This window comes from Rhodophyticola sp. CCM32 (genome assembly GCF_004751985.1).
Taxonomy (GTDB): Bacteria; Pseudomonadota; Alphaproteobacteria; order Rhodobacterales; family Rhodobacteraceae; genus Rhodophyticola.
Genome location: NZ_CP038492.1, coordinates 402577 through 459627, shown reverse-complemented (window position 1 = coordinate 459627; position 57051 = coordinate 402577). Strand labels below are relative to the sequence as shown.

55 protein-coding genes, 3 tRNA genes and 4 pseudogenes (2 of these 62 cut by a window edge) are annotated in these 57051 nt (G+C 59.0%); 23 read left to right on the top strand and 39 right to left on the bottom strand.

From position 1 onward, the window contains the following. From trpB to E2K80_RS02275, 8 genes are all read right to left on the bottom strand, one after another. On the bottom strand, positions 1–457 hold the 5' end (the start) of the coding sequence (gene trpB, locus E2K80_RS02310; protein ID WP_135372379.1) for a tryptophan synthase subunit beta. Its footprint begins 773 nt before the window's first position; the window shows 457 of its 1230 coding nt (coding positions 1–457); its start codon is at positions 455–457; its stop codon lies off the left edge, out of view. A gap of 135 nt (positions 458–592) precedes the next feature. Then, positions 593–1228: a phosphoribosylanthranilate isomerase gene (locus tag E2K80_RS02305; protein ID WP_135372377.1), complete on the bottom strand. Its 636-nt coding sequence runs from the start codon at positions 1226–1228 to the stop codon at positions 593–595. A gap of 144 nt (positions 1229–1372) precedes the next feature. Then, the gene (locus E2K80_RS02300; protein WP_338014573.1) at positions 1373–1735 is read right to left on the bottom strand and encodes a LapA family protein; all 363 of its coding nucleotides are present in this window, start codon (positions 1733–1735) and stop codon (positions 1373–1375) included. A gap of 12 nt (positions 1736–1747) precedes the next feature. Continuing rightward, positions 1748–2035, bottom strand: coding sequence for an integration host factor subunit beta (gene ihfB, locus E2K80_RS02295; RefSeq protein ID WP_135372375.1), 288 nt, complete (start codon positions 2033–2035; stop codon positions 1748–1750). A 231-nt stretch (positions 2036–2266) separates the two neighbouring features. Beyond that, positions 2267–2343, bottom strand: a tRNA-Arg gene (locus E2K80_RS02290). Between the two features lie 41 nt (positions 2344–2384). Continuing rightward, positions 2385–3398: a glycosyltransferase family 2 protein gene (locus E2K80_RS02285; RefSeq protein ID WP_168193075.1), complete on the bottom strand. Its 1014-nt coding sequence runs from the start codon at positions 3396–3398 to the stop codon at positions 2385–2387. Positions 3399–3522: 124 nt separating this feature from the next. Beyond that, positions 3523–3834, bottom strand: coding sequence for an ETC complex I subunit (locus tag E2K80_RS02280; RefSeq protein WP_135372371.1), 312 nt, complete (start codon positions 3832–3834; stop codon positions 3523–3525). A gap of 68 nt (positions 3835–3902) precedes the next feature. Further along, positions 3903–5084: a hypothetical protein gene (locus tag E2K80_RS02275; protein ID WP_135372369.1), complete on the bottom strand. Its 1182-nt coding sequence runs from the start codon at positions 5082–5084 to the stop codon at positions 3903–3905. A 445-nt stretch (positions 5085–5529) separates the two neighbouring features. On the opposite strand from E2K80_RS02275, the gene uvrB reads away from it, so the two are divergent. From uvrB to E2K80_RS02255, 4 genes are all read left to right on the top strand, one after another. After that, positions 5530–7728: an excinuclease ABC subunit UvrB gene (gene uvrB, locus E2K80_RS02270; protein WP_135372367.1), complete on the top strand. Its 2199-nt coding sequence runs from the start codon at positions 5530–5532 to the stop codon at positions 7726–7728. A gap of 113 nt (positions 7729–7841) precedes the next feature. Beyond that, the gene (locus E2K80_RS02265; protein WP_135372365.1) at positions 7842–8768 is read left to right on the top strand and encodes a bifunctional riboflavin kinase/FAD synthetase; all 927 of its coding nucleotides are present in this window, start codon (positions 7842–7844) and stop codon (positions 8766–8768) included. Continuing rightward, positions 8765–9211 carry a YcgN family cysteine cluster protein gene (locus tag E2K80_RS02260; RefSeq protein WP_135372363.1) on the top strand — a complete coding sequence of 149 codons (447 nt, stop codon included), beginning with the start codon at positions 8765–8767 and terminating at the stop codon, positions 9209–9211. Before E2K80_RS02265 ends, E2K80_RS02260 begins: the two co-directional genes overlap by 4 nt. Beyond that, the gene (locus E2K80_RS02255; RefSeq protein WP_135372361.1) at positions 9208–10269 is read left to right on the top strand and encodes a threonine aldolase family protein; all 1062 of its coding nucleotides are present in this window, start codon (positions 9208–9210) and stop codon (positions 10267–10269) included. Before E2K80_RS02260 ends, E2K80_RS02255 begins: the two co-directional genes overlap by 4 nt. Here E2K80_RS02255 and E2K80_RS02250 read toward each other — a convergent pair. Together E2K80_RS02250 and E2K80_RS02245 are read right to left on the bottom strand one after the other, a co-directional pair. Then, the gene (locus E2K80_RS02250) at positions 10250–11029 is read right to left on the bottom strand and encodes an alpha/beta fold hydrolase (protein ID WP_135372359.1); all 780 of its coding nucleotides are present in this window, start codon (positions 11027–11029) and stop codon (positions 10250–10252) included. The two genes, E2K80_RS02255 and E2K80_RS02250, sit on opposite strands and share 20 nt — an antisense overlap. Beyond that, a pseudogene (locus E2K80_RS02245) lies at positions 11026–11624 on the bottom strand (2-hydroxychromene-2-carboxylate isomerase). Before E2K80_RS02245 ends, E2K80_RS02250 begins: the two are co-directional and overlap by 4 nt. Positions 11625–11726: 102 nt before the next feature. Here E2K80_RS02245 and E2K80_RS02240 point away from each other — a divergent pair. After that, entirely contained in the window at positions 11727–12755 is a 1029-nt protein-coding gene (locus E2K80_RS02240; protein ID WP_135372357.1) for a ribose-phosphate pyrophosphokinase, read from the top strand. 68 nt (positions 12756–12823) lie between these two features. Further along, a complete protein-coding gene (locus tag E2K80_RS19990; RefSeq protein ID WP_443216545.1) occupies positions 12824–13432 on the top strand; it encodes a hypothetical protein in 609 nt (202 codons plus the stop codon). An 11-nt stretch (positions 13433–13443) separates the two neighbouring features. On the opposite strand, the gene E2K80_RS02230 is transcribed toward E2K80_RS19990, so the two are convergent. From E2K80_RS02230 to E2K80_RS02205, 6 genes are all read right to left on the bottom strand, one after another. Continuing rightward, positions 13444–13845, bottom strand: a complete 402-nt coding sequence (locus E2K80_RS02230) for a F0F1 ATP synthase subunit epsilon (protein ID WP_135372353.1) — start codon at positions 13843–13845, stop codon at positions 13444–13446. Between the two features lie 14 nt (positions 13846–13859). After that, entirely contained in the window at positions 13860–15284 is a 1425-nt protein-coding gene (gene atpD, locus E2K80_RS02225) for a F0F1 ATP synthase subunit beta (protein ID WP_135372351.1), read from the bottom strand. A 22-nt stretch (positions 15285–15306) separates the two neighbouring features. Continuing rightward, the gene (locus E2K80_RS02220; RefSeq protein WP_135372349.1) at positions 15307–16182 is read right to left on the bottom strand and encodes a F0F1 ATP synthase subunit gamma; all 876 of its coding nucleotides are present in this window, start codon (positions 16180–16182) and stop codon (positions 15307–15309) included. A 12-nt stretch (positions 16183–16194) separates the two neighbouring features. After that, positions 16195–17733 carry a F0F1 ATP synthase subunit alpha gene (gene atpA, locus E2K80_RS02215; protein WP_135372347.1) on the bottom strand — a complete coding sequence of 513 codons (1539 nt, stop codon included), beginning with the start codon at positions 17731–17733 and terminating at the stop codon, positions 16195–16197. Position 17734: 1 nt separating this feature from the next. Then, on the bottom strand, positions 17735–18295 hold the full coding sequence (locus tag E2K80_RS02210; protein ID WP_135372345.1) for a F0F1 ATP synthase subunit delta: 561 nt from the start codon (positions 18293–18295) through the stop codon (positions 17735–17737). Positions 18296–18549: 254 nt separating this feature from the next. Continuing rightward, a complete protein-coding gene (locus E2K80_RS02205; RefSeq protein ID WP_135372343.1) occupies positions 18550–19326 on the bottom strand; it encodes a class I SAM-dependent methyltransferase in 777 nt (258 codons plus the stop codon). Positions 19327–19389: 63 nt separating this feature from the next. Between E2K80_RS02205 and gloB the strand changes: the two genes are divergently transcribed. The 4 genes and pseudogenes from gloB to E2K80_RS02185 all read left to right on the top strand — a co-directional run. Then, positions 19390–20163, top strand: coding sequence for a hydroxyacylglutathione hydrolase (gene gloB, locus E2K80_RS02200; protein WP_135372341.1), 774 nt, complete (start codon positions 19390–19392; stop codon positions 20161–20163). 205 nt (positions 20164–20368) lie between these two features. After that, positions 20369–22704: pseudogene (gene clpA / locus E2K80_RS02195) on the top strand (ATP-dependent Clp protease ATP-binding subunit ClpA). Further along, positions 22701–23678: a M23 family metallopeptidase gene (locus E2K80_RS02190; RefSeq protein WP_135372339.1), complete on the top strand. Its 978-nt coding sequence runs from the start codon at positions 22701–22703 to the stop codon at positions 23676–23678. The pseudogene clpA and the gene E2K80_RS02190 overlap by 4 nt, the downstream one beginning before the upstream one ends. A gap of 115 nt (positions 23679–23793) precedes the next feature. Further along, positions 23794–24126, top strand: a pseudogene (locus tag E2K80_RS02185) (transposase); the annotation flags it as partial. Here E2K80_RS02185 and E2K80_RS19400 read toward each other — a convergent pair. Together E2K80_RS19400 and E2K80_RS02175 are read right to left on the bottom strand one after the other, a co-directional pair. Further along, complete coding sequence (locus tag E2K80_RS19400; RefSeq protein WP_238475753.1) at positions 24098–24214, bottom strand: IS3 family transposase; 117 nt, start codon at positions 24212–24214, stop codon at positions 24098–24100. The pseudogene E2K80_RS02185 and the gene E2K80_RS19400 sit on opposite strands and share 29 nt — an antisense overlap. 179 nt (positions 24215–24393) lie before the next feature. Beyond that, positions 24394–24687, bottom strand: a complete 294-nt coding sequence (locus E2K80_RS02175) for a transposase (RefSeq protein ID WP_135372336.1) — start codon at positions 24685–24687, stop codon at positions 24394–24396. 196 nt (positions 24688–24883) lie between these two features. On the opposite strand from E2K80_RS02175, the gene E2K80_RS02170 reads away from it, so the two are divergent. From E2K80_RS02170 to E2K80_RS02160, 3 genes and pseudogenes are all read left to right on the top strand, one after another. Continuing rightward, positions 24884–25162 carry a helix-turn-helix domain-containing protein gene (locus E2K80_RS02170; protein ID WP_135372334.1) on the top strand — a complete coding sequence of 93 codons (279 nt, stop codon included), beginning with the start codon at positions 24884–24886 and terminating at the stop codon, positions 25160–25162. A gap of 92 nt (positions 25163–25254) precedes the next feature. Continuing rightward, positions 25255–26063, top strand: a pseudogene (locus tag E2K80_RS02165) (IS5 family transposase). 54 nt (positions 26064–26117) lie between these two features. Next, positions 26118–26762: a hypothetical protein gene (locus tag E2K80_RS02160; protein ID WP_145988577.1), complete on the top strand. Its 645-nt coding sequence runs from the start codon at positions 26118–26120 to the stop codon at positions 26760–26762. A 47-nt stretch (positions 26763–26809) separates the two neighbouring features. Here E2K80_RS02160 and E2K80_RS02155 read toward each other — a convergent pair whose 3' ends face one another. From E2K80_RS02155 to E2K80_RS02135, 5 genes are all read right to left on the bottom strand, one after another. Beyond that, positions 26810–27109 carry a hypothetical protein gene (locus E2K80_RS02155; RefSeq protein ID WP_135372330.1) on the bottom strand — a complete coding sequence of 100 codons (300 nt, stop codon included), beginning with the start codon at positions 27107–27109 and terminating at the stop codon, positions 26810–26812. An 87-nt stretch (positions 27110–27196) separates the two neighbouring features. Then, positions 27197–27673 (bottom strand): hypothetical protein, encoded by a 477-nt coding sequence (locus E2K80_RS02150; RefSeq protein ID WP_135372328.1) that lies wholly within the window; start codon positions 27671–27673, stop codon positions 27197–27199. Continuing rightward, positions 27670–28281, bottom strand: a complete 612-nt coding sequence (locus tag E2K80_RS19265; RefSeq protein WP_238475752.1) for a plasmid mobilization protein — start codon at positions 28279–28281, stop codon at positions 27670–27672. The genes E2K80_RS02150 and E2K80_RS19265 overlap by 4 nt, the downstream gene beginning before the upstream one ends. 41 nt (positions 28282–28322) lie before the next feature. Further along, the gene (locus E2K80_RS02140) at positions 28323–29285 is read right to left on the bottom strand and encodes a hypothetical protein (protein WP_238475625.1); all 963 of its coding nucleotides are present in this window, start codon (positions 29283–29285) and stop codon (positions 28323–28325) included. 47 nt (positions 29286–29332) lie between these two features. Beyond that, positions 29333–29409, bottom strand: a tRNA-Arg gene (locus E2K80_RS02135). Positions 29410–29525: 116 nt separating this feature from the next. On the opposite strand from E2K80_RS02135, the gene E2K80_RS02130 reads away from it, so the two are divergent. Further along, the gene (locus E2K80_RS02130) at positions 29526–30551 is read left to right on the top strand and encodes a LacI family DNA-binding transcriptional regulator (RefSeq protein ID WP_135372322.1); all 1026 of its coding nucleotides are present in this window, start codon (positions 29526–29528) and stop codon (positions 30549–30551) included. 19 nt (positions 30552–30570) lie between these two features. Here E2K80_RS02130 and E2K80_RS02125 read toward each other — a convergent pair whose 3' ends face one another. The 4 genes from E2K80_RS02125 to E2K80_RS02105 all read right to left on the bottom strand — a co-directional run bounded on the left by E2K80_RS02125 (position 30571) and on the right by E2K80_RS02105 (position 35479). Beyond that, positions 30571–31986, bottom strand: a complete 1416-nt coding sequence (locus E2K80_RS02125; protein WP_135372320.1) for an L-serine ammonia-lyase — start codon at positions 31984–31986, stop codon at positions 30571–30573. Between the two features lie 207 nt (positions 31987–32193). Next, positions 32194–32957, bottom strand: a protein-coding gene (locus E2K80_RS02120) for an IS5 family transposase (RefSeq protein ID WP_135372318.1) whose coding sequence is annotated in 2 segments (ribosomal slippage) — positions 32194–32616 and positions 32619–32957 — 762 coding nt in all. Because the reading frame shifts where the segments join, the coding sequence is not laid out codon by codon here. Positions 32958–33025: 68 nt separating this feature from the next. Then, entirely contained in the window at positions 33026–34120 is a 1095-nt protein-coding gene (locus tag E2K80_RS02115; protein ID WP_135372316.1) for an IS630 family transposase, read from the bottom strand. 336 nt (positions 34121–34456) lie between these two features. Next, the gene (locus E2K80_RS02105; protein ID WP_135372313.1) at positions 34457–35479 is read right to left on the bottom strand and encodes an IS110 family transposase; all 1023 of its coding nucleotides are present in this window, start codon (positions 35477–35479) and stop codon (positions 34457–34459) included. A gap of 490 nt (positions 35480–35969) precedes the next feature. Here E2K80_RS02105 and E2K80_RS02100 point away from each other — a divergent pair, with 490 nt between their 5' ends. The 6 genes from E2K80_RS02100 to E2K80_RS02075 all read left to right on the top strand — a co-directional run bounded on the left by E2K80_RS02100 (position 35970) and on the right by E2K80_RS02075 (position 41740). Beyond that, a complete protein-coding gene (locus tag E2K80_RS02100; RefSeq protein WP_135372311.1) occupies positions 35970–36902 on the top strand; it encodes an aKG-HExxH-type peptide beta-hydroxylase in 933 nt (310 codons plus the stop codon). Further along, a complete protein-coding gene (locus E2K80_RS02095) occupies positions 36899–38107 on the top strand; it encodes an MFS transporter (RefSeq protein WP_135372308.1) in 1209 nt (402 codons plus the stop codon). The genes E2K80_RS02100 and E2K80_RS02095 overlap by 4 nt, the downstream gene beginning before the upstream one ends. Positions 38108–38121: 14 nt before the next feature. Next, positions 38122–38673 carry a hypothetical protein gene (locus E2K80_RS02090; RefSeq protein ID WP_145988576.1) on the top strand — a complete coding sequence of 184 codons (552 nt, stop codon included), beginning with the start codon at positions 38122–38124 and terminating at the stop codon, positions 38671–38673. Positions 38674–39311: 638 nt separating this feature from the next. Continuing rightward, the gene (locus E2K80_RS02085) at positions 39312–40658 is read left to right on the top strand and encodes a glycosyltransferase 61 family protein (RefSeq protein ID WP_168193074.1); all 1347 of its coding nucleotides are present in this window, start codon (positions 39312–39314) and stop codon (positions 40656–40658) included. 154 nt (positions 40659–40812) lie between these two features. Next, entirely contained in the window at positions 40813–41541 is a 729-nt protein-coding gene (locus E2K80_RS19985; RefSeq protein WP_135372300.1) for an IS30 family transposase, read from the top strand. Next, positions 41450–41740 carry an IS30 family transposase gene (locus tag E2K80_RS02075; RefSeq protein WP_168193041.1) on the top strand — a complete coding sequence of 97 codons (291 nt, stop codon included), beginning with the start codon at positions 41450–41452 and terminating at the stop codon, positions 41738–41740. Before E2K80_RS19985 ends, E2K80_RS02075 begins: the two co-directional genes overlap by 92 nt. Before the next feature lie 351 nt (positions 41741–42091). Here E2K80_RS02075 and E2K80_RS19390 read toward each other — a convergent pair whose 3' ends face one another. Further along, positions 42092–42838 carry an integrase core domain-containing protein gene (locus E2K80_RS19390; RefSeq protein ID WP_135372296.1) on the bottom strand — a complete coding sequence of 249 codons (747 nt, stop codon included), beginning with the start codon at positions 42836–42838 and terminating at the stop codon, positions 42092–42094. A 172-nt stretch (positions 42839–43010) separates the two neighbouring features. On the opposite strand from E2K80_RS19390, the gene E2K80_RS02065 reads away from it, so the two are divergent. Next, positions 43011–43475, top strand: a complete 465-nt coding sequence (locus E2K80_RS02065) for a GFA family protein (protein ID WP_135372294.1) — start codon at positions 43011–43013, stop codon at positions 43473–43475. Positions 43476–43593: 118 nt separating this feature from the next. Here E2K80_RS02065 and E2K80_RS02060 read toward each other — a convergent pair. Together E2K80_RS02060 and E2K80_RS02055 are read right to left on the bottom strand one after the other, a co-directional pair. Continuing rightward, positions 43594–43669: transfer RNA gene (locus tag E2K80_RS02060), tRNA-Ala, on the bottom strand. A 102-nt stretch (positions 43670–43771) separates the two neighbouring features. Beyond that, a complete protein-coding gene (locus E2K80_RS02055) occupies positions 43772–44137 on the bottom strand; it encodes a TIGR02300 family protein (RefSeq protein ID WP_135372292.1) in 366 nt (121 codons plus the stop codon). Between the two features lie 85 nt (positions 44138–44222). On the opposite strand from E2K80_RS02055, the gene E2K80_RS02050 reads away from it, so the two are divergent. Further along, positions 44223–44975, top strand: coding sequence for a M48 family metallopeptidase (locus E2K80_RS02050; RefSeq protein WP_238475623.1), 753 nt, complete (start codon positions 44223–44225; stop codon positions 44973–44975). Positions 44976–44988: 13 nt separating this feature from the next. Then, positions 44989–45642, top strand: a complete 654-nt coding sequence (locus tag E2K80_RS02045) for a GntR family transcriptional regulator (protein WP_135372290.1) — start codon at positions 44989–44991, stop codon at positions 45640–45642. 218 nt (positions 45643–45860) lie between these two features. Here E2K80_RS02045 and E2K80_RS02040 read toward each other — a convergent pair whose 3' ends face one another. The 9 genes from E2K80_RS02040 to mdh all read right to left on the bottom strand — a co-directional run. Further along, entirely contained in the window at positions 45861–46124 is a 264-nt protein-coding gene (locus E2K80_RS02040; protein WP_168193072.1) for an SH3 domain-containing protein, read from the bottom strand. Positions 46125–46197: 73 nt separating this feature from the next. Then, positions 46198–47586 carry a dihydrolipoyl dehydrogenase gene (lpdA, locus tag E2K80_RS02035; protein ID WP_135372286.1) on the bottom strand — a complete coding sequence of 463 codons (1389 nt, stop codon included), beginning with the start codon at positions 47584–47586 and terminating at the stop codon, positions 46198–46200. A gap of 83 nt (positions 47587–47669) precedes the next feature. Next, positions 47670–48059: an MAPEG family protein gene (locus E2K80_RS02030; RefSeq protein ID WP_135372284.1), complete on the bottom strand. Its 390-nt coding sequence runs from the start codon at positions 48057–48059 to the stop codon at positions 47670–47672. Next, complete coding sequence (gene odhB, locus E2K80_RS02025; RefSeq protein WP_135372282.1) at positions 48059–49576, bottom strand: 2-oxoglutarate dehydrogenase complex dihydrolipoyllysine-residue succinyltransferase; 1518 nt, start codon at positions 49574–49576, stop codon at positions 48059–48061. The genes E2K80_RS02030 and odhB overlap by 1 nt, the downstream gene beginning before the upstream one ends. Positions 49577–49579: 3 nt before the next feature. Beyond that, entirely contained in the window at positions 49580–52543 is a 2964-nt protein-coding gene (locus tag E2K80_RS02020) for a 2-oxoglutarate dehydrogenase E1 component (protein WP_135372280.1), read from the bottom strand. A 198-nt stretch (positions 52544–52741) separates the two neighbouring features. Beyond that, on the bottom strand, positions 52742–53623 hold the full coding sequence (gene sucD / locus E2K80_RS02015; RefSeq protein WP_135372278.1) for a succinate--CoA ligase subunit alpha: 882 nt from the start codon (positions 53621–53623) through the stop codon (positions 52742–52744). A 12-nt stretch (positions 53624–53635) separates the two neighbouring features. After that, complete coding sequence (locus tag E2K80_RS02010) at positions 53636–54664, bottom strand: sulfotransferase (protein WP_135372276.1); 1029 nt, start codon at positions 54662–54664, stop codon at positions 53636–53638. Positions 54665–54668: 4 nt separating this feature from the next. Then, a complete protein-coding gene (gene sucC, locus E2K80_RS02005; RefSeq protein ID WP_135372274.1) occupies positions 54669–55862 on the bottom strand; it encodes an ADP-forming succinate--CoA ligase subunit beta in 1194 nt (397 codons plus the stop codon). A 635-nt stretch (positions 55863–56497) separates the two neighbouring features. Then, on the bottom strand, positions 56498–57051 hold the 3' portion of the coding sequence (gene mdh, locus E2K80_RS01995; protein ID WP_135372270.1) for a malate dehydrogenase. 409 nt of this gene lie beyond the right edge of the window; only the last 554 of its 963 coding nucleotides appear in the window; its start codon lies beyond the right edge, outside the window — the gene reads right to left on this strand; it ends in the stop codon at positions 56498–56500.

Genomic DNA, 57051 nt, shown 5'->3' with positions numbered 1-57051 from the left:
GCCGCTCCACATCATGGGCACCCATATAAACCACGCATTTCAAACCGAATTTGGCACAAACCGTTGCGGTCGCCACCCCGTGCTGGCCCGCGCCTGTCTCCGCAATGATGCGTGTCTTGCCCATCCGCCGCGCCAGAATGATCTGCCCCAGCACATTGTTGATCTTATGGGCGCCTGTATGGTTCAGCTCATCGCGCTTGAGATAGATCTTCGCCCCGCCCAGATGATTGGTCAGCCGGTCCGCGAAATACAGCGGCGAGGGGCGGCCCACATAATGGGTCCAGAGATCCTGCATCTCATCCCAGAAACTCTGATCGGTCTTGGCGAACTCATATTGCGCCTCCAGCTCCAGGATCAGCGGCATCAGTGTTTCCGATACAAACCGCCCCCCGAAATCACCGAACCTGCCGCTCTCATCGGGGCCGGTCATGAAACTGTTCAGAATATCATCAGGCATGGCCCAGATCCCTTGTTTCCCGTGGCTGCCGGATAAAGACCATCCCGCTCCGCCTTCTCTGCTTCGCAAATATCCCGGGGGGGTCCGGGGGCAACGCCCCCCGCCGGGTCGGCGCGCGCAGCGCGGCGAAACCCCTCATCGTACGGCCTGCGCGAAGGCCGCAATCCTGTTTGCATCTTTCACACCCGGCGCGGCCTCAACCCCGGAGCTGACATCCACCTGTGTCGCACCGGTCATCTGAACCGCCAGGGCCACAGTTTCGGCTGTCAGCCCTCCGGCCAGCATCCAGGGCACCGGCCAGCGACGCCCGGCAATCAGTCTCCAGTCAAAGGCAAGCCCGTTGCCTCCGGGCAAATCCGCCTCTTCGGACGGTTTGGCATCGACCAGAAGCTGATCCGCAACACGCCCATATATCTCAAGATCAGGCAGGTCCCCGGCCCCGGCAATCCCCACCGCCTTCATCACCGGCAAACCATACCGTGCCTTGATCCGGGTCACCCGATCCGGGGTTTCGGCCCCGTGTAATTGCAGCATATCCAGCGGCACCCCGGCCACGATCTCATCCAGCATCGCATCCTCTGCATCCACCACCAAACCCACCTTGGCGATGCCCGCCGGCACCATCAGCGCCAGCGCCCGGGCCTCCTCCACACTCACGGCCCGAGGCGATTTCGGGAAAAATACAAATCCGACATATCGCGCGCCTGCATCCGCGGCAGCGGCAATATCAGAAGGCGTTTTCAACCCGCAGAATTTAATGGCCGTATTCATGATTGGGTAATCTATAGCATTTTGCATTTATTTCAGGTCAAAGCCGCTGTTTTTCGCCTTTAGGCCAAATGCAGTTTTTAATGTGTTCTGTCTTACATGAAACGCAATATGTCTTATTGCATGTCCAAATGGCATCAGGCCATTTCAACGCGCGGTGCCGGTATCCTCAAGCAGCGCCAGCACATCATCCTTGCCTTCGTTCACACGCCCTTTCAGGCCCTGAACCTCACGCTCAAGCCGCTGTTTGTCGCGACGCTGGCGACTGGCATCGGCCCGGTGGCGATGTTCGCGCAGCCATTCCCAGACAAAGCCGATCAGCAACCCCATGATCACACCGCCGAAAATCACCAGGAATACCGGCATTTCAATCGCATAGGACCACCCGATCCAGACCGCCAGACCCTCTGGCAGAAGCTCAAGCGTCATCGGCGCGCGATTGGCCAGCGCAAGAACCACAAGTCCAAGGGCAACAAGCGCCAGAAACGCATATTTCAGATAGCGGATCACGGTGTGCGCCTTTCAGCTGTCATGCCCGTTCAGACGATCCCGTAACAATTTGCCCGCCTTGAAGAAAGGCACATGTTTTTCTTCCACCGCGACACTTTCACCGGTGCGCGGATTGCGGCCGATACGGGCATCGCGCTTTTTGACCGAGAACGCGCCAAAACCACGCAATTCGACCCGGTCACCATTGGCCATCGCCTCGATAATCTCTTCGAAAATCGCATTTACAATGCGCTCAACATCGCGCTGGTAGAGATGCGGGTTTTCTTCCGCAAGCTTAATGATCAGCTCCGAGCGTATCATCCTGTCCCTCCCAGGCGGTGTATATCGGTTCTGTCCGACTATAAGCCCAATGACCGCCGTGCGGAACTGAAAAGCCACGCCAGAAAAGCAAAACTCACCCTGTATCGCCCTGTTTGGACGGGGAAATCGCCGTTGATGGGCGATCTGCCGCCACCGGATTGGTCTGGGCCGACCCATTCACTGTTCTGTGATTCGGGTGCCTGGGCCCCCGAAACCCTCTGCATGAATGACTGGCGATCCCGGAAGGACTCGAACCCTCAACATCCTGATTAGAAGTCAGGTGCTCTATCCAGTTGAGCTACGGGACCGCTATGGGTCAGTTACCGTCTTGTCCCGCAGAGGTCTAGGGTCAGGTCGCATCGGGTGTCTGCTCCCAACCACGCCGATGCGCGCCTTCAATCCGGCGTCTGAGATCAACGAAATCATCGTTTTCATACAGCACGCCGATCTTGGTGCGATGGGCAGCAACGCAGGCAGCGTGCAGGTCAGCCAGTTCCGCATCTTCCAGCATCTCTGCCATGGTCTCTGCGACCCGGTCAGACCAGCGGGTGATCCGGTGATCCTGCTGATCGTTGATATTATAGCGGCGCCAGTAAGACAGATCGGCAGACCGGTCGGCATGATTGGCATTGCCGCGCGCGACCTGGGTCAGAAAACTGTCCATGGACCGCAACGCATAATGATTCAGCTGCGCCAGATCGTAACTGAAAACGCCCTCCTCCAGCGACTTGATCTCGCGGATTTTCAGATCATCCGGCAGCGGCTGGTTGGCCGCGTTCACCCAGCGCAATTCATCCCCGCGCCCTTCGATGGGCCGGGGCGAATGATTGGTAATCCGGTCCACCGGCGCGCCCACCCGGGTGAAGGATTTCACACCCCGGCGCGGATTGCGGGGGTTGCGGCTGCCCTCGTAGAACTGACACTGGTCGAACCGGTTCATCTGCAACTCTTCGGTAAAATCCCGACGCCCTGCACAGCCGAAATTCAACTGGTTGATACTGATCACATCCGCGCCGTCGCAGGCTGAAAACAGATCAGCCAGCCTGCCCTCTCCGGTGTTCACGCAGATGAACTCATCCATATCCAGAGAGACGATCCAATCGACCCGTTTCAGCCGTGACAGGGTGTTGCTATACTTGATCACCGCCAGATGGTGGCGTTCCATCTCCATGATCATCGACGGGTTGGCGTAATGGCGGATCAACCCCATCTCATCCAGCCGGTCCAGCAGCAGATCAGACCCATCCGTGCAATCATTGCTGAAGATCAGTATATCCGTGACACCGATCAGGCGGTGATAGGCCACCCATTCCAGAATAAACGGGCCTTCATCTTTCGCAGGCGTAATCGAGGCGACGCGCATCGGGTTTTTGGTCCTGCTTATCTTATGAGTTCGACCACGAAGCCAGCCCCACATTCTGCATTTACCTCACGACTTACAACACTCACAGATACTATATTAGCAGAACTTCGGCAGAAATGACGCCCTAATGGGTCCAGGCACCCCGCCGGTCAGTCGCAAAGTTTTCGCCATATCCGCGTGGCCGGATATTGGTTTTGCGCTTTTTCGGCTGCATCACGATGGCATCAATGCCATTCTCCTCGGCGTAGTCTCGGGCTGCCTCCAGCGTTTCGAAATGCAGACGCACCTGGCTGTTCATATCGTCCGAACTGGTCCAGCCCATCAGCGGGTCGACCCCCCGGGCCGAGCTGGGGGCAAATTCCAGCACCCAGTCTTTGGTCTTGGCCGTGCCCGATGACATGGCGGTCTTGGCGGGTTGGTAAATGCGTGCGCGCATGGGCTCTGACCTTTGAACTCTCCGTCTTTCTTATCGGCAATTCGGCAGCAGCGCGCAATACGCCATCTTCACTCCGCCGCGCGAAACCGGACGGGAACCCGCAACAGATCGCGATCCAGATGACCGGAGCCATAATTCAGCCGGGTGAAATACAGCCAGGCCTCTGCCCCGGTGGTTTCAAAATTCCGGCTGTCGCTTTCCGGGTCGATCAGCGTGGGATAAAGGTAAACCGTCTGATTGCCCGTCGCGCGCCAAGGCAGGCGTGCCTCCAGCAGGGGGTGGCGCGGCGTCCAGTGGATCAGGTCTTCGGACAGGGCATAATAAAAGCCGAACAGATTTGGGTCGCGGGCCGGGTCACTGCTGGTGCCGATCATCACAAAACGGTTCAGATGGGTGTTCCAGGTGACATTTTCATACATCTGCGCGATGTCAGATAGGCCCACGGGGCTGCAATTCGTGGCCCGCATCGCCTGCAAATCATCGCGGTAAGGATCGGCGAAGACACCGGTAAACCCGACCCCGTTCCAGAACCGCCAGCTCTCCGGGTCCGCCAGTGTTTCGGTGCGCATCAGGCAGACATATTGGGTTTCCAGCGGATAGGTCTGCACCTTGAAGAACGCATAGAATGCACCTTCATACGCGATGATGTTCGACGGGCTGAACGCCCCGAAAATCCCCTCGTCAGGCGCATAAGGCGTGGTCAGCGCCGCCGCCAGATGATCGGGGGGTGCGATGGGGCGCGCAAAACTGGCCCCGCCATCGGTGGATCGGGCATAGGTGATGGTGTTGTACCAGCAGCGGAAATACTCCCCCGACGGGCAAAGCTGCGGATAGCGGTTGCCCTGAAACTCGTTATGGATCAGCGCATGCACAATGATCCCGTCTTCGGTATAGACAGACGCGATCCATTCATGATTGGCGAAATGCGACGGGTCCGGGTCATGGGCAGACCCCATAAGGACACTGCAATCCAGCAGCAGAGAGTCAAAATCCGGGCCCCGCATCCGATGGGCGGATGTATGGCTGAGTATAAGGTTCACCTGCCCTTCGGCGTCACGATAGGCGCGCACCGGCAGATCGGGGATCTGTTCTTCGTAACAGCGATCCGTGGTCCAGTCGAAAACCACCTCTGCCGCACCTGCCACCTCCAGCGCCGGCCCTGTGGCGGGCGGCGGCACCGGGCGCGGCGGGTCGGCATCGGCCAGCGCGAGACCGGGCAACAACAGGGCAAGGGCAAGGATCAGACGCATCGCAGGTGACACTCCATCAGGATCATCCGCGAAAGCCTAAAACGGTTTGCTTATGAAATGAACCAGTCATCTCGGCCTGTCGGCTTTCGCCCGATGACAAAAGGCGGAGATGACATGCGGCAAGCCAGAAGCTTTGAGCAGGGAACATCGCATTATCTGAAAGGGGGAGAGTGGGTTGCCAACCCGGCTCGACGGAGCGAGAGGGGTGGGGTGGGTGTACGAACCCGGTTGGCAACCGCTTCTGCTGCTTGCCCATCAAAGGTAGGTCCGGGATGCCTCCACTGCAACACAAAACTCCCCTTAAAGTTGTATGTATTTGCCTAAAATGCGAATGGTTCCGGTGATCTTTTGGCAAGACCTGTCAGGGGGTTTCCAGCCCATTCCCCGCAAAGCCTTGAACAAGAACAAAATAAGATCATTTTAGAGAGGTTCCACGAGGTCCGAGATGCACAACAACTCCCCCGAACAGATGCCCGTCCTGAATCGCTCGGTTGATGAAATCCGCGCGCGCGCCAAGCTGGAAGGGGGTAAAAGCTTCATTCTGCACACGGAATTTGACCCCGCCGGTGACCAGCCGGCGGCCATCGCGGAACTGACCGGAGGGATTCGTGAAGGTGATCAGAATCAGGTGCTGTTGGGCGCAACCGGCACCGGCAAGACCTTCACCATGGCCAAGGTGATTGAAGAAACCCAGCGCCCCGCCATCATTCTGGCCCCGAACAAGACATTGGCAGCACAACTTTACGGCGAGTTCAAAGGCTTCTTCCCCGAGAACGCGGTGGAATATTTCGTCAGCTATTATGACTACTACCAGCCCGAGGCCTATGTGGCCCGGTCCGACACCTATATCGAGAAAGAAAGCCAGATCAACGAACAGATCGACCGGATGCGCCATTCGGCCACCCGCGCGCTTCTGGAACGCGATGACGTGATCATTGTCGCCTCGGTCTCCTGCATCTACGGCATCGGCTCGGTCGAGACCTATGGCGCGATGACGCAAGACCTGATTTCAGGCACGGAATATGACCAGCGCAAGGTCATGGCCGATCTGATTGCCCAGCAATACCGCCGCAACGACGCCGCGTTTCAGCGGGGCAGTTTCCGGGTCCGGGGCGACAGTCTGGAAATCTGGCCCGCCCATCTGGATGACCGCGCCTGGAAGCTCAGCTTTTTTGGCGAGGAGCTGGAAAGCATCACCGAATTCGACCCCCTGACCGGAGAGAAGACCGACACGTTCGAAAAGGTCCGTATCTATGCGAATTCTCACTATGTAACCCCGCGCCCGACCATGCAGCAGGCGATCAAGGGCATCAAATCCGAATTGCAGACTCGCCTTGATCAACTGGTCGGCGATGGCAAACTGCTGGAGGCCCAGCGACTGGAGCAGCGCACGAATTTCGATCTTGAGATGCTGGAGGCCACCGGCGTCTGCAACGGGATCGAGAATTATTCCCGCTACCTGACCGGCCGGGCGCCCGGCGAACCGCCCCCCACGCTTTTTGAATACATCCCCGATAATGCGATTGTCTTTGCCGATGAATCCCATGTCTCGGTGCCGCAGATCGGCGGTATGTATCGCGGGGACTATCGGCGCAAATTCACCCTGGCCGAACACGGGTTCCGCCTGCCCTCCTGCATGGATAACCGGCCTCTGAAATTCGAGGAATGGGATGCGATGCGCCCGCAATCGGTGTTCGTGTCCGCCACCCCGCAATCCTGGGAACTGGACCAATCCGGCGGCGTCTTCACCGAACAGGTGATCCGCCCCACCGGCCTGCTGGACCCGATGGTTGAAATCCGACCCGTCGGGATGCAGGTCGATGATCTGCTGGATGAGGTGCGCCGCGTCACCGCCGATGGGTTCCGCACACTGGTCACCACGCTGACCAAACGCATGGCCGAAGACCTGAGCGAATACATGCATGAACAGGGCATCAAGGTCCGCTACATGCATTCCGATATCGACACGCTGGAACGGATCGAGATTCTGCGCGACCTGCGCCTTGGCGCCTTCGACGTGCTGATCGGGATCAACCTGCTGCGCGAGGGGCTCGACATTCCCGAATGCGGGCTGGTGGCCATTCTGGATGCGGATAAAGAGGGGTTTCTGCGCTCGGAAACCTCGCTGGTGCAGACCATCGGGCGCGCGGCGCGCAACGCCGAGGGCCGGGTGATCATGTATGCCGACCGCATCACCGGCTCGATGGAACGCGCGATGCGCGAAACCGACCGGCGGCGCGCCAAGCAGATCGCCTATAACACCGAAAATGGGATCACGCCTGAAACCGTGAAGAAGAATGTCGAGGATATTCTGGCCGGTCTCTACAAGGGCGATGTGGATATGAACCGGGTGACCGCCAAGGTCGAAAAACCGCTTCATGGTGCCAATCTGGAGGCGGTGCTGAACGGGTTGCGCGCGGATATGCGCAAGGCGGCGGAAAATCTGGAATTCGAAGAGGCCGCCCGGCTGAGGGATGAGGTCAAACGGCTGGAAACCGTGGATATGGTGGTGTCCGATGATCCGCTGGCACGGCAGACTGCGGTGGATCAGGCGGTCAGCACAGCCAATAAGATGAGCGGGCGGTCAACCGCAGGCCGGCCGGGGCAACGCGCGGGCAAGCCACGGCGCAAAAAGGGGCGCTGATCCATATCAGCCTTGTGCAATGGCCCCCGCCTGCGGACCATGTGGCAACGCGGGCGAAAACCACCCCTGCCCGCCGCCTTGCCCTTCCCGCGCCGCAAGGCTAATCCGGGGTCATGCGGACGGTGCGCGATTATCAGTATGTTTCAGCGGATGACCGGGGGGCCTCTGTCGCCATCGGCAATTTTGATGGTGTGCATCTGGGCCACCAGCATGTGATGGATCTGGCCCGCATCCCCGCCGCCCCGCTTGGCATCCTGACGTTTGAACCCCACCCACGCGAATTCTTTGCCCCCGATGCCGCCTCTTTCCGGTTGATGAATGCGGAAGCGCGCGAAAACCGTCTGCAAAAACTCGGGGTTGAGCTGCTGTATGAGCTGTCTTTCAACAAAGCCCTGGCCAGTCTGGAGGCCGAAACCTTCGCCCGGGAGGTGCTGGCCGAGGGGCTGGGCCTGACCCATGTGGTGGTCGGCGCCGATTTCTGTTTCGGCAAGGGGCGGGCCGGAACCGCGCACGCCTTGCAGGAATTTGGCGCGCGTTACGGGTTTGAGGTGACCATTGCCCCGATCATGCAGGGCAATCTTGGCGCGGTTTCCTCCACCAATATCCGCAACGCGCTGAGCGATGGACGCCCGCGCGATGCCGCCGCGATGCTGGGCCATTGGCACCGGATCGAGGGGCCGGTGCTGCATGGTGAAAAACGCGGACGGGAACTGGGCTATCCCACGGCGAACATGTCTCTGGCGGGGCTGCATGTGCCGAAACTGGGCGTGTATGCGGTGATCATTGACGTGCTGGATGGCGCCCATCAGGGCAGCTATCACGGTGTCGCCTCGCTTGGCGTACGCCCGATGTTCGGCGGTGAAGAGCCCAATCTGGAAAGCTATCTCTTCGATTTCAAAGGTGATCTTTACGGCGCTGATCTGTCGGTGGGGCTGATCGAATTCCTGCGGCCAGAGGAAAATTTCGACGGGATCGACAGGCTGATCACCCAGATGGATGCCGACAGCGCACAGGCCCGCAGCCTTCTGGCCAAGCTGTGAGAAAGAGGTTCTGGGATCATGTGCCCTTGCACAGGATGACGCCTGAGGAATGGGAGGCGCTGTGCGATGGATGTGGCAAATGCTGCCTGAACAAGCTGGAAGATGAAGACACGGGCGAGGTTGCCCTGACCCGGGTCGCCTGCCGCCTGCTGGATGACAGCACCTGCCGTTGCGGGCAATATGACATCCGCAAGACGCTGGTCCCCGATTGCATCCGCCTGACCCCGCAAACCATGGGCGATGTGGCCTATTTCATGCCGGAAACCTGCGCCTATCGTCTACTCTATGAAGGCAAACCGCTTTACTGGTGGCATCATCTGATCTCGGGCGATCCGGCAACGGTTCATGAGGCCGGTATCTCGATGCGCGGGATCACCGTGCCCGAATTCGAGGTGTCTGAGGAAGACTGGGACAATTATATTATCGAGGAACCAGGTACATGAACTTTGTCTCTGACAATACCGGGCCTGCCGCGCCCGAGATTATGGCCGCGATGATCGCCGCCAATGACGGGTATACCATGCCCTATGGCAATGACCCGGTCATGGACCGCACCACCCAGAAGCTGCGCACCCTGTTCGAGGCGCCTGACGCCTCTGTTCATCTGGTGCCCACAGGCACGGCGGCCAATGCACTGGCCCTGTCGGTGATGGCAAAACCCTGGCAGACAATTTTCTGCCACCGGGAGTCTCATGTGGCGATTGATGAATGCGGCGCGCCGGAGTTTTATTCCGGGGGCGCAAAACTGTCCCTGATCGACGGGGAGGACGGCAGGATACCGCCTGAAGCCCTGACAGAAGCAATCACCGGCACCGCTCAGGGTGATGTCCATTCCGTGCAGCGCGGGCCGGTCACACTGACCAATGTGACCGAGGCAGGCACGCTGTATGCCATCGACCAGATCAAGGCGCTGACAGAGATTGCCAAAGCCCATGATCTGCCGGTCCATCTGGACGGGGCGCGGTTTTCAAATGCCTGCGCCGCGCTTGGCTGCACCCCGGCAGAGATGACCTGGAAAGCGGGTGTGGATGCGGTCAGTTTCGGCGGCACAAAAAACGGCTGTCTGGGTGTTGAGGCGGTGATCTTCTTCGATCCGGCGCAGGCCTGGGAATGTGAGATCAGGCGTAAACGCGGCGGGCATCTGTTCTCCAAGCATCGCTATCTTTCCGCCCAGATGGAGGCCTATGTGACAGACGGGCTGTGGCTGCGCCTGGCCGGGGCAGCGAATGCGGCCTGTGCGGATCTGGCCCGGGGGCTGCGTGCCCTCCCCGAGGCACGGCTTGTCCATGAGCCCGAGGGCAATATGATCTTTGTCGCGCTGCCCCGCGCCCTTCACAGGCAGGCGAAAGCAGCAGGCGCGCTTTATACGCTCATCGGCGCGGATAAAGCACTGGACGGGCCCGATGAAACCCCGCTTCTGTGCCGGCTGGTCTGTGACTGGTCCTGCACATCGGAGCGGGTTGAACAGCTTCTGGATCTGTTCAGACAGGGTGCGCAGTGATATGCGCCGCGATTTCAGCGGCCACCTGGGCCGGGTGGGTGATCGGCAGCATATGACCGGCCCCACTCACGCTGGCGCGAGTGGCGTCTGGCAAACCCGCCTCTAGATGGTCCAGAATATCGGGGATCACCGGCGCGCAATCCCCGCCTGCCAGCAACAGCGTCGGCGCGGTGACCTGCCCAAGCCGGGGCAAAATCCGGGCCGTATCGTCATGCAGGGCCCCGTTGCTGGCCGCGATCAGGTGAATCCGGTCCAGAATATTGCGCTGCTGCGGGTCTGACAGATCGTCGAACTCCGGGCCCTCCCCCCAAACCGACAGGAACACCCGCGCGGCAGCCGCCCTGTCATCGGCGCGGAAAGCCGGGTCAAGCCCGGCCAGCGCCTGTTCATGCGCCGCATGCCCTGGCCGCCCCCGGGCGGCGGCGAACAGCACCGGTTCGATCAGGGTCAGGCTGGCGATCCCCTGCGGATGTTCCTCGGCCAGACGCAGCGCAATGGTTGCCCCGAAACTGTGCCCGATCAGATGGCAGCGGCCTTCCGGCAGAAACCGGGCCGCATATTCCGTATTCTGATCATGGAAATCCTGCTGCCCGTCCCAATCCGGCCCGCGGCCATGGCCAATCAGATCAGGCGCGGTGGCGCTCAGGTGATCGGCCAGGGCCCGTGCGACCCCATCCCAGGCCCCGGAAGACGCAAGCGAGCAATGCAGCAGCAGGGCAGGTGCCGCCCCCTGCCCCCAATGCCTTGCATAGCCGCTCAAAGCTGCCCGGCAAGATGCAGGTCCAGATCTTCCAACCGGTCCTGCCCCAGAAATGCGCCTTGCCATCCACCACGAAGAACGGCGCGCCAAAGACATTATCGGCAATCGCCTCTTCCAGATTGCGGGCATATTCCTCGGCCCCCTGCAAAAGACCGCTATCGGCCAGCGCCGGGTCAAACCCGGCCTCGGTCAGGGCCGCGCGCACCACATCATCCTCGGCGATGTTCTTCTCCCCCGCCCAGACGGCAGAGGTGAGCGACAGCAGCAGCTTGCCCAGATCCCCGCCCCCGGCCTTTTGCGCCGCGATCAGCGCATAGGAGGATGGCGCCGGGTTGGTCGGCCAGAAGGCCGGCTTCGGGTTCAGCGCACGGCCCAGTTTTCTGGCGCGCCGGTCCATATCCTGCAACCGATAGGCCTGACGCGACGGGTGCCGGTCTTTCGGCGGGACACCCCCGGTACGCGCAAACAGCGCCATGATATCCAGAGGCTTGTAGGTGATCGTCGCACCATGTTTGGCGGCGATCGCCTCCAGCGGACCGGCGGACAGATAGGTGAAAGGGGAAATCGTTGCGAAGTAGAAGTCGATATGGGCCATCTCTGCCTCCGGTTTTGGCTTTGCGCGAAGCGTAGTCGGATGCTAGGGGGTGTCAACGCATCAAGGGCCGGGAAACGGCCCGCACCAGGGGACATCTTTCACATGCCTGCCACCGATCCGAAACTGATATCCGGCAATGCCAACCGCAAACTGGCCGATGCCATTGCACGGCGGATGTCGATGCACCGGGGCATGCAGGTAGGGCTGGTGGACGCACGGGTTGAACGGTTCAACGATCAGGAGATTTTCGTCGAGGTTTACGAGAATGTGCGCGGCGAGGATATGTTCATCATCCAGCCGACCTCGAAACCGGCGAATGACAATCTGATGGAACTGCTGATCATGGCCGATGCCCTGCGGCGGTCCTCTGCCGCGCGGATCACGGCCGTCATCCCCTATTTCGGCTATGCAAGGCAGGATCGCCGCACCAAGGCGCGCACGCCGATCTCGGCCAAGCTGGTGTCGAACATGATCGCCAAGGGCGGGTTGGAACGGGTTTTGACGATGGACCTGCACGCGGCACAGATTCAGGGGTTCTTCGATATCCCGGTGGACAACCTCTATGCCTCACCGGTTTTTGCCCTGGATATCCTGCATCAGTTTGATGGTGATATGTCTGATGTCATGATCGTCTCTCCCGATGTGGGCGGCGTAACCCGGGCGCGGGAACTGGCGCAGCGGATCGGCGCACCGCTTTCGATCGTCGATAAACGGCGGGAAAAGGCCGGCGAAGTGGCGGAAATGACCGTGATCGGCGATGTCACCGGCAAGAAATGCGTGATCGTGGATGATATCTGCGACACGGCCGGAACGCTGTGCAAGGCTGCCGATGTGCTGCTGGCCGCAGGTGCGACCGAGGTTCACGCCTATACCACCCACGGGGTGTTGAGCGGCCCGGCGGTGGAGCGGATCACCAAATCGGTTCTGAAATCCCTGGTCATCACCGATACGATCGAGGCGACAGCAGAGGTCACAGCCTGTAAAAACATCCGCATCTGCCCCACGGCCCCGATGTTTGCCCAGGCCATCCTGAATATCTGGAACGGCACCAGCGTCTCATCCCTGTTTGACACCGACACCCTGATCCCGATTTATGAGGGTCTCTATCCCAAAGGAATGCACGGGCGGTAACAAGACACGCTGGAATTCTCAAGAATTCCACGTGGAAAACTGGAGTTTTCCGTTGCCCCGCGCGGGCCGTGCAGGCCGCCTTAACAGACGTCCCACTCATCCTCGCCCTGAATCTCCCCCAAGGCCATCCAGCTGGCACGGACACGGGCGACACGGCTGTCACCCCATGTGCGAAAGACAATATCAAAACCGCTCAAACTGATGTTTTCGGCGCGCAAATCCGCGCGCTGATTACTGTTGCTTTCCATATCCCACATGGTCAGGGAGACATGGACCACCGGCAGGGTCTTGAAGGATTGCGAAAAATCTGTCCTGAAACGCGCCTCTCGCGGACCTTCACCGGTCCACATCTGCCCCCCATCCTCAAAATCCGAGAACAATATGCGGGAGCCTTGATCAACCCCGATCAGATGATTTCTGAGCCGTTTCATTACCTGTCTTTCCTACTCGTCACTCATACATACACCTTATGTGTATTCAAACTGCCGCACCTTGATGAAACGCATCCCCTGCCCGTTACGGTTGATCCGCCGGAAAGCGCGCTTCGGTATGAGCCAAACATACATCGACCCAGCCTTGGCAAGTATCCCAGCGGCAAAATGATCAAAAAAAGGGAAAATGTGGCAATAAATGTAAAAAACCCCGCCCAGGTCAGCCGGACGGGGCAGAATCCTTGAAAATGGTCGGATCAGCCTGCGTTGACCTGATCACGCAGGGCGATCATATCCGCCACCAGTTTGGCCGCCATATCGGCGCCCGTATCGCTGGCGGCGTCACGTTTGGCTTCTGCCTCGGCGACAAGCTCCGCCATGATCTCTCCGGTCACCTCCGACAACGGCAGGGCGCGTTCGGCCAGAATCGTTGTCGCCGGGCCGGACACATCGGCGAAACCACCGGTGACGGCAAACTGCACCATCCCGTCAGGCCCGTCGACGGTCAGCACACCGGGGCGCAGCGTGGTGATCGTGGGGGCATGATCGGGCATTGCCGTCATGTCCCCGTCTGCACCCGGAATCTGAACCGATTTGGCCTGCACCGAGGCCAGACGGCGTTCGGGCGAGACCAGATCGAACTGCATCATATCGGCCATGTCTCAGCCCCTCCTTACGCGGCTTCCGCAGCCATCCGCTCGGCTTTGGCAACCACTTCGTCAATCCCGCCGACCATATAGAAGGCCGCTTCGGGCAGGTGATCATATTCGCCGGCAACCACGGCCTTGAAGGACGCAATCGTTTCCTCCAGCGGAACCTGCACACCATCCGAACCGGTGAACACTTTCGCCACATCGAACGGCTGGCTAAGGAAACGCTGGATTTTCCGGGCGCGGGCCACGGTCAGTTTGTCCTCTTCGCTCAACTCGTCCATGCCGAGAATGGCGATGATGTCCTGCAAGGACTTATAGCGCTGCAGGATCCCCTGAACATCGAAGGCGACAGTGTAATGTTCCTCGCCCACAACGGCCGGGTCCATCAGACGCGAGGAGGAATCAAGCGGGTCCACAGCCGGATAGATACCCAGCTCGGAAATCGCGCGGTTGAGAACCGTGGTCGCATCAAGATGCGCAAAGGACGTGGCGGGTGCCGGGTCGGTCAGATCATCCGCAGGCACATAGATCGCCTGCACCGAGGTGATCGACCCGTTCTTGGTTGACGTAATGCGTTCCTGCATCGCCCCCATATCCGTGGCCAGCGTCGGCTGATACCCCACGGCAGAGGGGATACGACCCAGAAGCGCAGACACTTCCGAACCCGCCTGGGTGAAGCGGAAGATATTATCGACGAAGAACAGAACATCAGTGCCCGACTGGTCACGGAAGCTTTCCGCCATGGTCAGGCCCGACAGGGCAACCCGCATCCGCGCACCCGGAGGCTCGTTCATCTGGCCATAGACCAGCGCCACTTTCGATTTGGTCAGGTCTTCGGCGTCGATCACGCCGGATTCGATGAATTCGTAATAAAGGTCGTTGCCCTCGCGGGTCCGCTCTCCCACGCCTGCGAAGACCGAATAGCCCGAATGCACCTTGGCGATATTGTTGATCAGTTCTTGAATAAGAACCGTCTTGCCCACACCGGCACCGCCGAACAGGCCGATCTTGCCGCCCTTCGCATAAGGCGCCAGCAGGTCGATCACCTTGATCCCGGTCACAAGGACTTCCGACGCGGTGGATTGTTCGATGAATTCCGGCGCATCCGCATGGATCGACCGGGAGTCGCTGGCGCCGATCGGGCCTTTTTCATCCACCGGTTCGCCGACCACATTCATGATCCGGCCCAGGGTCGCATCGCCCACGGGAACCGAAATCTGACCTGCGGTATCCGTGACATCCTGACCACGGACAAGCCCCTCGGTCGCATCCATCGCGATGGCGCGCACGGTATTTTCACCCAGATGCTGCGCCACTTCGAGGACCAGCGTCTTGCCGTTGTTATCCGTTGTCAGCGCGTTCAGGATCTCCGGCAGGTGATCTTCAAACTGCACGTCAACGACGGCGCCGATGACCTGCGTGATCTTGCCTTTTGCATTTGCCATATGGTTGTCTCCAGCGTTGTCGTTAAAGCGCTTCGGCGCCCGAAATAATTTCAATCAGTTCATTGGTGATGACCGCCTGACGCGACCGGTTGAACTCGATGGTCAGCTTGTCGATCATCTCGCCTGCGTTGCGGGTGGCGTTGTCCATGGCGGACATCCGTGCGCCCTGCTCCGAGGCGGCATTTTCCAGAAGCGCGGTGAAAACCTGGGTGGCGACGCCGCGCGGCAACAGGTCTTCCAGAACCGCCTCTTCCGAGGGTTCATAGTCGTAAAGCGTGCTTTCGCCCGCCTCTTCGGAGGCATCGAACACCGCCGGGATCACCTGCTGCGCGGTCGGGATCTGGCTGATCACCGACTGGAACCGGTTGAAATAGAGCGTGGCAACATCAAATTCGCCCGCGTCGAACCGGCTCAGCACATCGCCCGCGATCTCAACCGCGTTGGCATAGCCGACACGCTTCACCTCGGTCAGGTCCACATGATGGATCATGTGATCGGCATAGTCGCGCTTCAACTGTTCGCGGCCCTTCTTGCCGACAGTGACGATTTTCACCGTCTTGCCCTTGCCCAGAAGCTCTGCAATCCGGGTACGGGCCAGCCGCACAATGGTGGAGTTGAAGCCGCCACACAGACCGCGTTCCGAGGTCATCACAACCAGCAGATGGGTCTGATCGGCACCGGTGCCCGCCAAAAGGCGCGGGGCCCCCGCCGAAGAGCCGACCGAAGCCGCCAGACCGCCCATCACATCATCCATCTTCTCAGCATAGGGGCGGGCCATTTCCGCCGCTTCCTGCGCCCGGCGCAATTTCGCGGCGGCGACCATCTGCATCGCCTTGGTGATCTTGCGGGTCGATTTAACCGACTCGATCCGGTTTTTTAAGTCCTTGAGACTTGGCATTGCCTGGTCCCCTTACGAGAAATCAGCGGCGAATTCGTCCAGAACGGCCTTCAGGCGGTCTGCGGCATCGCCTTTGATTTTCGGGTCTTCATTGGTCAGCCAATCCAGCACATCGCCGTGTTTGGACCGCATATGGGCCAGCAGGCCCTGTTCGAACCGGCCCACATCCTTCACATCGACCGCATCCAGATACCCTTCGGTGCCCGCGAAGATCACAACCACGATTTCCGCATTGGTCAGCGGCGCATATTGCGGTTGTTTCATCAGTTCGGTCAGGCGCGCACCCCGGTTCAGCAGGCGCTGCGTCGAGGCATCAAGATCAGACCCGAATTGCGCAAAGGCCGCCATTTCGCGGTATTGCGCCAGTTCCAGTTTCACCGGGCCCGCAACCGATTTCATCGAATTGGTCTGCGCCGATGATCCGACACGAGACACTGACAGGCCGGTATTCACCGCCGGGCGGATGCCCTGGAAGAACAATTCGGTCTCAAGGAAGATCTGGCCATCGGTGATCGAGATCACATTGGTCGGAATAAAGGCCGACACGTCGCCACCCTGGGTTTCGATGATCGGCAGCGCGGTCAGGGAACCGGCCCCATGGTCTTCGTTCAGCTTGGCCGAACGCTCCAGCAGGCGCGAATGAAGATAGAACACATCGCCCGGATAGGCTTCACGCCCCGGCGGGCGGCGCAACAGCAGGGACATCTGGCGATAAGACACCGCCTGTTTCGACAGATCATCATAGATGATCAGCGCATGTTTGCCGTTGTCGCGAAAATATTCGGCCATGGCGGTCGCGGCATAGGGTGCCAGAAACTGCATCGGCGCGGGGTCGGACGCGGTGGCGGCGATCACGGTGGTGTATTCGATGGCCCCGCTTTCTTCCAGCTTCTTGACCAGTTGCGCCACGGTGGAACGTTTCTGCCCCACGGCCACATAGACACAATAAAGCTTCTTGCTTTCGTCATCCCCGGCCGCGTCGTTATAGGCTTTCTGGTTCAGGATCGTGTCCAGCGCCACGGCGGTCTTGCCGGTCTGACGGTCGCCAATGATCAACTCACGCTGGCCACGGCCGATCGGGATCATCGCGTCGATGGCTTTCAGGCCGGTGGCCATCGGCTCATGCACGGATTTGCGCGGGATGATGCCCGGCGCTTTCACATCCGCCACCCGGCGTTCGGCGGATTTGATCGCCCCCTTGCCATCCAGCGGGTTGCCAAGGCCATCCAGCACCCGGCCCAGCAGGCCCTCGCCCACGGGCACATCCACGATGGAATTGGTGCGTTTGACGGTGTCGCCTTCCTTGATGGCCTGGTCAGACCCGAAGATCACGACACCCACATTATCGGCTTCAAGGTTCAGGGCCATGCCCTGGATGCCGCCGGGAAATTCGACCATCTCCCCGGCCTGCACATTGTCCAGACCGTAGACCCGGGCGATCCCGTCACCGACTGAAAGAACCCGGCCCACCTCGGCCACTTCGGCATCCTGTCCGAAACTCTTGATCTGTTCTTTCAGGATCGCAGAAATCTCTGCTGCTTGGATCGCCATGTTATCCGACCTCTTTCATAGTGTTTTGCAGGGCGTTGAGCTTGGAACGGATCGAGCTGTCGATCATTTTCGAGCCAACTTTGACAACAAGACCGCCGATGAGGCTTTCATCAACGGTCGCATTCAGGTTCACATCCTTGCCGACAGAGGCTTTCAGCGCTTTGGCGAGATTGCCGGCTTGGGTTTTGGTAAGCGGTTTGGCCGATACGACATCGGCGGTCACCTCGCCTTTATGCTCGGCGATTTTCTCGTGCAGCGCGCGCAACAGGGCAGGCAGGGCAAAAAGGCGGCGTTTGCCCGCCATCAGGCGCAGGGTGTTGCCGGTCATTGCGTTCAGGCCCATCCCGTCGGCAACGGCACCGATTGCAGCCTGGGTTTCATCCCGGCTGTAGATGGGCGAGATGATCAGATCGCGCAAATCCTCGCTCTCGGCCAGGGCCGCTTCCACTGCGGTCACATCGGCCTCCAGCGCATCAAGCAGGTTCGCTTCACTGGCCAGTTCAAACATCGCGGTCGCGTAGCGCGCAGCAATTCCGGTTGAAATCGAAGCAGGTTCGGACACGTCCACCCTTTCAGTTTATATCGTCTCGCCCGGGCCGTGCGAGGCTGGCACCCGGGCAGTTCGCGTGTTCATGCGGATGGAGCGCCCGCGTTTCCCCAAAATCGCGCCTGATCTAGCAGAGGGGTTGGCCTGCTGCAACAGCCACGACTCATCTGCGAAATTCATGCGTTGGCTTTGTTTTCAAGGCTTTGCAGGTCAGGCCCGCAACTGCGACGCTTTGAAGCTTGGCTCGATAGACAGTTTCTATCGGGAAATCAGCGATTCTGGGAGTCCATGGGAAAGCCGCCGCCGGACAGCCCGGCAGGCTGCGGCACCCCGTCAAGCACCCGTAACGGGCGGCGCAACTGTTCTGCCAGACCGGGCCGTGTGGGGGCATAGGCCTGTTTCGTGGCCTCCACCAGGATCACCCCGCCAGCGTAATAGGACGACAGTTTGCGCCCCATCTTTTCCACCATCTCTGCGGATCTCAGCCAGGCGCGGCGATTGCTGGGCGGCGCGAACAGGGCGGCGGCGTGACGTTCCGGCACAAACCCATGGCGTTTCAACTGCGCCTCAAGCTGGCTCAGACTATAGGGGCGGCCAAAACCGAACGGCGTTGCATCGCGCCGCGCCCACAGGCCTGACCGGTTGGGCACAATGAACAACGCCCGCCCGCCGGGGCCCAGCACCCGGGCGCATTCCTCCAGCACCGCGGCAGGATGTTCCGAAGTTTCCAGCCCGTGCAGGCAGACCACCCGATCCGCAAATCCGGTCTGTAACGGCCATTGCCCCTCGCGGCACAGGACCGAGACATTTTCGGCCCCCGCCGGCCAGGGCATCACACCCTGTTCGGCAGGCATCAATCCGATCACCCGGCGCGCATCGGGCAGATAGGGGCGCAGAAGCGGCACCGCAAACCCGAATCCCGCCATTGTCAGGCCCTTGCCGTCGGGCCAGAACGTCAGCATCTGATCGCGCACGGCTTTCTGCGCGATCCGCCCAAGGCGGGTGCGGTAATAGAATTGACGCAGGTCCAGAACATCGAGATGCATTGCAAACCCCTTGCCGGTGCGCGACGCTGTGCAGGCACCTTAGCCGCAGAGTCGGAGATTACCATGGCCGAGATCGCCCAGATCGTCACCATCCCCTGCCTCAGCGACAATTATGCCTTCCTGCTGCATGATCCTGACAGCGGCCGAACCGCCCTGATCGACGCCCCGGAAGCCGCCCCGATTCTGGCCGAACTGAAAGCGCGCGGCTGGACGCTCAGCGATATTCTGATCACCCATCACCATTATGACCATATCGACGGGGTGGAGGCGTTGCGCACCGCAACCGGCGCCCGTGTCTGGGGTGCGGCGGCGGATGCGGCGCGCCTGCCCCCGCTTGATCATCCGCTGGCCGAAGGGGACAAGGTGCAGATCGGCGGCCTGACCGGCACGGTGATTGACGTGCCCGGCCATACAATCGGTCATATCGCCTTCCATTTCCCCCAGGTCCATGCCGTCTTCACCGCCGACAGTCTGATGGCGCTTGGCTGCGGGCGCCTGTTCGAGGGCAGCCCGGCCCAGATGTGGGACAGTCTGCAGAAGCTTGCCGCCCTGCCCGATGACACGCTGGTCTGCTCGGGTCATGAATATACGGCGTCCAACGCAAAATTCGCCCTGAGTATTGAACCCCGCAACCCAGAGCTTATCTCTCGGGTCGAGCGGATCAGACAGGCGCGCTCCGCGAACATTCCCACCGTTCCCAGCACATTGGCCGAAGAACTGGCCACAAACCCATTCCTGCGCGCCGATCTGGAGAATCTGAAAGCCGGGATCGGAATGCAGGGCGAGAGCGCAAAAGATGTTTTTGCAGAAATACGTGTCCAAAAAGACAGGTACTGATCAAGCCGACAAAAAACGCCTGAAAACAAGGCACCATGCTTATGACCATAGAAAAAAGGCCTCTATTGCCAAAGTTACCATTCTGCAACCCAATGTTTCATCAAAAATGCCTTGAAACCCGCCCGTAAAAACCGAAGCTTAATATGATGAGGCCACAGTCAGCGGGCCAGCCATGCCCCGCCGCATAGGAAAAGGAGCACCACACGTGCCGTCGTTTTCGAACACCCTTGAGCAGGCCATTCACGCAGCGCTGGCGCAGGCCAATGCGCGCCGTCATGAATTGGCAACATTGGAGCACCTTTTACTGGCATTGCTGGATGAACCCGATGCCGCCAAGGTCATGAAGGCCTGCAGCGTCGATATCGACGCCCTGCGCAATACATTGGTGAATTTCATTGATGAGGATCTTTCGACCCTGGAAACCGATGTGGAAGGGTCCGAGGCTGTGCCAACCGCTGCTTTCCAGCGTGTGATCCAGCGCGCCGCGATCCATGTCCAGTCCTCGGGCCGGACCGAAGTGACCGGGGCAAATGTACTGGTTGCGATCTTTGCAGAACGCGAATCGAACGCCGCCTATTTCCTGCAAGAGCAGGATATGACCCGCTATGACGCGGTGAATTTCATCGCCCACGGGGTTGCCAAGGACCCGTCCTATGGCGAAGCCCGGCCCGTATCCGGCGCGACCGAGATGGAAGAAGACGCAAGCCAGTCCGGTCGGGATGCAGGTGACGACGGTGAGCAGAAGGAATCAGCGCTGACAAAATATTGCGTCGATCTGAACGACAAGGCCGAGAAAGGCGATGTGGACCCCCTGATCGGCCGCGATCACGAGGTAGAACGCTGCATTCAGGTGCTGTGCCGCCGCCGCAAGAACAACCCGCTTCTGGTGGGGGATCCGGGCGTGGGGAAAACCGCCATCGCCGAAGGTCTGGCGCGGAAGATCGTCTCGGGCGAAACGCCCGAGGTGCTGTCGGGGGCCACGATCTATTCGCTCGACATGGGGGCCCTGCTGGCCGGAACACGCTATCGCGGCGATTTCGAGGAACGGCTGAAAGCCGTGGTCAACGAATTGGAAGATCACCCCGATGCGGTGCTGTTCATCGACGAAATTCACACGGTGATCGGCGCGGGCGCCACCAGCGGCGGTGCGATGGATGCCTCGAACCTGCTGAAACCCGCGCTTCAGGGCGGAAAACTGCGCTGCATGGGCTCCACCACCTACAAGGAGTTTCGCCAGCATTTCGAGAAGGACCGCGCGCTCAGCCGCCGGTTCCAGAAAATCGACGTGAATGAACCCTCGGTGGAAGATGCGGTGAAAATCCTGCGCGGTCTCAAACCCTATTTCGAGGATCATCACGACATCAAATACACCAATGATGCGATCAAAACCGCCGTGGAACTGTCGGCGCGCTATATCAATGACCGCAAATTGCCGGACAAGGCCATCGACGTGATTGACGAGGCCGGGGCCGCACAACATCTGGTGGTGGAAAGCAAACGCCGCAAAACCATCGGCACCAAAGAGATTGAAGCCGTGGTCGCCAAGATTGCGCGGATACCCCCAAAAGCGTCTCGAAAGACGATGCCGAGGTGCTGAAAGATCTGGATGTCACCCTGAAACGCGTGGTCTTCGGGCAGGATAAAGCCATCGACGCCCTGTCCTCCGCGATCAAACTGGCCCGCGCCGGCCTGCGTGAACCGGAAAAACCCATCGGCAATTACCTGTTCGCCGGCCCCACCGGTGTTGGCAAGACCGAGGTCGCCAAACAACTGGCCGATACGCTTGGCGTGGAACTTCTGCGCTTCGACATGTCGGAATATATGGAGAAACACGCCGTATCCCGGCTGATCGGCGCGCCGCCGGGATATGTCGGCTTTGATCAGGGCGGGCTGTTGACCGATGGGGTGGATCAACATCCCCATTGTGTGCTGCTGCTCGATGAAATCGAAAAAGCACACCCGGATGTGTTCAACATCCTGTTGCAGGTGATGGATCACGGCACCCTGACCGACCATAATGGCCGGTCGGTCGATTTCCGCAATGTGGTTCTGATCATGACCTCGAATGCCGGGGCCACGGAACAGGCCAAGGCCGCCATCGGTTTTGGCCGCGACCGGCGCGAAGGCGAAGACACCGCCGCGATTGAACGGACCTTCACACCGGAATTCCGCAACCGTCTGGATGCGGTGATCAGCTTCCAGCCCCTGCCGAAAGAAACGATCCTGCAGGTGGTCGAAAAATTCGTGTTGCAGCTTGAGGCGCAGCTTCTGGATCGCAACGTGACCATTGAACTGACCCGCCCCGCAGCAGAATGGCTGGCCGATAAAGGCTATGACGACAAAATGGGCGCCCGCCCGCTTGGCCGGGTGATCCAGGAACATATCAAAAAGCCCCTCGCCGAAGAGCTTCTGTTCGGCAAACTGGCCAAAGGCGGCAATGTTCAGGTCGGCCTGAAAGACGGAGAGATCGACCTGCGTATCGAAGAGCCGGGCAGCCCCCGGATCGGATCGAAAAAGCCACCGCTTCTGACAGCGGAATGACCCGACAAAGATCGGCATGGATCAAGGCGGCCCTGACCGGGGCCGCCTTTCTTGCATCTGCCGCCCGGGCCGATGCACCGCTGCTGGTCTTTCCGGTGGATTGCACGCTTGGTGAAACCTGTTTTCTGCAACAATTCGTGGATCGGGACCCGGGCCCCGGCGCGCGTGATTTCACCTGCGGCCCGCTCAGCTATGACACCCATCAGGGCAGCGATATCCGCGTGACCGATCTGGAAGCGATGGAGGCTGGCGTGAGTGTCATCGCCGCCGCCCCCGGCACGGTCCGGGCCACCCGCGACGGGGTGCCCGATCTGGGCCGCGCGGCCATGCCCGAGGGGCAGGATTGCGGGAACGGCGTTGCGATCACCCATGGCGACGGATGGGAAACACAATATTGCCACCTGCGCATGAACAGTGTCGCGGTGGCCCATGGCGATAGGGTCGAAGCCGGAACACCGCTTGGCCTGATCGGGTTTTCCGGCAATACGGAATTCCCCCATCTGCATCTGACGCTGCGCCATGAGGGTCGGGTGATCGACCCGTTCGATCCCTCTGACACCGCCAGTTGCGGCGGCGGTGCCGCGCAGCTTTGGGCCGACCCGATCACCCCGCAGATGGGCGGGTTCATCTCCGCAGGCTTTGCCGATGCGATACCCGATTACGATGCGATCAAGGCGGGCACAGCGGATGCCGCCAGCCTCTCTGCCCGGCAGGCCCCGGCTCTGGTGGTCTGGGGGTTTCTGTTCGGCGGGCAGGCCGGGGATCAGGTCAGGCTGTCCATCACCGGCCCGGATGGGGCGGTGATACATAGCCAGACGACAACGCTTGAGCGGACACAGATACAGCTTTTCCGCGCCTCGGGCCGCCGGACACCGCCCCAGGGATGGCAGGCAGGCCCCTATCTGGGCGACCTGACCCTGGAACGAGGCGGCACCCTGATCGACCGGATCGAGACCCGCGTCATGCTCGATTGAGGCCTATCCGCCATCCTAAGCGGCATCTGGATTGAGGTAACGGAGGGCCTTGTTGTACGAATGTTTGAGAGCTTCACTGTTTGCGTCCAGCGTGATAGCTGGCAGTCATGAGCAGTTGGTCCCCTACGAGTACAAGACCAGGAACTGGGCTTCGTACAACAGAGCGCTGAAGCAGCGCGGTTCTCTTGCAATCTGGTTTGATCCCGAGATGCGCTGGCGCGCGCCTGCGACTGGCAAGCGCGGCCGTCAACCGGAGTTCAGTGATGCGGCCATCCGGGTCTGCCTCACGATGAAGGTCCTTTTTGGCATGCCGCTTCGGCAGACGACTGGGTTTGTCGAAAGCCTGCTGCGGCTGGCCAGGCTCGACTGGAAAGTGCCGGACTTCAGCACTTTGTGTCGCCGTCAGAAGACACTGCACGTCACCATCCCTTACCTTGGCGGGTCTGGTAGATCGGCATCAAGCCCATGAGCCGCATCAGACGCCCGATCCGCTTTTCATTGACCAAATGACCGTCGTTGCGCAGATGCCAGGTCATTTGGCGAACACCAAAGAACGGCGTTTCCAGGAACTGCTCGTCGATCTGGCGCATCAACATCAGGTTCATCGCCGTCTCGCCTTTGGGCTGGTAGTAAAACGACGACCGCGAGATCGACAGCAGATTGCACTGCTTGCCAATCGACAAATTGGGATTGTCCTTCTCGACCATGCCGCGCCTCACTTCAGGCCCCAGGGCTTGAGCTTTCGTGACAAAAAATCGTTGGCCACCGCCCGCTCCCCAATCTTTGCGTGCAGCTCTTTGACCTGTTCTTCGTCGATCTCTGGGGCTTTCTTTCCACCCCGCTCAAACACGCCTGACGCGCCTTCCAACAGCGCCCGCTTCCAACTGTGGATCATCGTGGGATGGACGCCAAACTGGCTCGACAGCTCAGCAACAGTGCGTTCCCCCTTCAAAGCTTCAAGCGCAACTTTCGCCTTGAACTCAGCGCTGTGGTTCTTCCGTTTCGACATCTCTGATCTCCTCTTCGTCGGAGATCAGCAGACAGCAAATCATAGCTTACGTCAGTGTCCAAATTTCGGGGGGTAGCTCAGACTGAATGGCTCTGGACTTACAACAACGAGCGACCCAACATGGGTATCGGCGGCATAACACCCGCCATGAAATTGAAAACAGCCGCGTGAATTCTACGGCTGGACCCCACTAAAAATGGGGGATTACCCCAATGCCATTTTGAAAAGTAACGCCATCTCGCCAAGAGCAAAGCTCGTCTACGCCCTGCTCCTGTCGTACGCATGGAACAATGACTTCTGTTTTCCTGGCCAGGATACGCTAGCTGATCACATCGGCATCGCGCGTGGTACTGTCAATCGCCATGTGCAGGAATTGGCTGACAAGGGCTTCATCAAGATCACAAGGAAGGGTCAAGGGCGCGCTAACGTCTACGAGTTGAATCTGAAAGCGCGCGTCCTTGGCAAGCATCGGTGACATTCAGATGTCACAAATCATGACATCAAGATGTAACATATTTGGACTTCTAGGCAGCGTACTTACAAAGAGCTTCACGTTTCCAGCCTGTTATGATTCATTTCCCGCAAGACAATATGCGGAGCAGTGGAATGGCGCGGTCAGATTTGAGCGATTTGGAGTGGGAGTTCATCAAAGCAGTGCTCCCAAATAACAGCCGAGGGGTTAAGCGTGTCGATGATCGGCGTGTGATCAATGGCATCTTCTATGTCTTGCGCACAGGCATCCCGTGGCGCGATTTGCCCGATCAATACGGCCCCTACACAACGATCTACAACCGTTTCAACCGATGGACTTATGCGGGCATTTGGGATCGGGTAATGGAGGCGGTCGCCGATGCGCACAATATCGACACCGTGATGGTGGATGGCACATCGGTTCGGGTTCACCATTCTGCAGCGACGCTCAAAAAAACGACCCGCGTCGTTGCATGGGCCGGTCGCGGGGTGGGTTAACCACGAAAATACATGCACTTACCAATCAGGACGGGTTGCCGATCCGCTATGAACTGACGCCGGGCCAAGCCCACGATGCACCCCCATGCGAACAGCTTTTGGACGGGCTGCAACCTGGCCAATACGTTCTGGCTGACAAGGCATATGACGCGGATTCGATCCGCAAGATGATCTGGGAACAGGGCGCCATCGACGTCATCCCGTCCAAATCCAACCGCAAACTGCCCGCCGAGTTCGACGTCGATATCTATCGCGAGCGCAACAAGATCGAGCGGTTCTTTGGCCGCCTCAAAGCTTCCTTCCGCCGTATAGCCACCCGATACGAAAAGACATCTGCCAACTTCTTGGCGATGATCAAACTCGCATCCGTCAGGCTATGGTGCCAGTTTTATGAGTCCGCTGCCTAACTGCATTCTTTGCGCCTCCCGTCGTTCTTGGCACGCCAAAAGTGGAGCTTTTTAATGTTGGAATTACGAACAAGGACATTTTTGCAATGGTGTCTGGCGGGTTTGCTGGTCCCAATGCTCAGCGCACCGAATCTTGCATTCAGTGATGCAATATCCGTCCAGAATACCACGTATTTTGGTCGGATAGTCGATGTTTCATCAACCACTGTGCTCTTCGACATCGAATGCTCAGGGCAAGTGTATAGCTTTGATAAGCAGTCGGTTACGGGCATTTTCCCCGAAGGCAACTTCGTCTACACGGATGTGAATGGGAACAAAGTGTCAGAAAGCGTATATGGTTGCTCGGCTCCTGTAGATGTTGAAGAAGCCAGCGGAGGAGATGGCGTCAACTCTGCCGGCATAAATTTCTGTGAGAGTTTTCGAGAAATGTTTGGTCGCGATCCTAGCTGGTCAGATAACCTAATGGTGGTACAAGCGGTTCTGTCTGACGGTTCCAATGACGGTTTGGGAACCAACGACTTCTACTATTTTGATGATGTCGAGTTCCGAGATGGGCGACCATTAGGCATCAACTTCTCAAATAACAGCGCGCGACTAATCCGAAAAAAGTCGACTGAAGATGGCATTTATGTTTGGCGGATGTGGTCGGACGGCGACCCAATACTTGGAGTCAGCCCAAATTACTGCGATTGGAATTGATCGAGACTAATGCCGCAACCCCCGCTCTGCATGGGCCTCCTGGCTGTCTAGCTGTCCCTCAATCTCTCGGCGGCGGCCCTCGCTAAGGTCAAGCTTTGTTGCAAGCTCTCGTCCAGCGTCTTGTAGCTCTCCACGTCGTTCAGCAATCCGCTCAAGGCCTTCATGGATGCGGTTTGTGACCGAATGAGCAAGGCCACGCAGTCTTTCAAGCCAGCCAGTTCCCTCTCGATCCTGCCGGTCGAGCGTGTCTCCAAGGCGGTCAAATCCTTCGCGGAGGCTTCTGAGGCCGTCACCAACCGCTCGACGCAGGCGAGCAAGTCGCGTTCCAAGGCTGTCAGTTGGGTCATCTAAAGCACCCTGCCTGAAACTTGAATCACAAACACCCTGCCACGCTTCGCGTTCCCGGGACATTTGTGATAAGCGATGTCTCAGGTTTAAGGCAGCATGCTATAGTCCTCCTCGATCCGAATGCAGGTGACGTGTCTCTCGCCCATCGTGCAGGTACGTAGGCGTGTCTTCGATGGGTCCAGGATCAGCCAGGTCCCCTCGGGACGCTCGATCCGCGTCAGACCCATCTCTGTCAGCTCCGAGCGCGTCAGGTGCACCGTCCAAAAAAAGCTCGCGGCCACCATCGAGGCGATCCCCGTCAGCACCATCGCCGCGATCAGCCAGGGCGAGATCGTCAGCCAAAGGCGGATCGATCTCAGCCGCGTCTCGAAGATGCTCGCCGTCTCGGTCTGAAAGCGGCGCGTATCGCTCGCGATGGTATGCTGCGCGGCGCCCGCAATGTTCTTCAAATCGATCCTGAAGCTCTTGAGTTGGGATGAGATCGAGGCGACGTGTTCCTGCCTGATCGTGTCGAGCTCCGCGTTCAACTTCTCGCTCAGCCGGGTCGGCTTGCCAGTCTTCATGGAAAATCTCTCCTTTCAACCGCCAGCGTTCGCCGGTTTCGGGATCGCGGGCAGTGATGTAGGCCTTGCCGATGCGCGGCAGGTCGAAGCCCGCGTCGGTGAGGGCGTCGATCATCGTCGCGCGGTCGGTGATCAGGCCAATGTCGATCTGGTCCTGTATCCAGGAGTGCAGCTCGTCCCGTCCTTGCGCGCGGGTCATCGAGGAGCGCGGCGAGCTGGCGTTCGATCACCACAAGGCGACGCGCGACGGTCAGCGTGTCGAGATCGGCGCGGCCAACTTTCATGGCATGGTTCAGCCAGCGGGCGATCTGATTAAGGTTGCCGCCGATACGCCCGACGGCGAGCACCAGCGCCGGATCGACACGCGGGACCGGCTTGCGGCGACGGGCCTCGGTGAGGCCAAGCGCCTCGCGTAGAAGCGTCGCGGCAGGCAGGCCAGCGGCCTCGGCCTTGGCGCGCAACTGGGCCTTCTCTGCCGCGGTGCAGCGGAAGACGAAGGTCTCGCTCAGCGGCTCTTTGGCGCGGGCTGTGCCCGCGCCGGTGGGGTTCGAAGGGGAGGCTTGCCGCCCCTCGCAAGGTCCCGTGTCAGCAGCGTCAGCGTATGACATGGGTCGCCTTGCTGATTGCTCTTCGGTCGGATCGGTTGCGGTCATGATCTGAGACCTGCGGCTTGGATTTGGGCCTGCGTCACCAGCTCTGCGGCCAAGAGTGCATCGATCTGACCGGGCGTGATGTGGCGGCAAAGCGGATGGCGATCTGTGACCCAGTTTGCCAAGCCTGCCAACATCTCGGCTTTCTTGGCCGTCGTCGCTTCGCGGTTCTTGGCAATGTCCTCGACATAGACGCGCCATCGCCCCGACTTGAACCAGTTGTCCGAGAAACAGACCTTCGAGCGGGTAAAGCCCGCGCTCTCCGTGGCGTAGGCCGTCACTGCCTGCAACAGGTCCTCCGCCTCCGTCCCTGAATCCAGGGTGTCCCTGATCCGGTTGAAGCACTCAGCCTTACCGCGCAGACGGTCGGGCGGATAGGCTGCCAACACCTTCTCAGCCTCTTCATCCGCCCCCGCCCCGCGTTCACGCGTAGGTGGTTTATGGATGGTTTTAGGATGGTTTGGGGGCCGTGGTGGCCACGGTACCCCGGCCACTGTGGCCCCCGTTCCGGGTCCAGTCTGGACGGGGTCCACTGTGGCCCCCGTCTCGATATCGGGCTCGGCAGTCAGTTCCAGCGCATCGATCCGGGCGAGGTCGATCCGATATACGACCGTGAATCCGTTCTTGCACCCCCGCGCGCCGGTCTCGACCAGGATGCCTTCCTTCAGGAACTCCCGGATCGTCCGTTTGACCGTCGTCTCCCCCAACTCCGTATGCCGCTGGATCGTGCCTTTCGAGCACCAGATACCCGAACCATCATCCGACGCCTTGTCCGCCAGGAACATGATGATCTGCTTGCGCGTGGCACTTCCGAATTTCCGCTCGGCGCACGCATTTGCCACCCGCCAGCTCACGAGAACGCCCCAAAAGCCGCACGGACGTGCGAATTTTGTACAGGTTTTGTACGAGATTTCGGTCGTTTTCGGAGAATTTGGCGGAAAACGAAACGGGCGTTTCTGCACGCTTCTGCACAACAGGCTGAAAATAAGTCATATTTTTCAGGTGTTTTTGGCGACCCCGGCAGGATTCGAACCTGCAACCTGCCCCTTAGGAGGGGGCTGCTCTATCCAGTTGAGCCACGGGGCCGTGCGTTTCGTTTCTGGGCGATTTTGACAGGCGGTGCAAGCATCGCCATTCCCTTGGACAAGCAAAACCGGACCGCGTATCAACACAAGGGCAGACACAAAAAACGGAACGGCATTTTGCGCGGACGCAACCCTTTTGACGGCAAACCTCAACTGACCCTCCGCGATGTCGCCGAGGCGGCAGGTGTGTCGGAAATGACCGTCAGCCGTGTGCTGCGCAACAGGGGTGATGTGTCTGATCGCACCCGCGTCAGGGTGTTCGAGGCCGCGCGCGAACTGGGCTATGTGCCTAACAAGATTGCCGGGGCGCTGGCCTCGAACCGGGTCAATCTGGTGGGTGTGGTGATCCCGTCTTTGTCCAATATGGTATTCCCTGATATCCTGGGCGGCATCGGCAAGATGCTGGATGACACACCGCTGCAACCGGTCATCGGCACCTCGCATTACGACCCCGATACCGAAGAAAAAGTCATCTATGAGATGCTCTCCTGGCGGCCCTCGGGCCTGATCGTCGCGGGGCTGGAACACACAACTGCGGCGCGGGCGATGATGCGCAATGCCGGCATTCCCGTAGTCGAGGTGATGGATGTCGATGGTGACCCGGTTGCCGCGGCGGTGGGGATTTCACATATCAGGGCGGGTCAGGATATGGCCCGTGAGATCATCGCCCGGGGCTATCGCCGGATCGGCTATCTCGGCTCTGGCTCGGGCGGGGATCATCGCGCCCGCAAGCGCCTTGAAGGGTTCCGCAAAGGTCTGGACGAGGCCGGGGTCGCGCTTGCCGACAGTTGTTTCTATGAAGGCATGTCGGGCTTTGGCACCGGTCGTAAAATGACCGCAGAGATGCTGACCCGCCTGCCGGATCTCGATTTTCTCTATTACAACACCGATATGAACGCCGCCGGCGGGTTGCTCTACTGTCTGGAAAACGGAATGCGTATTCCAGATGATATCGGGCTGGCCGGGTTCAATTCTTTCGATGTGCTGGACGGGTTGCCGATGCGGATCGCCACGATGGACAGTTGCCGGACCGAGATCGGCGCGAAGGCCGCCGAACTGATTGCCGCCAATGCCCTGTCAGACGCGCTGATCGCACTGGAACCGACATTCCTTGAAGGTGAAACCGTTCGCCCACGGGCCTGAAACACCCGTCGGCCGGGGATCAGCATTCCGGCAGGTTCACCGCCAGACCGCCCTGGCTGGTCTCTTTATATCTGGTGTTCATGTCCAGCCCGGTCTGGCGCATCGTCTCGATACAATTGTCCAGCGGCATGAAATGCGTACCATCGCCGCGCAGGGCCAGTGACGCCGCCGACACCGCCTTGATCGCACCCAGCCCGTTGCGTTCGATACAGGGCACCTGCACCAGACCGCCCACCGGGTCGCAGGTCATCCCCAGATGATGCTCCAAAGCGATCTCTGCCGCATTTTCCACCTGCTCATTCGTGCCCCCCAAAGCCGCGCAGAGACCTGCCGCCGCCATCGCCGCAGCCGAGCCGACCTCACCCTGGCATCCAACCTCGGCCCCCGAGATTGAGGCATTGTACTTGATCAAACCGCCGATCGCTGCTGCCGCCATCAGAAAATCCGTGCTGCCGTGCTCCGTCGCGCCGATACAATGGCTGCGGTAATAGCGCAAAACCGCCGGGATCACGCCTGCCGCCCCGTTGGTTGGTGCGGTGACCACACGCGCGCCTGCGGCATTCTCTTCATTCACGGCCATGGCATAGACGCTCAACCAGTCATTCACCACATGCGGCTGCGCGATGTTGCTGCCCGCCTCGGCCTGCAACTGGTCATGAATTGCCCTGGCACGACGCTTCACCCGCAAGCCGCCGGGCAACTCGCCATCCATACGCAGCCCGCGATCCAGGCAGGCCTCCATTGCGGTCCGCAGGGTATCAAGCTGCCCGGCCACCTCTGTCCGACCGCGCCCCGCTGTCTCATTGGCCCATTTCATCTCGACAATGGACTTGCCGGAGGCCCGGCCCATCGCCAGCATCTCAGCCGCGGACCCGAACGGATAGGGATAGTCCACATGCTCCTGCTCCGCATGCAGTTGACCCGCGCGGCCCTGTTCCTGCGCCGCCAGTTCCGCCGCCGTCATCACAAACCCGCCGCCGATGGAATAATAGGTTTCCTCCATATGGAGGTTTCCGTTTGTGTCAAAAGCCCGCAGGATCATCCCGTTGGCATGGCCCGGCAGGATTGTCTCATAGTCGAAGACCAGATCCGTGGCCGGATCGAACCGCATCTGCGGCAGACCCGGCGGCGTGACCTGGCCCCTGGCCCGCAGCTCAGCCTCCAGTGTTTCCGCCTGATCCGGGTCCAGCGTGGCGGGGGTCAGCCCGCAAAGCCCGAGGATCACCGCCCGATCCGTCGCATGGCCCTTGCCGGTAAAGGCCAGTGACCCATGCAGCGAACAGGCCAGCCGCGCCGGATCACCGGCCCCCGGCTCTTTCTCGCGGCCGCCGCGCAGATCGTCCAGAAACCGCGCCGCCGCGCTCATCGGGCCCATGGTGTGAGACGAGGACGGGCCGATCCCGATCTTGAAGATGTCAAAGATGCTCAGAAACATGCGCGTGCTCTCGGGTCCTGTGACCAGCTGTATTTCAACAGGGGTTCGAAACGCTGTAACGCAAAATGCAAGGCCGGCACATATGAATAATGCGCCGAACAGCCAGCAGTCTCCCGACGAGGACTAAGAGGGTGCAGAGACGTTGTTGGACGTTAGATAACTTTGGCCTTCGCGTCAAAAACTGAGCCAATCACCTAGGGCGTAGACTCATAAGAACCAAATCACTGTAGCGGCGATGTGGGCGGCCGCGAGGAAGGTGTTGGGGCATCGGAATGTGCGCAGGCTGAGTTGTCGCCAGTCTTTCAGGCGATTGAACATGCGCTCTACGATATTGCGGGTTTTGTAGAGATCTGCGTCATATTCAAACTGCACCTTGCGGTTTTTGCGGGGCGGGATGCAGGCTGTTGCCTCTGCCTTGGTCAGCCAGTCACGCAGGTGATTGGCGTCATAGCCACGGTCCGCGATGACGGTGCAGCCTTTGGCGACATAGGGTTCAAGGCACTGGCGTGCTTGGGAAATATCGGCCCGATTTCCCGCAGTCAGCCCCAAGTGAACCGGGCAACCGCCACCGTCGCAAACCAGATGCAGCTTCGAATTCAGCCCGCCTTTGGTCTTGCCGATGCTCCGTCCGCCCGGGCTGTTTTTTTGACACCGTTCGCTGCGATCCGATGCGTTTTGACATGGCTCGCATCGATCATGAGTGTCGACAGGTCGGCCGTCTCGCGCGCCAGCGCGTCAAAGACACGTTCGAAAACGCCTGCCTCGGACCAACGTTTCCAGCGGTTGTAGAGCGTCTTTGCCGGGCCATATTCGGGCGGCACATCGGACCAGCGATAGCCTCGCTGGATACAGAAAATGATCCCGGACAAGACACGACGATCATCCACCCGTGGCACGCCTCGGGGCTTGTTTGGCAGCAAAGGACTGATTTTATTGAACTGTTCTTCGGTGAGCCGGAAATTCGACGACATGAAACCTCCCAGATTTCACATCTTGAAGCACATCGCCATTTATAGGTCTACGCCCTAGTCACCTGTATCTAAAGTTCGCGGCATAAGGTTTGCTGAGTTTGCTGGCAGAACCGTTTGACGGATGCGAGGATTTCGTCTGCGGATTTGACCCACTTGTACGGCGTTGGGTTCTCGTTGTGGGCCTCGATGAATGCCACAATGTCGGCCTCCAACTCTACGGTTGATCGGTGCACGCCCCGCTGTAGCTGCTTGCGGGTCAATTCGGCGAACCAGCGGTCCACCTGGTTGATCCATGACGCTGACGTAGGCGTGAAGTGGACGTGCCAATGCGGGCGGCGCGCCAGCCAAGCCTTGACCCTCGGCGTCTTGTGGGTGGCATAATTGTCCATGACGATATGCACGTCGGGGCCTGCGGGCACGTGCCGGTCGATCTTTTTGAGAAAGTCCGGAAACTCTGTTGCACGATGCCGTTTGTAGCACTTTCCGATCACGGCACCGGTGGCAATATCCAGAGCGGCAAAGAGCGAGGTCGTACCGTGGCGGATGTAAGTGTGAGTTCTCCGCTCAGCCACGCCGGGCGCCATGGGCAGGACCGGCTGTTCCCGATCCAGCGCTTGAATCTGGGATTTCTCGTCTACGCACAACACGATAGCCCGGTTCGGCGGCGACAGGTACAACCCGACAATATCCTGCACCTTGTCCACGAACAGCGGATCGGTTGAGAGTTTGAAAGTCTCGCTGCGGTGTGGCTGTAGCCCGAATGCGTTCCAAATCCGCCGAATTGTTGTGTGAGACAGCCCCGTCGCGGCAGCCATTGAGCGGATCGACCAGTGGGTTGCGTCCTTTGGCATGGTGTTCAGCGTGCGCTCGATCACCTCGGCCACCTGTTCATCCGACACCGTGCGCGGGCGACCGGGGCGGTATTCGTCGGTGAGGCCTTCGATCCGATCCTGTGCAAAACGCCTGCGCCATTTGCCCACCGTGTGCTCGTGCACGCCAAGCTGTGCAGCCACTTCCTTGCTGGGCAGCCCCTCGGCGCACAACAGGATCATCCGACAGCGATCCGACAAAGACCGGGGCGTCTTGTGCTGCCGAACCTGACCTTCGAGAAAGCGGCGCTCTTCATCGCTCAGCACCACCGCATCCGCAACCCGTCCAACCATCGCATCACCTCCTGAAGCTCAGTTCAAACAATGATACGAATTACAGTTCCAGGTGACTAGAACCGGACGTTCGAGCGCAACGCAGCGAATGTCCTGTGTGGATGGCTCCTGCATAGCAAGTCCTTTTTGATCTGATTTGTGCATTTGTCAGAAGCAGTCATGTGTCCGGCCTGTTTGCGCGGTTGTGACCGCTGGCCCTGATGGGTTCCGCAAACCAAGTCCCTTACAGCTTAGCGGGCTATGACGCCCGGGACATTCGGCGGGGTGTCCTGGTTTTGGCGGCTGACTTATGCACCATCATCTCGCGGGTCTTGCTAACTCGATGTTCCTTTCTTCTCAGGCTGCCGCACGGGGGCTGTAGGGTTCATCGCGGGTCAGGACAGCCCAGACGATCCGGGCGGTCTTGTTGGCCATGGCGACGGTTGCAACACGCGCAGGTTTGCGTTCGAGCAGTGACGTCAGCCACTTGCTGGCGCGTTCGGGGTGGGACCGTGTTTGTCGGACCAGTGATGTCATGCCGACGACAAGCAACGATCGCAAATATTGATCGCCCATCTTGGTGATCCGCCCCAGCTTTTCCTTTCCTCCGCTGGATTTATTCGCAGGCGTCAAGCCCAGCCAGGCGGCGAACTCCCGGCCATTACGGAACTGATGCCCGTCGCCGATGCTGGCGATGATCGCAGAGGCCGTCACCACGCCGACGCCGGGTATCGTGCGCAGCAAACGGACACGCGCATCTTCTTTGGCCACTTGCTTGAGGCGCTCTTCATACCATCGGACCCGCTTATGCAGAGCCATGAGCTGATCTGACAGGTTGCGGATCACCTCGTTGGCGATGTCCGGCAAGTCGAGCACTTCACCAAGGGTGATGTTTTCGGCGAAGCCAATCACCCGAGCCAGCCCTCTCGGAATGTAAACGCCAAACTCGGCAACAAGGCCACGTAGGCCGTTGATCAGTTGCGTCCTTTGACGGACCAAAAGGTCGCGAGCCCGATGAAGCGATAGCAAGGCTTGTTGCTCAACCGTTTTGATCGCAACAAAGCGCATCGTGGGTCGTGTCACTGCTTCACAGATTGCCTCAGCGTCGATCGCGTCTGACTTCCCGCGCTTGACGTAGGGCTTCACATACATCGGCGGGATCAAACGCACCTCGTGGCCCAAGGCCGTCAACTCGCGGGCCCAATGATGGGCGCTGCTGCAAGACTCCATGCCGATCAGGCAGGGTTCTAATTTAGCAAAGAACGGCAGAAACTGCGCCCGTCTCAGGGGCTTGTTGAACAACACATCGTCGTTCTCTGCGATACCATGGACTTGGAAAACGTTCTTGGCCAGGTCAACGCCGATTGTGGTAACTTGCATGGGGTGGCTCCTCTCAAAGCAGATTTAGACACCTGCATTATGGCGCATTGCGACGCCGGTTGGAGCAGGAGCCATCCACCCCATCAGCTTCTTTAAGTACGGCCAAAAAACCTGACAAACCAAACGGAGTTTTGCCAAAGGTTTGTGCATTGTCAGTCGACGAGCCGATTATTTGGTGCCAATAAATTGATCATTATGGTCGTGTCAGTATGTTTACCCACGCTCGAGAAACCGATCTGGGCGTTACTTCGCCGAAACCAGTTCTCGTTATATGCTCAGAGTTGCTTTGATGTGCGAATCAAACAACCCTAAATTGCGTGCAAACAGCACAATTCAACAAAGGAGAAGACCATGACTATCGACAAATCAAAACTCCTGAAGAGCAAAGCACAAGCGTCCGCTGAATGGACCGTCAACTCGAAGCGCGACGAGGACTGACTACAAGGGTGCCCGGTGAACGGGCACCCGCCAACAGTATTTGGAGGCATCAATGGATATTGAGTTAACTGAAGGTTCTTCAGACCCCAATAAAGTGCTTCAGCGGATTAAGAAACCTTACAACGAATCGTTGACTTATCTGAGTGTTGCATTGGGATTGGAGGGGCTGGTCCATCGATTTTGCTGGCCTCACTTTGCCCTATATAATTTATCGGTCGGGAAGGTTGAGGCGGATGAATTTGAGGAGGCAAAGCAACTGCTGGCTCGCATCAATGACTTTACCAGTAGCACAAATTTCCGAAGTGTTCGCATTTCTAGGTTTGACCCTGATGAAGAGACTCTGCAAAATGAGCTACTGTTGGAGATTTTGAGTCGCGACGAGAGTGGTGTTAAGATTGGCAAGGTTACCGAACAGCAGTTCGACATCTCTAAAGTGCTAGTTCTTGAAGCAATTGACGTGATACGAAAAACTGCTCCAAAGTATTCAAACGAAATGGCGCTTCTAATAGATGAAATTATCTTGACTGGAAGAACGCAGGATTATTACGTCAGATCAGGAAGCAGTTACACCGCATTTGGTCTCGTGACAATATATGCGGATCCAGAGGGAACACTGGCTTACTTTATCGAACATATTGTTCACGAACTTAGCCATCTCGTACTATTCACATTTAATGGACAGGATTCACTTGTTCTGAATAAGGATACCGAACGGTTCAAGGCTCCTCTTCGAGATGATTTGAGACCGATGTTTGGCCTGTTTCATGCCCTTTTCGTTATGGTGCGTAGCTACATTGCACTCGATCTTGCAAGGTCTGAACTAACCAACGCCGGTGAAGACGTCGCTGATCGACTAGTAGAGTTAAAGAAACTGATCATTGCGACGCACAAAACAGTTTCGAAGAACGCAGAATTCACTGAAACAGGGCGGTTGATCTTTGAAGACATCGAAAGAGTGGTGATAAGAAACGACTTACTTGCATGAAGAGATTGCTTCGGCTGAAAGGACTTGAGGTTTTTTTCCTTACCCTGGGAAAGCTGGCCTTGGCCTTATCCATATGGGTTGCACTTGAAGCGCAAACCTGGCTAGCTGCCGCACTGCCGATAGTCTTTTATTTATGCAAGACTTGCTTCGGTTGCTTTTTTTCTAATCTGCCTGACAAAGTCGGACCGAGACGGTTGATAGTCCAACTTATGACGGTTTCTTGCTCAGCGTTCGCACTGTTCGCCATCGGGTTTGAATGGCAGCAGCCAATTCTTCTTTTAGTTGCTGCAGGCGCTTTCGGAAGTGTGGAAAGTTACTTTACGCCAAGCGTCAATGCACTTGTCCCCGAACTTGTTGATACTGACGAAGCACCTAACGCTTATCGCTACTCATTTCTAATTTCATCTGTTGCTCGCGTAAGCGGATTGACAGTAGGTTTTTTAGGTTATGAAGTTCTGAATAGCGCCATCGTGCTGCTGATTATCACGATCATTGCAGCAATCGTCTGCTGGTACTCCTCTGGTGTGGCCTATCCTTCACCTCGCCAAATTCGATCGGCTTTCGAAAGCCCCTTCAAGAGCTTCAAACGTTTTTCGAGGATCAGGTTTGAAATCGAGTGGTCACTAATCTCACTTGCCATTAATGCCATAACAGTATCATTCTCAACGTTCGTCATTCCATTCGCGGCAAAGACAGTGTTTGATGTTTCACCGGTTTACTTGGGGCTGCTAGAAGCCAGCGTTACTGCTGGTGTAGTCTTCAGCGCATTATTTTTACATCGGTTTGTTTCTGAGCGCGTTAGTGAACTCGTGATTGTCTTGGGGAGCCTTGCTGTACTGGGAGCTTCTATGTTCGCTTACGCGATTTTACTCCAGCCTGTCGCCTGGGCCGTGATATCATTCTTCGTGGGCGCGGCTATCGTGACAAACAACACCACCGTGGAGGCGCGGCGCTCTATGGCATTGCCGGAGAAAGAGAGGGGCTTTTTTCAGACCTCTCACTTCTTCATCATTCAAGCAGGTGTTCCTGTTGGCTTACTGGTTTCATCAATTTTAGTATTCGGCCAGTCACTGAACGGTGTGTTGCTAGTAGCTGGCAGCATTATCCTGCTTTGTACTGCCTATTTGGCCTTGAGCACTTCATTTCGAGAGTTCATCCGGGTGCCAAAGGACGACTTGCTTGGCTACTACACCAAGCTCTTATGAGGAGGTTAGACAAAGTGTCAAATATGTATAAGCCATGTGTCGCCATTTTGAAGGCGGGCGGATTTGATAAGGCCTTCTTGTATGAGCGCAGCCACGTGGGGCACTTGGCATCGACCTACCAGTATCTGGACAATTGGGGTTGCGACGAAGAAACGAAGATTGCGGGGTTGATGCATTCCGTCATTGATCCCAAGAGTGGCTATGATAACGAGATCCTTGACCTATCTACGATGGACGAAACTGTGGTACCCAAGCGGGCAAAGGCCTTGATTATTGGATACTATTGCTTAGAGCGGTCGGAAGCGGGTTATCCAGTTGAAGCAGGCGAGTTCGCGTACGATGGCCGCCGCATATCGTTGTCTCAGGAAGATATCAGAAGCATTGCCGACATTGCCGTGGCTGATCGAATCGACCAGGTCGATTGGTGTTGGGAAAAGCATGACATAGCGCCCACAGCGGATGTGATGGTGTTTCTCGAAAGCTCGAAGCACTGGGCTGCCTTGGCAAGTGGACCGGCAAATTCTGCATTTGAAACAACTCTGTCCAGCGTCAGGGAGACTGCATAGTGCTTACATAAACTAGACCTCCTCCTTGAAGCAGCCGTTGGCGAAGACGCAGCGAATGTCGGAAAAGTCCGCACCGCCGACCTTGGCGCGAAAAGCAAGGCGGGTCCGGTCTGGGTCAAACATGCTTGACGTTTGGGCCGATATTGCGTGACGCGACATGTTGTTCGGATTCAGAAAAACCGTTGCATCGTGTCAAAGATGCGCAACGTCCCACAGACGGTCAACCGCGGTCTTCCAAATAGCGCGCAGCGCCAGTTAGGGTCAGGACCCATTAAATCCATGCCATCAGTTTGGCAGATTTTTCGCGTGACAAGGCGCAGGGCTGCCGGAATAGTGGTTCTATTTCAAAGGCCTGCAACGATGCTCACGCGGGACATCCGCCAAACCCGAAGGGCACCGGTTTCACATCATCTCAGCGGCGTGCGCCGCTTGACCGTAGAACACCTATGGCCGGCGCGCCGCAAACCACTGATATGTCGTGAAATCGGTGCTGACGGTATGGATTTAAGGGGGCCTGACCCTAACGACATACCATCTTAAACGATCTAAAGATGAACAACCGCCATGTGATGACAGGCATTCCCCCTCTGCCCATCCCATGCCATAACCTGTTGAAGTTGCAAACTGCTTTACCGCCGATGCCTGACACACCTACTTTCTCCACCCCACCCAGCGATGCGCTTTACACCCCCGGCCTTCACCCGGGGTTGCATCTGCTATCTGATCCCGGCCCCGCCTGGCACAAGGCGCGCAGCGGCACGATCACCAGCCTTACGCTGTCCGAGACCCCTGAAATCCGCGCAAGGTGGGAGACCGAGCTTCGCCGTATCGCCCGCCATAGGCATTTCGACAGTGTCATTGAGTTAAACACCCGGCCCGCGCTTTTTGAAGATGCCCGGTTCATCCGCACCTTTACGGCGCTCAACAATCGCTGGTTCATGAACGGGGCGGGCGGCGGGCGCCTTATGACGAAATACGGTCGCAGTTATAAATCTGAATACCCAGGGGCCGATTTCAACGCCGATCTTCGCCAACATTACGAACAGGCGCAGGCCAATGCCGAACCAGTGCCGATCTGGAGCGGAGATATCACCGGGCTAGACTTCGCGCTGGATGCCCGGAACCTGCATAATTACTATCATTTCATGAAGGAAACCTTCTGCAATCTTTGCCTTCTGGCCGAGATCGACGGGTTCAGCGGGCAGATCAACATTCATTGCCCGGGCGCAGAACCCTCGGGGTTCATCACCCGCTACCTTGATGCGCTTTTCCCCGAACTGGCCGGCAGGGTGCGGTTTCAGGGCGAACCGGCCCATTATGACCGGGTGCTTGGGGCCTTCACACCGGATTATTACCTGTTTCAGGCCCCCCCGGGGGCAATACCCCCGCTTGACCCGCTGATCGGGCGACGCCTGCAATGGGACCCGACATTACCGAACGCAGATGTCATGAAGACCCTGTCGATGAACGCCTATTCCCGGTCCCTCCGCCTGCTGCGCGAACGCGCCCTACGCGCGATCGAAGGACAGGACTTCCCGCATCTGCCCAAACGTTTCTGGGTTGGCCGGGCAGTGGAAGGCAAACGCGCCCGCACCGTCGAAGCGGAACCGAAGATCATTGCAGGGCTGCAAAAACGTGGTTTCGAGGTGATCTATTTCGAGAAGCTCTCACCGCTTGAACAGATCGCCCTGATGGCGCGCGCCGAGGTGATGGTGTCCTATCACGGGGCAGGTTTCACCAATCTGCTTTATGCGCATCCGCAGGCCCATGTGATCGAACTGGGCACGCTGCAATCCGGCGTGCTGCGGTGGAGCGATTTCATGGGTTTCGCACATGCGGCGGGCTGCACATACACTGTGGCGGTGGCCGATTACGATTATGACGGCCCGGAAGCTCTTCCACCACTGCGGGGCGGGACGCTTCACCCGGTTGCCATCTCGGATACCGGGATTGCGCAATTGATGGCACATATCGACGCTTTGTAACGCGCTCCGGGGCGGGGCATCACAAGGACGGGATCACGATAAGGAAACCAAGGATGTGGCGTGCCACATGGTTTGACCCTTGGGACGGTGCTATAGCACCCCTTGGATTCAACGCGCCATCGCAACTTAACGTTTATGACAGTGTAAGGCGGCGATGCTCTTATGCTGCTCACCGACTGAAGTTAAGGAGCATAGAATGCGAGCTTACCGCCGCCTTACAGAAGATGACCGTATAGAGATTTACGCAGCATTGACAGCGGGGGAGAGCCAGGCAGGCATTGCGCGCCGGATCGGATGTCACAAGTCGACCATCAGCCGGGAAGTTCGGCGCAATGCCGGCCTGCGTGGATATCACGCCAGACAAGCCCAACGCTTCAGCATGTCGCGGCGTATCCGTCTTGGACGGCGCCGGGTTTCACGGCAGCAATGGCGGATTGTCGAGGCTGGTCTGCGTCAGGACTGGAGCCCCGAACAGATCAACGGTGTGATGCGGCTCAAAGGCCTTGCCCCTGTGAGCCATGAACGCATTTATCAGCACATCTACGCCGATAAACGTGCAGGCGGCACGCTCTACACCCATCTGCGGGTTCACAAGAGGCGTCGTAAACGGCGCGGTGTCTTCAACAGACGCGGGCAAATCAAGGATCGCGTCTGGATCTCCGAGCGCCCCCGGATCGTCGATGCCAGAGCCCGTATCGGAGACTGGGAAGTCGATACGATCATAGGGCGCCAAAAACGATGCAGCCTTGATCACAATGACCGAACGCAAATCCCGCCTATGCAGGGCCGTAGTGGTCAAAGATCGCAGGGCAAAATCGGCACAGCAAGCCATCTCACGCACGCTCGGGCCTTTGCGGGACCACGTCCACACACTGACCTATGATAATGGGCCGGAGTTTTCGCACCACCAAAAGGTCAATCGCGACCTCGGTGCAAAGAGCTTCTTTGCGCATCCCTATCATTCCTGGGAGCGCGGTTCGAACGAAAATATGAATGGCTTGCTACGGCAATACTTCCCGAAAGGAAAATCCATGAAGGCCGTGACAAAGACGCAGATCAACGCAATCGTTGAACGCCTATAGCGTTTTGCGTTAACATTGAATCAGAATTCACTGCCTCTCAATCAGCAGGTAGCTGATTTCGAACACGAATTCTGATGCGAACTGTTTCAATGAAAACGCAAAAAGCTTTGAAGCAGAAATCGTTTGAACTGACTCGAAAACCGCTGCCTCATATAAAATGCAACCTGCTCTAACGGTACGAAACTGCCGTTCGCATCGGTGCACTGAATGTCCGGTCTCCTGAAGGTTTTTCGATGCGGGCCGGGGTGCAACATTTCCTTCCGGCGGGGCGTGCGGCCCGCGTTGACAAATCTCGGAAGGAGGAAGCCGCGGGGTAATCCCCCCATTTTTAGTGGGGTCCAGCCGTAGAATTCACGCGGCTGTTTTCAGTTTCATGGCGGGTGTTATGCCGCCTATACCCATGTTGGGTCGCTCGTTGTTGTAAGTCCAGAGCCATTCAGTCGCCTTATCTTGTGCCTCCTCAATCGTTTCAAAGATGTATTGTCCGAGCCACTCGCCACGAACAGTGCGGTTGTAACGTTCTATGTAGCCGTTCTGCTGTGGTTTGCCTGGCTGGATGTATTCAAGCCGGATGTTGCGTTTCTCGGCCCATGTCATGAGCGTGCCACTGATATATTCTGGACCATTATCGACGCGAATTGCGTGCGGCTGGCCGCGCCATTCAATGATCTGGTTCAGGCTGCGCACAACGCGCTCCGCTGGCAGTGAGAAGTCGACCTCAATGCACAGCCCCGGTCCAGGAACCGCCGCCAGCAGATCGCCAACATCCTCGACGCTCAAGACAACCGGTAGCTTCTTCGCTTTGCGCCGGAACTGCATGTACCGCTTCATCTCCTCGCGCCCACAGGTCATGCCGAAGAAGAACCGCAGCGACACGATCCTAGCGTTGAACACGCCGGTCGAGACCCCGGTATCGGTCATGTGAAGCTGATACGCGCGCAACTCGTCCGGCGTCGCCGTATCGGGCGAGCGCCCGATGAACTCAGCAAAATACCTGACGGCTCTGATATGGCCTTGCTGCGTCTTCGGGGACATTCCGCGAATGCGCATATCTTCGATCATCCGCTCACGCAGCGGGGTGGTCTTCTCCTCCTTCATGGGAGCCTCCTGTCATCTAATTGAGAAACCCCAATCGTCAGACAGGTCTGCCAAATCCCAAAATCGCCGGATCAACGCCGAACACCGGTAACAAGCGCCATTGCCGCGTTAGCGGCTTCGTCCTCCCCCTACAGCTTGACCAAGCCGATCTGGCATCAATAATCTGGTTTCCATGAAAAGAGAGATCATCAGTTGCACATGTGGTCAAACCAAAGCGGCGGTTTCAGCGATGCCGAGACTTCGGTTTCGGTGCCATTGTTCGAAGTGTCAATCCACCTACAAGGGGCCTTTTGCTGACGCGCTCGTGTTTCGTCGCGGGCAGGTCCATCTTGAGGATGCCAACCAGGTCGACTGGATACACACCATGCGACCATCCCCATTGGTTCGTGGCATTTGCAAATCATGTCATGAACCGATTCTCGCGCATTTTTACTTTGTTTTTTCAATCATACCGGCGATCGCAATGCCCGGTGGACTGGTTCCACCCGTTGGTCATGATGTCTACTACGGGACCAGAGCCAAGGCGTTGAACGACGGCGTTCCGAAGCACGATACAGTGCTTGGCTCATACCTCGCCCTTGCCTTGCCATTTGCTGGCGTGCTTGCGCTGCCTGGCCGTACTATCGCCGCATCGTAGTCAGGATCAGTCGCCCAAGAGGCGATTTGCGCCGATTGCTATCTGTTACTGCGTTCGCCTGAAGGCCAGCGTTACTGCCCCGAAAGGTCAAACTATGTGGCCATTCAGAAAGGAAGTTTGGTGGAGCCTAGCGGGATCGAACCGCTGACCTCCTGCATGCCATGCAGGCGCTCTCCCAGCTGAGCTAAGGCCCCAGACCATTGCCGCCAATCGCGTCAACGACGTGCGGTTTATGGTGTCGCGCGGGGCAGATCAAGCGAAAAATCCCCGCCCCGCGCCGTTCGGTTCAGCACGGATCAGTCGTCGTCGCCATCATTGGCCGCGACGTCCTTCAGATCGTCCAGAGCGACGGTTTCCGTATCGTCATCATCGTCCAGAACGTCATCATCATCGTCGCCGTCATCCAGATCGACATCCGCATCGGCGTCAATATCAAGATCGTCATCATCGTCCAGAACGACCTCTTCAGCGTCATCGGTGACGTCTTTCTTGGTTGCGGATTTATCGGCCTTATCGGCCACCAGGGTACGTGACCCCTTGCCGGTATCCAGCACAACCACATCACCCGTATACGGGCTGACGATCGGATTCTTGTTCAGGTCGTAAAACCGTTTCCCGGTTGTCGGGCAGACGCGTTTGACGCCCCAGTCCTCTTTGGGCATGACACCCCCTTTAATCATCGGTATCGAAGAATTGCGGTCACCTGACACAATGTCGGAGGGGTGTCAAAGCCTTTCAGGACCGCAGATGCCCGGCCCAAGCTTCGAGTGGAAAATGCCCCGCCCGTCCAACGACACCCATATCCTGCCCGGCGACCCGCCGGTACATGTGGCCCTGAAACGCTCTGCCCGGGCGCGGCGGTTCTCGCTGCGGGTGTCGCGGGCCGATGGCCGCGTCAGCCTGAGCCTGCCACATTGGGCCAGAGAAAGCGATGCCCTGGCCTTTCTGCATGACCGTGAAACATGGCTGAGACGACAGCTTGCTGCGGCACCACACCCCAACCGGCCCGAGATCGGCGGCACAATCCCGATCTGCGGGGTGGATCGGCAGATCACGCGCGGGGGCGGCCGGACGGCCCGGCTGATCGAGGGCGGGGTGCAGGTGCCCGATGGCCCACGCATCCCCCCCCGCATCCGCGCCCTGTTGCAGGCCCTGGCACGCGAGCGCCTGACCCGGGCCTGCGACCGCTATGCCTCGGATCTTGGGCGGCGCTATGGCCGGCTGACCCTGCGCGATCCCCGCAGCCGATGGGGCAGTTGTTCCTCGAAAGGGGATCTGATGTTTTCCTGGCGGCTGATTATGGCACCGCCTGATGTGCTTGACTATGTCGCGGCCCATGAGGTCGCACATCTGGCGGAAATGAACCACTCCGCGAAGTTCTGGTCCGTCTGTGCCCGGCTCTGCCCCGGCTACGATGCCCCGCGCGCCTGGCTGAAGACCGAAGGCCCGCAACTTCTGGCGTGGCAGTTCGACCCCTTGCCGCAAGACCCGGTTTTGTGATCACATTGCCCCCATGTTGACCAATCCCCGCCCCACGGAAACCGGTGCCGCAGTGGCCCATGATCGGGTTTACCGCGCTTTGAGAACACAGATCATGCATGGAGAGGTGGGCCCGGGCCAGCCCATAACCCTGCGCGGTCTTGGCAAGGAATTCGGCGTCTCGATGACACCCGCCCGCGAAGCGGTGCGACGGCTGGTCAGCGAAGGGGCACTGTTTCTGTCTGCCTCGGGCCGGGTGTCGACACCGGAATTGTCCAATGAGCGGATTGAAGAGCTTGCCGCCATCCGCGCCCTGCTGGAGCCGGAATTGTCGACCCGCGCCCTGCCCCGCGCCCATATGGCCCTGATCGAGCGGATGGAGGTGATCAATGGCAGCATCGCCAATGCGATCATACGGCGCGATGCGGTTGGCTATATCCGCAGCAATCTGGAATTCCACCGCACGCTTTATCTGCGCGCCCAGGCCCCGGCGATGCTGGCCCTGGCGGAAACCGTCTGGTTGCAACTGGGGCCCACCATGCGGGCGCTTTACGGGCGTATGGGCAAAACCGATGCGCCCAGTCATCACAACCTGATCCTTGCCGCCCTGCAAGCCGGGGACGAGCCGGGATTGCGCCTTGCGGTCCGCGCGGATGTCACCAAGGGCCTGCGCCTTCTGATAAGCTGAGCCGCTAAAGCGTTTCGTGTAAAACCTGAAAAGCTATAGAGCTTCGGACCAAAATTCTGCACCACATATACATTGCGCAGAGGCCATCGCCCGCCCCTTGGGGCGGTACAGGCGCTGCCCGGCGGTGCCGCCGGGCGGGAGGGTGACGCGGGGGTGGTTCAGAATTTCAAGCCGAAGTTTTATTTGCTGATTGAGAGGCCGCGAATGCTGATACGACGTTACCGGGAAACGCTATATCGCGACAGGCAATCGGCCGGCACCCAGCCCTCTTGCCCGTTTTCTGCCCGGCACCAATGCCAGCCTGCCCGTGTGGTCAGGATCGTGACCCTTTCACCCGTCATCACGGTCAGTTCGGTTGTGTCAAAATCCCCGGTGATGCGGTCGCCATCCAGCAGATCAACGGGAATCCATCCGCCCAGACCCTGCTGGCTCACCACCCATTGCCATCCGGGATAATCATCATCCACACGGCCCGGGGTCACGACTTCCCCGGCGCTGACACGCAAGGCCGGGGTATAGGTCGCGCGCCACGGCCTGGTGACGCACGCCCGACGATCAGGCGTGGATCGCACCATCGCCACAGGCCAGGGCGGCCTCCCGCACGGCTTCGGAATAGGTGGGGTGGGCGTGGCAGGTCATCGCCAGATCCTGGGCCGAGGCGCCGAACTCCATCGCCACACAGATCTCATGGATCAGATCACCCGCCATCGGGCCAATGATATGGGCGCCCAGAATCCGGTCTGTGTCTTTATCCGCGAGGATTTTCACAAACCCGTCGGCGGCGAAATTTACCTTGGCCCGGCCATTGCCCATGAAGGAAAACTTGCCGACCTTATAGGCCCGGCCCGCATCTTTCAGGCTTTCCTCTGTCTCACCCACATTGGAGACCTCGGGATGGGTATAGATGACGCCCGGGATCACCCCATAATTCACATGGCCATGTTTGCCCGCGACGACCTCGGCGGCGGCCATGCCTTCATCTTCCGCCTTATGGGCCAGCATCGGGCCGGTGATCGCATCGCCGATGGCATAGATGCCTTTCACATTCGTGGCCCAACGCGCATCGGTCCTGATCTGGCCCCGGTCGGTCATCTCGACACCCAGTTCCGTCAGACCCAGCCCGTCGGTATAGGGTTTGCGCCCCGTGGCGACGAGCACCACATCGGCATCCACCACCACCTCGCTGTCATCCTTGCGCAGCTGATAGGTGACCTTGGCCTTGGTCTTTGTCGCCTCCACCTTCTGCACCGCCGCGCCAAGGGTGAAGCTGAGCCCCTGTTTCGACAGCAGCCGCCGGAATTGCTTGGACACTTCCGCATCCATGCCCGGTGTGATGTGGTCCAGAAACTCGATCACCTGCACCTCGGATCCCAGCCGCGCATAGACCGAGCCAAGCTCCAGCCCGATCACGCCCGCGCCGATCACCACCATCTTCTTCGGCACTTTCGGCAGGCTCAGCGCACCTTCGGAGGTGACCACGACCTTCTCGTCAATGGTGATCCCCGGCAGGGCGGTGGGCTCGGACCCGGTGGCGATGATGATATGTTTCGCTTCATGGGTTTCGTCACCGACCTTGACCTGACCCGGCGCAGGGATACTTCCCCAGCCTTTCAGCCAGTCGATCTTGTTCTTCTTGAACAGGAATTCGATGCCTTTGGTGTTCTGGCCGATCACATCATCCTTATAGGCCTGCATCTGTTTCCAGTCGACGGAGGGGCTTTTGCCCTTCAGGCCCATTTTGGCGAAATTATGCTCTGCCTCATGCAGTTGATGGCTGGCATGCAGCAGCGCCTTGGACGGGATGCAACCGATATTCAGGCAGGTTCCGCCCAGGGTCTCGCGCCCCTCGACACAGGCGGTTTTCAGCCCCAGTTGCGCACAGCGGATGGCACAGACATAGCCGCCGGGGCCGGAACCGATGACGATCACATCGTAACTTGCCATTTCGTTGGTCCTTTCATCAGGCCGGGTCGGGGCTCTGCCCCCGCGCTACGCGCTCCCCCGGGATATTTGTGAAGCAGAGAATGTCATAACAGGGCCGCGATCAGCATGAGGAGTGTTGCCGCAAAGCCGGTGAACCAGATCAGCGAGCGCCAGGGCGACCAGCCGAACGCATAGGCCGGGACGTAAAATATGCGCGCGGCCAGATAGGTCCAGGCGCAGATGGCGGTGAAGTGCGTGGACTGGTCCGAGAGGGTGACAACGGTCACGGCAAGGGTGAAAAGCGTCAGCCCCTCGAAATGATTGCTCAGCGCGCGCTGAAGCCTGCCGGCAATGCCGGTCAGCTCAATTCTCTTATCCCGGGGGCCAAGGGCCGTTCCGGGCCCCACCTGCGCGTTGGCGGCAACCGAATAGAGGAGGAATTGCCCCGCTTGCAGCAGGCCCGCGCATGTGAGGGCGGTGAGTTCGGGGGTCATCACAAATCCATCAGCAACCGGCGCGGATCCTCCAGCGCTTCTTTCACCCGCACCAGGAAGGTCACCGCGCCTTTGCCATCGACGATCCGGTGATCATAGCTCAATGCCAGATACATCATCGGGCGGATCACCACCTCGCCATTGATCGCCATCGGGCGGTCCTGGATTTTGTGCATGCCCAGAATGCCCGATTGCGGCGGGTTCAGGATGGGTGAGGACATCAGCGAGCCATAGACCCCGCCATTCGACAGCGTGAAGGTCCCGCCCTGCATCTCGGCCATGGACAATTTGCCGTCCCGGGCGCGGCGGCCCTTTTCGGCAATCGCTTTCTCGATCTCGGCAAAAGACATCGCATCCGCATCGCGGATCACCGGCACGACCAGCCCGGTGGGTGTGCCTGCGGCCACGCCCATATGCACGAAGTTCTTATAGACGATATCGGTTCCGTCGATCTCCGCATTCACCTCGGGCACTTCTTTCAGCGCATGGCAGCAGGCCTTGGTGAAGAAGGACATGAAGCCCAGGCGCACCCCGTGTTTCTTCTCGAACTGGTCCTTGTACTGGCTGCGAAGCGCCATCACCTCACCCATATCCACCTCATTATAGGTGGTCAGCATGGCGGCGGTGTTCTGGCTGTCTTTCAGGCGCTTGGCGATGGTCTGGCGCAGGCGGGTCATCTTCACCCGTTCCTCGCGCGCCGCATCATCGGCGGGCACCGGGGCGCGGGGGGCTGCGGGCGCGGCAGACGGCGCCGGGGCTGTCGCCGCACTGACCGCATTCAGCACATCTTCCTTCATGACCCGCCCATCGCGGCCCGACCCCTGAACCTGATCGGCGCCAAGGCCTTTTTCGGCCATCAGCTTCTTGGCAGAAGGGGCATCTTCCACATCCCTGCCCGTGCTGGCCGGGGCCGCCGCCGGTGCAGCCGCCGCCGCTGGCGCCGCCGAGACACCTGCCGCTGCGCCACCGATCACCGCCAGTTTCGCGCTGGCTTCAACGGTCGTTCCTTCGGGTGCGGCGATTTCAGTCAGGACACCGGCGGCCGGGGCCGGAACCTCGACCGACACTTTATCTGTCTCCAACTCGCACAGCATCTCATCCTGCGCGACGCTGTCGCCCACGGCCTTGAACCAGGTGGACACCGTCGCCTCGGTCACGCTTTCGCCCAAGGTAGGCACCATCACATCAACGCTGTCGCCGCCTGCCTCCGGTGCCGCCTCGGCCCGCGCCGGTTCTTCTGCCGCAGGTTTTTCCGGGGCCGCCGCCGGGGCCGCGCCTGCGCCTTCGCTCAGCGTGGCAAGCAGGGCATCAACCCCCACGGTTTCTCCTTCCGCCGCGACAATCTCGGCCAGGGTCCCGGCCGAGGGGGAGGGCACTTCCACCGTCACCTTGTCGGTTTCCAGCTCGCAGAGCATTTCATCAACCGCCACCGCTTCGCCCGGTTTCTTGAACCAGGTGGCCACTGTGGCCTCGGTCACGCTTTCGCCCAGGGTGGGTACGCGCACTTCTACGGACATCGCTTAGTTCCCTTCGATCGTCAGCGCATCATTCACGAGCGCGGCTTGTTGTTCTTTATGTTGACTGGCCAGCCCCGTGGCAGGTGATGCCGAGGCATGACGCCCGGTATAGACAGGGCGGGTATGTTTGGCTTTCAGACGGGTCAGAACCCATTCCAGGTTCGGCTCCACAAAGCTCCAGCCACCCTGGTTTTTCGGCTCTTCCTGACACCAGCAGATCTCGGCGCCTTTGAAGCGTTCAAGCTCTTTCATCAGGGCCAGTGCCGGGAACGGATAGAACTGTTCCAGCCGCAGGATATAGAGGTCGGTCATCCCGCGTGCGTCGCGTTCTTCCAGAAGATCGTAATAGACCTTGCCCGAGCAGATCACCACGCGCTTGATCTTGGCATCTGCCATCAGCTTGGTATCGGAATGGCCCTTCTGGGCGTCATCCCAAAGCACCCGGTGAAAGCTGGACCCGGTCACAAAATCCTCGGTATTGCTGACCGCCAGCTTATGACGCAGCAGCGATTTCGGCGTCATCAGCACCAGCGGCTTGCGGAAGCTGCGATGCAACTGGCGGCGCAGAATGTGGAAGTAATTGGCAGGTGTCGTGCAATTGGCCACGATCCAGTTATCTTCCGCCGACATTTGCAGGAACCGTTCCAGCCGGGCCGAGCTATGCTCGGGCCCCTGCCCTTCAAACCCGTGAGGCAGCAACATCACCAGACCCGACATGCGCAACCATTTGCGTTCGCCCGAGCTGATGAACTGGTCAAACATGATCTGCGCGCCATTGGCGAAATCGCCAAACTGCGCCTCCCACAGGACCAGCGCATTGGGCTCGGCCAGGGAATAGCCGTATTCGAAGCCCAGAACTGCGTATTCCGACAGCATCGAGTCGATGACTTCGTATTGCGCCTGTCCCTCGCGGATATGGTTCAGCGGGTAATACCGCTCTTCCGTTTCCTGTTCGATCAGGCCGGAATGGCGCTGGCTGAACGTGCCGCGCGTGCTGTCCTGCCCGGCCAGACGCACCGGGTAGCCTTCTGTCGCCAAAGAGCCGAAGGCCAATGCTTCGGCGGTGGCCCAGTCGAACCCTTTGCCACTGTCGAACATGGCTTTCTTGGCATCCAGCAGGCGGGTCACGGTTCTGTGCAGCTTGAACCCGTCGGGCGCGCGGGTCAGGGCCGCGCCCACCTCTTTGAAGGTTTTGGGTTTGATCGCGGTCTCGCCGCGCTGATATTCCTCCCCTTCGCGGTCCAGATGCGACCAGCGGCCATCCAGCCAATCCGCCTTGTTGGGTTTGTAATCCTTGCCCGCTTCGAACTCTTCATTCAGATGCGCCTGAAACGCGGCTTTCATATCCTCGATCTCGCCTTCGGGGATCAGCCCGTCCTTGACCAGACGTTCGGTATAGAGTTGCAGCGTGGTTTTCTGCTTCTTGATCTTCTTATACATGATCGGGTTGGTGAACATGGGCTCATCGCCCTCGTTATGGCCAAACCGGCGATAGCAGAAAATGTCCAGCACCACGTCCTTGTGGAACAGCTGGCGGAACTCGGTCGCGACCTTTGCGGCATGCACAACCGCCTCGGGGTCATCGCCATTGACGTGGAAAATCGGCGCTTCCACCATCAGCGCGATATCCGTGGGATAGGGGCTGGACCGGCTGAAATGCGGCGCCGTGGTAAAGCCGATCTGGTTGTTCACCACGATATGCATCGTGCCGCCCGTGCGGTGCCCGCGCAACCCGCTGAGGCCGAACCCCTCGGCCACCACACCCTGCCCGGCAAAGGCCGCATCGCCATGCAGCAGGATCGGCAGAACGCTTGTCCGCTCCGGGTCGTTATTCTGGTCCTGCTTGGCGCGCGCCTTGCCCAGAACCACCGGGTTCACCGCCTCAAGATGGGACGGGTTGGCGGTCAGGCTGAGATGGACGGAATTGCCGTCAAACTCCCGGTCCGAGGAGGCGCCCAGATGGTATTTCACATCGCCCGATCCATCCACATCCTCGGGCTTGAAACTGCCGCCCTGAAACTCGTTGAAAATCGCCCGGTAGGGTTTCGCCATCACATTGGCCAGCACGCTCAACCGGCCCCGGTGAGGCATGCCGACGATGATATCCTTCACCCCCAGGGCGCCACCGCGTTTGATGATCTGTTCCATCGCAGGGATCAGGCTTTCGCCGCCATCCAGACCGAAACGTTTGGTGCCCATGTATTTGACATGCAGGAACTTTTCGAAGCCCTCGGCCTCGACCATCTTGTTCAGGATCGCCTTGCGCCCTTCCCGGGTGAAGACAACTTCCTTGCCGAATCCCTCGATCCGCTCTTTCAGCCAGGCAGCCTCGGTCGGGTTTGAGATATGCATGTATTGCAGCGCAAATGTGCCGCAATAGGTCCGCTTCACGATCTCCACGATCTGCCGCATCGGGGCCATTTGCAGCCCCAGCACATTGTCGATGAAAATCGGCCGGTCAAGATCGGCCTCGGTAAAGCCATAGCTTTTCGGGTCAAGCTCCGGGTGCGGGGTCTGGTCGCGCATGCCCAGCGGGTCCAGATCGGCCACCAGATGGCCCCGGATCCGATAGGCGCGGATCAGCATCAGCGCCCGGATCGAATCCAGCACCGCGCGCTGCACCTGATCATCAGTGACCGCGACACCTGTCTCGGCGGCTTTCTCGGCAATCTTCCTGCCCGCACCCTTCATCTCTTCGGCCGCGATCGGCCATTCCCCGGTCAGCGCGCTGGTCATCTCATCGGCGGGCTGCGGCGGCCAGTCATCGCGCGCCCAGGAGGGGCCCGAGGCCTCTGCCTTCACATCCGTCTCCGCATCGCCCAGCGCCCGGAAGAACTCAGCCCAGGCCGCATCCACCGCAGTCGGATCATTGGCATATTGCGCGTAAAGCTGCTCCAGATATTCCGCATTATGCCCCTGCATGAAGCTGGAGGCATGGAACTGGTCATTGGGGGATTGGTCGGTCATTGGGAAACCTCATCGGGGTTGGGACCGTGTTGGTTAGAGCCGGATTGTGAGAGAATGAGAGGGCGGGCATATGATGCGTCTCCAGCCCGGCGGCACCGCCGGGCAGCGCCTGACCTTCCCCCCGGGAAGGCGCTTTGCACCTCCCCAAGGTCAGGCGCGGCCCTTAGCAGATATGGTCGACGCTTCGTCAATGCAGCCCTACCCAATCGCTTTCAGCACAGCCTCGCCCAGGCCCGCAGGGCTTTCGGCCACCACGATGCCTGCGCTTTGCATGGCTTCGATCTTGTCCTCGGCGCCGCCTTTGCCACCGGCGACAATCGCGCCCGCATGGCCCATCCGACGACCCGGAGGCGCAGTGCGGCCTGCGATAAAGCCCGCCGTCGGTTTCCAGCGGCCTTTCTTCTTCTCATCAGCCAGGAACTGCGCGGCTTCTTCCTCGGCGCTGCCGCCGATCTCGCCGATCATGATGATGCTTTCGGTTTCCTCATCAGCCAGGAACCATTCCAGCACGTCGATATGTTCCGTCCCCTTGATCGGGTCACCGCCAATGCCCACGCAGGTGGATTGCCCCAGACCCACATCCGAGGTCTGTTTCACCGCCTCATAGGTCAGCGTCCCCGACCGGCTGACCACCCCGCAGGAGCCACGCTTGTGGATATGGCCAGGCATGATACCGATCTTGCAGGCATCCGGCGTGATGACACCCGGGCAGTTCGGCCCGATCAGGATGCTGCTGGATCCTTCCAGCGCGCGTTTTACCCGCATCATGTCAAGCACCGGGATGCCCTCGGTGATGCAGCAGATCAATTCCATCTCCGCATCAATCGCCTCCATGATCGAATCGGCCGCGAAGGGAGGCGGGACATAGATCACAGACGCATTCGCCCCGCTCACTGATTTCGCTTCATGCACCGAATTGAACACCGGCAGGTCCAGATGGGTCATACCGCCTTTGCCCGGCGTCACGCCTCCGACCATTTTGGTGCCATATGCGATGGCCTGTTCAGAATGGAATGTGCCTTGGCTGCCAGTAAAGCCCTGGCAGATCACTTTTGTGTTTTTATCAACAAGAACAGCCATGTGTTTCTTTCCTTACATATGTTCCGTCGGCCTGACGGCCATTTGTATTTCTGGGTTTTTCCGGTCACGCACCCGGCCCTCATCCGTGGCCCTACCCCGCATCTTTTCAGGGGGCACACCCCGCAGGACCTGCCTTTGCCCGCCCGCATGCAGCCAGTCCGGCAGAAACGCGGCCATGTCCGGGTCCGCCTGTTGCGTGGCAAGATCACTGATATAGCCATCCGGGTCCGATGGCAGCCGGTGAACAGCCCGGGCCAGCGGGTCGATCACGTCGCGCAGCAGGAAGGGACCGGGGCGGTCAAAAACCGCCGTCAGGCCAGAGGCCTCAAGCATCTCAAGCGCGTCAAGCTCAACCGCAGAGATATCCGGGCGATCCAGCCTGCCGCGGGCGCGTGTCTCATGGTTCCAGCAATCGGCCTCCGGGGCGGGCCAGTCCAGATCAACCCCGGGCGCCACATGCCGCCCCAGACGCAGACGGACCCATTCAGGCCGGGCCGACAAGGTCGCAATCGGCGAGACCAGGATGTTGGTGCCCTCTGCTGCCTCCAGCAGCGCATGGGCAAGGCGCAGAATCTCCCCAAAGGCGAAAAGACCGGTCTGACCGGGATGCCAGGCATCTTCCGGCGACCGCGCCCGCATCGTGTAGGACTGCATCACCAGCCGGGGCGCCCGCCAGGACAATATCCCCCGCCCGGTTCCGATCTCTGCCAGAACCTGTTTCAGCCGAAAGTAGTATTGCGGCATCTTGTTGCCACCGACCCTAAGTGTGTCAGCCTTTGCCTCAAGCTGCGCCAATTCCTCAACCGCCAGTTTGTGATGCGGCCCGTCCGCCACTTGCATCGCGGGCGCATTCACAACCCATCCGGGCAGGGACAGCCCGCGATGGTCCTGACTGGGTTGCACCAGTTCATGGGAGCAATGGATCTGTGGGGCGGCATTCAGGAACCGCGCGGTGGCCGAAGTTCCACTGCGCGGCACGCCAAAAACGATAAAGCTCAGATCTATCGAAGACAATTGGCTGGCGAGTTGGGGGCTGGCCACGGGTCTACCCTTTCACTGCCGCCACGATTTTCTCGGCGCCGTCTTTCAGATCATCCGCCGCGATCACGGCCAGGTCGGAGCTGTTGATGATCTCTTTGCCCTTCTCCACATTCGTGCCTTCCAGGCGCACCACAAGCGGCACTTTCAGCCCCATCTCTTTCACTGCGGCGATCACACCCTCGGCAATGATGTCACACCGCATGATGCCGCCGAAGATGTTGACCAGAATGCCCTTCACCTGCGGGTCAGAGGTGATGATCTTGAACGCTTCGGTCACCTTTTCCTTGGTGGCGCCACCGCCCACATCAAGGAAGTTGGCGGGCTCGGACCCGTAAAGCTTGATGATATCCATCGTCGCCATGGCCAGACCCGCACCATTGACCATGCAGCCGATCTCACCATCAAGCGCAATATAGTTCAGGTCGTATTTCGAGGCGGCAAGCTCTTTGGGGTCTTCCTCGGTCTCGTCGCGCAGGGCGGCGACATCGGGATGGCGGTAGACCGCGTTGCCATCAAAGCTGACCTTGGCGTCCAGCACTTTCAGATCCCCCTGATCGGTCACGATCAGCGGGTTGATCTCCAGCATCTCCATGTCTTTTTCGACAAAGGCCCGGTAGAGCAGACCCATCAGACGCACGCATTGCTTGACCTGCTGGCCCTCAAGGCCCAGGGCGAATGCAATCCGGCGGCCATGGAACCCCTGATACCCGGCTGCCGGATCAACGCTGAACGACAGGATTTTCTCTGGTGTCGCTGCGGCAACCTCTTCGATATCCATGCCCCCCTCGGTGGAGCAGACAAAGGAAATCCGGCTGGTCTGACGGTCCACCAGCAGAGCCAGATACAATTCCGTCTCGATGCCGGAGCCATCTTCGATATAGACCCGGTTGACCTGCTTGCCGACCGGGCCGGTCTGATGGGTGACCAGCGTGCGGCCCAGCATCTTCTTGGCCTCGTCAGCCGCCTCTTCCACCGATTTGGTCAGACGCACACCGCCCTTGTCACCCGCATCGGCCTCTTTGAAATGGCCTTTGCCGCGACCACCTGCGTGGATCTGCGATTTCACCACCCAAAGCGGGCCATCCAGCTCACCCGCCGCTGTCTTGGCTTCCTCGGCTCTCAGAACCACACGGCCATCACTGACCGGGGCGCCATAGTCACGCAGCAATGCTTTCGCCTGGTATTCATGAATGTTCATGAAACTGTCCCATATTTGATATTGGTCCCCTCGTCTAAACACACAGTGAACCGTCAAGAAAACGTCAATCTGCCGCAATCGGGGGAATCCGGGCAAAAAGCGACATTTGTGATCACAGGAGAAAAAGGTGTGATCACAAAACGGGCAGGACAGGCGAATCGCAATAGGCATTGACGCCGACCAATGACACGGCAACTTATAAATCATGAATGATTTCAAGACCGAAAACGGTCACGCCTGATGGCCAAAACAACCTGGGGTATTGTCGGCACAATGGATGAACCACCGGAATTGGTGGTCGCCAATGCCGCGCATCATCTGTGGGCCGGCGCGCCCACAGGCTATAGCGAAATCGTTTTATTCTGCACCACCGCTCATCAAAATTCGCGCTCTATAGCGTTTCGACTTACTGTTGAAACGCCTTTCGCTGCCTTTCGCCTTCGGCTCAAACGCGAAAGCCGTTGTCTCTGTATCCATGTAAAGTCGAAACGCAATGGATCAGCGTCTTGCTGACCCGGAGGCAGAGAATTTTGATTCAGATTAAAATGGCCCCGGTCCAGACGGATAATGGCCTGCCCACATGAAGGGGCAGGCCATTATATTTTACGACACCGCAAAGGCTTAGAAACAGGGCCCTAGGCCAGCGCGCTGTCGATCTCTTTACAAGCGGCAACAAGCCCTTTGACCGCGCTGACCGAACTGTCGAACATCGCCTGTTCGTCCTTGGTCATCTTGATATTGACCACACGTTCGATACCACCGGCACCGATCACCGTGGGCACGCCCACATACATGCCTTTCAGGCCCAGCGCGCCATCCACATAGGCCGCGCAGGGCAACAGGCGTTTCTGGTCTTTCAGATAAGCCTCGGCCATTTCAATGGCGCTGGTGGCAGGCGCGTAGAAAGCAGAGCCGGTTTTCAACAGGCCCACAATCTCGGCCCCGCCATCGCGGGTGCGTTGCACGATCGCATCCAGTTTCTCCTGCGTGGTCCAGCCCATATCGACCAGATCAGGCAGCGGGATGCCCGCAACCGTCGAATACCGCACCAGCGGCACCATCGTGTCCCCATGGCCGCCCAGAACAAAGGCGGTGACGTCTTTCATCGACACGTCGAATTCTTTCGCCAGGAAATGCCGGAACCGCGCAGAATCCAGCACACCGGCCATGCCGCAGACCTTTTCATGGG

Excerpts from the sequence above, each read along its gene's own strand:
- E2K80_RS02160 (WP_145988577.1), top strand. The coding sequence starts at position 26,118 with ATGTTGGAATTACGAACAAGGACATTTTTGCAATGGTGTCTGGCGGGT.
- lpdA (WP_135372286.1), bottom strand. The coding sequence starts at position 47,586 with ATGGCAAGTTACGATGTGATCGTCATCGGTTCCGGCCCCGGCGGCTAT.
- E2K80_RS19400 (WP_238475753.1), bottom strand. The coding sequence starts at position 24,214 with ATGACCTGGCATCTGCGCAACGACGGTCATTTGGTCAATGAAAAGCGG.
- E2K80_RS02175 (WP_135372336.1), bottom strand. The coding sequence starts at position 24,687 with ATGTCGAAACGGAAGAACCACAGCGCTGAGTTCAAGGCGAAAGTTGCG.
- E2K80_RS02255 (WP_135372361.1), top strand. The coding sequence starts at position 9,208 with ATGAACTTTGTCTCTGACAATACCGGGCCTGCCGCGCCCGAGATTATG.
- E2K80_RS02020 (WP_135372280.1), bottom strand. The coding sequence starts at position 52,543 with ATGACCGACCAATCCCCCAATGACCAGTTCCATGCCTCCAGCTTCATG.
- E2K80_RS02150 (WP_135372328.1), bottom strand. The coding sequence starts at position 27,673 with ATGAAGACTGGCAAGCCGACCCGGCTGAGCGAGAAGTTGAACGCGGAG.
- E2K80_RS02095 (WP_135372308.1), top strand. The coding sequence starts at position 36,899 with ATGAAGAGATTGCTTCGGCTGAAAGGACTTGAGGTTTTTTTCCTTACC.
- E2K80_RS02105 (WP_135372313.1), bottom strand. The coding sequence starts at position 35,479 with ATGCAAGTTACCACAATCGGCGTTGACCTGGCCAAGAACGTTTTCCAA.
- E2K80_RS02305 (WP_135372377.1), bottom strand. The coding sequence starts at position 1,228 with ATGAATACGGCCATTAAATTCTGCGGGTTGAAAACGCCTTCTGATATT.
- E2K80_RS02155 (WP_135372330.1), bottom strand. The coding sequence starts at position 27,109 with ATGACCCAACTGACAGCCTTGGAACGCGACTTGCTCGCCTGCGTCGAG.
- E2K80_RS02220 (WP_135372349.1), bottom strand. The coding sequence starts at position 16,182 with ATGCCAAGTCTCAAGGACTTAAAAAACCGGATCGAGTCGGTTAAATCG.
- E2K80_RS19265 (WP_238475752.1), bottom strand. The coding sequence starts at position 28,281 with ATGTCATACGCTGACGCTGCTGACACGGGACCTTGCGAGGGGCGGCAA.
- E2K80_RS02055 (WP_135372292.1), bottom strand. The coding sequence starts at position 44,137 with ATGCCCAAAGAGGACTGGGGCGTCAAACGCGTCTGCCCGACAACCGGG.
- uvrB (WP_135372367.1), top strand. The coding sequence starts at position 5,530 with ATGCACAACAACTCCCCCGAACAGATGCCCGTCCTGAATCGCTCGGTT.
- E2K80_RS19390 (WP_135372296.1), bottom strand. The coding sequence starts at position 42,838 with ATGAAGGAGGAGAAGACCACCCCGCTGCGTGAGCGGATGATCGAAGAT.
- E2K80_RS02100 (WP_135372311.1), top strand. The coding sequence starts at position 35,970 with ATGGATATTGAGTTAACTGAAGGTTCTTCAGACCCCAATAAAGTGCTT.
- E2K80_RS19985 (WP_135372300.1), top strand. The coding sequence starts at position 40,813 with ATGCTCTTATGCTGCTCACCGACTGAAGTTAAGGAGCATAGAATGCGA.
- E2K80_RS02050 (WP_238475623.1), top strand. The coding sequence starts at position 44,223 with ATGCCCGGCCCAAGCTTCGAGTGGAAAATGCCCCGCCCGTCCAACGAC.
- odhB (WP_135372282.1), bottom strand. The coding sequence starts at position 49,576 with ATGTCCGTAGAAGTGCGCGTACCCACCCTGGGCGAAAGCGTGACCGAG.
- atpA (WP_135372347.1), bottom strand. The coding sequence starts at position 17,733 with ATGGCGATCCAAGCAGCAGAGATTTCTGCGATCCTGAAAGAACAGATC.
- atpD (WP_135372351.1), bottom strand. The coding sequence starts at position 15,284 with ATGGCAAATGCAAAAGGCAAGATCACGCAGGTCATCGGCGCCGTCGTT.
- E2K80_RS02190 (WP_135372339.1), top strand. The coding sequence starts at position 22,701 with ATGACCCGACAAAGATCGGCATGGATCAAGGCGGCCCTGACCGGGGCC.
- E2K80_RS02125 (WP_135372320.1), bottom strand. The coding sequence starts at position 31,986 with ATGTTTCTGAGCATCTTTGACATCTTCAAGATCGGGATCGGCCCGTCC.
- E2K80_RS02205 (WP_135372343.1), bottom strand. The coding sequence starts at position 19,326 with ATGCATCTCGATGTTCTGGACCTGCGTCAATTCTATTACCGCACCCGC.
- E2K80_RS02285 (WP_168193075.1), bottom strand. The coding sequence starts at position 3,398 with ATGCGCGTCGCCTCGATTACGCCTGCGAAAGATGAAGGCCCGTTTATT.
- E2K80_RS02065 (WP_135372294.1), top strand. The coding sequence starts at position 43,011 with ATGAAAAGAGAGATCATCAGTTGCACATGTGGTCAAACCAAAGCGGCG.
- E2K80_RS02280 (WP_135372371.1), bottom strand. The coding sequence starts at position 3,834 with ATGCGCGCACGCATTTACCAACCCGCCAAGACCGCCATGTCATCGGGC.
- E2K80_RS02045 (WP_135372290.1), top strand. The coding sequence starts at position 44,989 with ATGTTGACCAATCCCCGCCCCACGGAAACCGGTGCCGCAGTGGCCCAT.
- E2K80_RS02115 (WP_135372316.1), bottom strand. The coding sequence starts at position 34,120 with ATGGTTGGACGGGTTGCGGATGCGGTGGTGCTGAGCGATGAAGAGCGC.
- E2K80_RS02275 (WP_135372369.1), bottom strand. The coding sequence starts at position 5,084 with ATGCGTCTGATCCTTGCCCTTGCCCTGTTGTTGCCCGGTCTCGCGCTG.
- sucD (WP_135372278.1), bottom strand. The coding sequence starts at position 53,623 with ATGGCTGTTCTTGTTGATAAAAACACAAAAGTGATCTGCCAGGGCTTT.
- E2K80_RS02030 (WP_135372284.1), bottom strand. The coding sequence starts at position 48,059 with ATGACCCCCGAACTCACCGCCCTCACATGCGCGGGCCTGCTGCAAGCG.
- E2K80_RS02085 (WP_168193074.1), top strand. The coding sequence starts at position 39,312 with ATGCCTGACACACCTACTTTCTCCACCCCACCCAGCGATGCGCTTTAC.
- E2K80_RS02170 (WP_135372334.1), top strand. The coding sequence starts at position 24,884 with ATGGGGGATTACCCCAATGCCATTTTGAAAAGTAACGCCATCTCGCCA.
- E2K80_RS02240 (WP_135372357.1), top strand. The coding sequence starts at position 11,727 with ATGCCTGCCACCGATCCGAAACTGATATCCGGCAATGCCAACCGCAAA.
- E2K80_RS02265 (WP_135372365.1), top strand. The coding sequence starts at position 7,842 with ATGCGGACGGTGCGCGATTATCAGTATGTTTCAGCGGATGACCGGGGG.
- gloB (WP_135372341.1), top strand. The coding sequence starts at position 19,390 with ATGGCCGAGATCGCCCAGATCGTCACCATCCCCTGCCTCAGCGACAAT.
- sucC (WP_135372274.1), bottom strand. The coding sequence starts at position 55,862 with ATGAACATTCATGAATACCAGGCGAAAGCATTGCTGCGTGACTATGGC.
- ihfB (WP_135372375.1), bottom strand. The coding sequence starts at position 2,035 with ATGATACGCTCGGAGCTGATCATTAAGCTTGCGGAAGAAAACCCGCAT.
- E2K80_RS02230 (WP_135372353.1), bottom strand. The coding sequence starts at position 13,845 with ATGGCCGATATGATGCAGTTCGATCTGGTCTCGCCCGAACGCCGTCTG.